We start from the raw sequence: 57671 nt of genomic DNA, 5'->3' as shown, positions 1-57671 counted from the left end.
TCTAGAAAAGTAATATCGGTATCCTTAATTTTAGGGATGGTAAGCCGTTCTTTTCCGTTTTTAAGAATCGCTTTTTCAGGGTCAGTTGCTAAAATAGCGCCAACGGTAAATAATTTGTCTTGTAAAAGAGTTAGCGTTTTTTTGGACAGTGTATCTATTTCTTGATCTCGGATAAGACCTATCCACGAGTTTAATTCATCTATGGTGCCGTAGGCATCTAGTCTAATATGATGTTTAGGAACTCTAGTGCCACCGAAAAGAGCAGATGTTCCTTTGTCACCAGTCTTAGTATATATTTTCATATTTGTTTATTTAATATGGGTAAATCAACAATGTACTAATCTAACTTTTTATTCTTTCTATTATAATCGCTCATAAATTTTTTTGACTTTCTATCTTTTGATTTTTGGCGATTTCTCATAGTAACAAATAGATATATAGCAACTACGCCTCCTAAAACATAAAACATGGTATTATTTTCCATACTATTTCAATTTATTCCCTTCGACGGGTTTTTTATTCCATGATGCATGTGTCCAAATGCTTCAAGGTGTTTTTAACGGCTTGCAAGAAAATTGCAAGGTAATTTACATTAAAATTAAGCTTTTAGTATCTAATTTTAAAATGTTCCTTTTCTTGTTCTCGACGAAAAAAAAGTACTCCACAATAAAACAAATCAATACTAACGGTTACTTCATCTAGTGCTATAATGTTGTTCCATTGAGAAGAGGATTCTTTACTATGATGAATACTCTTAATAAAGACCCAACTAGTATTTTTTATTTCTTTTTTTTCTATTTCTTTATCCCAAGTAAGACAATCATTCATATAAATAGCATCGTAGGTAGAGGTATTAGTATTTAAACCTGGAAATCTTTTTTTAATTTGATGTTTATATAATTCACTTTCCGAATTAATTTTTAAACTTTTAATTTTAAAATAATCAATACTTTTTAGTAATACATCAGCACTTTTGGTCGAAGCATATTTCTTTTTGGAATATAGGCATTTGGTAACATAAGAATATACAAAAGGAGAATGTACACCATGTTGATTCGTAGCTCTTAAAAGAAATTTAATGTGATGAATAAAAGAATACAATGGATAAGGTTAGTTTTCTATGATTGCAGAAAGCTCAAACCAGCGTTCAGTTTTAGTTTCTATAGCAATGTTTATTTCTTGTAATTTTTTAGATAGTTCGGCAATGTCGTCTCCAGAAAGTTCCGGATTGGTAAATTCATTTTGAGTTTTTGTCTTTCTATTTTCTAGCTTTTGAATTTCTCTTTCTATTTGGTTATATTCTTTTTGTTCCGCATAAGATAGTTTATTTGCCGTACTTTCTTTTTTCCATGAATTTTTAGATTTGGAGTTAGAGCTTTCTTTTTGTTCTCTTTTTTCAATTACTTGGCTGTCTTCATATGCTCTGTAATCTGAATAATTGCCTGGAAAATTTTCTATGACAGCATTGCCTCTAAATACAAATAAATGGTCTACAATTTTGTCCATAAAATATCTATCATGAGAAACTACCATTAGGCAACCAGGGAAGTCTAATAAGAAGCTTTCTAGTACATTTAGAGTAACAATATCTAAATCATTAGTAGGCTCATCTAGTATTAAAAAATTGGGGTTTTGTATTAAAACGGTACATAGGTATAACCTCTTTCTTTCACCACCACTTAGTTTTTCAACAAAATCATATTGTTTTTTTCTGTCAAAAAGAAAACGTTCTAATAGTTGTTGCGCTGAAATTTGTCGTCCTTTGGTAAGAGGAATATAATCGCCAAAATCGCGAATGACATCAATTACTTTTTGTCCTTCTTTAATAGCAATCCCTTTTTGGGTGTAATATCCAAATTTTATGGTATCTCCTATAATTACTTTTCCGCTATCCGGCTCTCCTTTTCCAGCAATGATATTTAAAAAGGTAGATTTTCCGGTGCCATTTTTTCCAATTATACCAACACGCTCTCCTTTGGTAAAACTATAGTCGAACTGGTCCAAGATGGGTTTATCCGGAAAAGCTTTGGAAATTTTATGAAGCTCAATAATCTTACTACCCATTCGGGTCATATTAATTTCTAACTGAACTTCATGTTCTTTTCTTCTATTGTTAGCTTTTTCTTTAATGGCGTGGAAATCGTCTATTCTAGATTTAGATTTTGTAGTTCTGGCCTTAGGTTGTCTTCGCATCCAATCTAATTCTTTTTTAAACAAAAGTTTAGATTTATGATGTTCTACTGCTTCTTGCTCTTTTCTGGCTTCTTTTTTCTCTAAATAATAAGAGTAGTTCCCTTTGTAGGGGTAAAGGTTACCTCCATCTAGTTCTATAATTTCATTACATACACGTTCTAAAAAGTAACGATCGTGCGTTACCATAAACAGAGTCATATTTTCTTTTGCAAAATATTGCTCTAACCACTCTATCATCTCCAAATCTAGATGATTGGTAGGTTCATCTAAGATTAATAAATCGGGTTTATTAATTAAGGCATCTGCTAGAGCTAGTCTTTTCTTTTGTCCACCGGAGAGTAAACCTACTTTTAAGTTTAAATCATCTAGTTTTAACTTAGATAAAATTTGTTTGTATTGCGTTTCAAAATCCCAAGCATTAAAACGATCCATAGCTTCAAAAGCCTTTTGGTATGCTTCAGTGTCTTCTGGATTGTTTAAAGCTTTTTCATAAGCACGAATTATCTTTAGAACTTCATTGTCTGACGCAAAAATGGTTTCTTCAATACTTAGTTTTGGGTCCATTTTTGGTTCCTGTTCTAAAAAGGAAACCCGCGTGCCTTTACGATAGTTTACTTGTCCTTTATCTGGAGCTTCTGCCCCTGAAAGGATATTTAATATTGAGGTTTTTCCACTTCCATTTTTGGCAATTAAAGCTATTTTTTGGTCTTTATTAATGCCGAAAGATAGGTCTTTAAAAAGGACAAGTTCGCCAAAGGATTTGGCAATATTTTCTACCGTTAGTAAGTTCATTTTTGTTAACTAAATTTTAGTCGTTTCTACGTCTTAAATGAAATAATAAATACAGATATCTTATTACTAATGAAAGTAAAATAAAAATAAGAATGATTGAGAATACCTGAATTTTTGCGGCCCAAATAAAAAGCGAAATTAATATTAGTGAGAGTAAAGTAATTAAGTATATTTTAATCCAATCTGGAAGGCTTTTCTTTCTTAAAACAAAAGCAACATAAAGGTTTAAAGGAAAGGCCCATAAAATATTAAAATTCCTTGCCGTTGCGTTGTGGTCTGTTCCAAACCAAAGAAAAAGAATTAATAAACCTGCAATTCCTGTAGAAAAGAATAAAAGAGTATCTAACCATTTGGTTCTTTTTTTTGTGCTATAATCTTTTATGGTGAGTAGAGTTACAAGAATAAAAAGGAGACCAAACCAAAAAAATGGACTTAGTAGAAAAATATTGTTTTTTTCTTGGGCTTTAGTTTTTAAAATCATTTCTGTTTTAGATACTAAAGGTGTATTGTCTTTTTTAGAAGTATTTTCTAATTGATGGTATACATAAATAGGTAAGAATAGATGTTCTTTTGATGTTGCTTTTATATCTATAACGGAACCAAGAGCTAAATCTATGCCAAAGGTAGACCATTCATTAGTATCTAAAGATTCATGTATTAGTTGTCTAAAGGTCGATTCTTTTTTTAAATGACTGTGGGAAGGTTTAAGGTCCTCGTTTGTAATTTTTTTTAATACCTCCGGGATTTTAGTCGCACAATTATCAAACAAAAAATCATATTTATAATATTTATTCTCGGGCAATAAATTGTTTTCTAAAAACTGAAGAAGTGTATTTTTTTCTTTTAGGTTAAGATTAAGTGTTTGTTCTTTTACCCATCTATTCTCTATTTTGTAACTATACATAAAGTTCTCAAAAGAATGTCTTGCTAATCTATAAGGTAGTTTCCCGGTAGTGAACTTTAAGTAAAAATTAGGGGCGTTAAAATCGAACATTCCATAATTATAGGTAACGTCAATACCTAAAGTAGGGTCTTGTATACGAAAAGCACTATGACCAAATTTAGAGCTTAGTTCTTCTTCTGTTCCTATAGTTAAGACGCTAACTTTGGATAAAGGGGTTAATTCTATTTTCTTTTGAGCATTGTTAATGATGCTGAAAAAAAGAACGAATAAAAAAAATAATTTCTTTATAAACATGTTTGGGCAAAAAGTTAGTGTTTTGCAAATATCTGAATAATTTAGCAACAAATCTTATTCCTGAAAAAATGTCTTATTTTTACATAAATACGTAGAATAAAATGAAAAGACATATTCCCAATTTAATAACCTTGCTAAATTTGTTTTGTGGCTGTGTAGCTGTTGTTTTTGCAGTACTTAATCAATTAGAGATAGCGGCTTTATTTGTTTTTTTAGGGATTGTTTTTGATTTTTTTGATGGTTTTGCTGCAAGAATTTTAAATGCGCAAAGTCCAATGGGGTTGCAATTAGATTCTTTAGCAGATATGATTACCAGTGGTTTAGTTCCTGGTATTGTTATGTTTCAACTTTTAGGAATGTCTATGACAGGAGGATGGAATGTAGATTTATCTTCCCAAGCTACTAATGATACATTTTGGGTGGGCTTAAAAGTAGCTCCACTTCCTTTTTTTGGTTTTTTAATTACACTAGCATCTGGTTATAGATTGGCTAAATTTAATATTGATGAAAATCAGCAATCATCCTTTGTTGGCTTGCCAACACCAGCTAATACTTTGTTAATACTTTCTTTACCACTTATTTTATTATACCATAATAACGATACGCTTAATGGTATAATTCTTAATTCGTGGTTTTTAGTGGGGATGACTGTTCTTAGTGCTTTCCTTTTAAATGCGAATATTGGACTTTTTGCTCTAAAATTTAAAAATTGGGGATTTAAAGACAATGCATTACGATATATATTTATTATAGTTAGTTTAGTGCTCATAGTAACGATGAAATTTATGGCAATACCTGCCATTATAGGTTTTTATATTATAAGCTCTCTCGTTACAAATTGGAGTTCTGATAAATAACCTTAATCGATATCAATATTTAAGTATACAGTGGTTTGCTTTGTAATAAAGTGTAGTTTATTTAATATGTAATTATGCAGAATTTAGTTTTTGGTTTAATGCGTAAGCCGTCTATAGTTGTAATACTATTTTGTTTATTAAGCTCTTTTGCTTTTTCTCAGAAAGAGTCTACTATTACGAGTACCAATGTAGATATTGTAAAGAATATTGTTTTTGCAACCTACGAAAAAGATACATTGCTGTTAGATTTGTATAGACCCGCTATCTTCAAAGGAAACCTACAAACTATCGTAGTGATAAGAGGAGGTGGTTTTAAAGTGGGAGATAAAAATGGTTTTGCTCCAATTTCTGAAAAATTAGCAAAAAGAGGTTTTGCAGCTGTTTGCATAGAATATAGAACAGCAAAAGAGGCTCTATTTCCAGGTGCTGTAATAGATGCTAAAGCTGCAGTACAATGGGTAAATGAGAATGCTAAAGAATACAGGTTAGATGCTAATGCAATTGGTGTTTTAGGGGGGTCAGCCGGCGCTCATTTAGCTATGATGTTAGCGACAACCAATGAAATTTCTGCATTGAATCCTGTCGGCAATTATAGCGATTTTAAAGTAAACGCAGTGGTTATATTGGCAGCGGACGCAGATTTTTCATTAGTTAAGGAAAGTAAGCCTTTGGCAGATTGGTTAGGAGCATCTTATTCTGAAAATAAGGATTTATGGAAGTTAGCTTCTCCATATTTTCATATTAATAAGAAATCTGCCCCCATGTTATTTATACATAGTAGTGCAGATAACATAGTGCCTTTTAAACAATCGGTAAATAGTGTAGCAAAACTTTCAGAATTTGGAGTGTATTGCGAATTAGTTTCTTTGCCTAGAGCACCACATGGTTTTTGGCATAATAAAGAATTGGGATTACTAAGTATAGATAAGGCGGCTTTGTTTTTTAAGGAACAAATGAAACAGAAGTAATAATCAATAGTTTTCTAAGCAATTACACTCTGTCTTTAATTTTAATGTCGCAGATTAAATATGGTAATACATGAAAATTATACAATTACACGATATTCTTAAAGCCAAAAATAGAATTACTCCTTTTATAAATACAACTCCGATTGTTACTTCTTCCTTATTAAATGATTGGTTAGGGCACGATATTTATTTTAAAGTAGAAGGATTACAAAAAGTAGGAGCATTTAAGGTTCGTGGTGCATTGAATACTATTGCATGGTTGATTGAGAAAGGGAAAAAGCCAAAGCATATTGTAGCAAACAGTTCAGGGAATCATTCTCAAGCTGTTGCCTGGGCTGCTAAAATATTTAAAATTCCTGCAACTATTTATATGCCGGAGTATTCCTCTAAAGTGAAAATACAAGCTACTAAATCCTACGGAGCTAAAGTTGTTTTGTGTGAAACAAGGGATATAGCAGATTCTATGGTTGCCGAAGCGTCTGTTAAAGATGGATTTTATTGGATACCACCTTATAATCATGAACAAGTTATTTCCGGGCAAGGGTCCGCGGTTTATGAAGCTATTAAGGAAGTAGGAAAAGTTGAGGCTGTTATTGCACCTTGCGGAGGAGGAGGTTTACTAGCAGGTTCTGTTATAGCAGCAAAAGGATTACTGCCGAACGTTAAGGTAATAGGGGCTGAACCAAGAAATGCAAATGATGCTTCTTTATCCCTACAAAAAAACGTAATACAGCGCTTAAAATCAAAACCAGATACACTAGCAGACGGGGCCATGACTATGTCTGTTGGGGTGTTGACTTTTGAATATTTAAAAAGGCTAGATGCTTTCTTCGAAATAAAAGAAGAGCAAATTATATATTGGACTCAATGGCTAACCCATTTGTTAAAACTTAGGATAGAACCAACAAGTGCTATGGGCATGGAGGCTGCTAAACAATGGTTGCAAAAACAAAAAACAAGGAAAAAAGTCCTAATTGTGCTTTCGGGAGGTAATATGGATAGGGAAACCTCTTTGAAAATAAGGAAGAAAGATTACTTGTTGAAAACCCCTAGTCTGTAATTCTTTTTTCAAAATTTCGGAGTCTAGTTATAATATTAGTAATTAACTTGCCCTTTTTAATAAGAAACCCATGTCTGGAAAGAAAAGAGAGCATCCTAAAGAAAAATCGAAATTACATCCAAGAAGTAAGCATAGAGGGCGTTATGATTTTAAAGCTTTAATTACTGCTTGCCCGGAATTAGAACCTTTCGTAGCATTAAATGTTTATAATGATTTATCTATTGATTTTTTTAATCCTGAAGCCGTAAAAATGCTAAATACAGCTTTATTGAAATTTCATTATAATCTTGATTTTTGGGACATGCCTTCTAATTATCTATGTCCGCCAATTCCTGGAAGGGCGGATTATATACATAATGTGGCGGATATTTTATATAGGAGTAATCCAGAAATACTTGACGGAAGAATCAAGAAAAATGGACATATAAAGTGTTTGGATATTGGTGTTGGTGCTAATTGTATTTATCCAATTATAGGCGCAACGGAATATGGTTGGAATTTTGTTGGTTCAGAAATAGATATAAAAGCAATAGTGGCGGCAAATAAGATTGTATATAAAAATGAATATTTAACAGAAAAGGTAGAGATTCGTCTGCAAGAAAGTTCTAGGGACTTTTTTAGAGGAGTAGTTAAAGAAGGGGAGTTGTTCGATTTGACTATTTGTAATCCGCCATTTCATGCTTCCATAGAAGATGCGCAGCGAGGAACCAAGCGTAAGATTAAAAATTTAAAAGGTGAAAAAGCAAAGACTATTTTAAATTTTGGAGGGCAGTCTAATGAATTGTGGTGCGAGGGAGGAGAAATAAAGTTTATTAAAGATATGATATACCAAAGCAGACAATACAAGGACTCTTGTTTATGGTTTTCTACTTTAGTGTCTAAAGAGTCTAATGTACCAGGAATACATAAGTTATTAGAACGCATAGAAGCAAGTGAGGTAGGAACCTTACCAATGGGACAGGGGAATAAAATAAGTAGGGTCGTAATTTGGACTTTTAAGTCCAAAGCAGAACAACAAGATTGGCAAAGAAAAAGGTGGAGATTAGTCTAAAAGTCTAACTTCTTTTTACGTAATTCAAAGTTTTGACCTAAGTAGACTTTTCGAACCATTTCATCTGCAGCTAAATCCTCAGGAGCTCCGGATTTTAAGATGCCACCTTCGAACATAAGATACGAACGTTCTGTAATGGCTAGTGTTTCTTGTACGTTGTGGTCCGTAATTAATATGCCAATATTTTTATCTTTTAAATGAGCTACAATACGCTGTATATCTTCTACGGCTACAGGGTCAACACCAGCAAAAGGTTCATCTAATAGTATAAATTTAGGGTCAGTAGCTAATGCTCTCGCTATTTCCGTACGGCGACGCTCTCCACCAGAAAGCAAATCTCCCCTGTTTTTTCTAATATGTCCTAAGCTAAACTCTTCTATTAACGACTCCATTTTCATGAGTTGTTCCTTTTTACTCAGTTTAGTTAGTTGTAGTACACTTAATATATTCTTTTCTATAGTCAATTTTCTAAAGACAGAAGCCTCTTGAGCTAAATAACCAATCCCATTTTGAGCTCTCTTGTACATGGGAAAATTGGTAATTTCCATATCGTCTAGATAAATTTTCCCACTGTTGGGCTTTACTAAACCAACAATCATATAAAAAGAAGTAGTTTTTCCTGCTCCGTTGGGCCCTAGAAGTCCAACAATTTCTCCTTGATTTACTTCTAAAGAAATACCTTTTACTACTTGTCTGCCACGATAGGCTTTCATTATATTTTCTGCTCTAAGCTTCATACTTTCAAATCTAATTCTATTTGGTTAGCAACAAAAGAAATTATGTAATTTTTAACCAAAAGAATATTATACTAGTTAATTGGCTTTTAAATTCTTTTTGGCCTTTTTAGCTTCCTTCTTCATAACATAAGAAGATATATGTATACTCACTTGGTACAGTATTAATACAGGTACAGCCACTATAACTTGGCTAGCAACATCTGGAGGTGTAATTATTGCAGATAAAATAAGAACAACAACAAGTGCTATTTTTCTATACTTGCGCATTATTTCTGGGGTTACTAGGCCAATTTTGGTTAAAAAGTATATAATTATGGGTAATTCAAAAAGAATCCCGCAGGCAATAACAGAGGATCTTACGGTAGCAATAAAAGAGCTTAAATCGAATTCGTTTAATACTTCTTTACTTACTTGGTATGTTCCTAAAAAGTTAATAGATAATGGGGCTACAATATAATATCCAAATAGAACACCTAGAAAGAATAAAAAGGAGGCTATAAAGATAAAACCTTTTGAGTTTCTTCGTTCTTTTTCATACAGACCTGGACTAATAAACTTCCACATTTCATATAAAATATATGGAAAACCAATAATAAATCCGGCCCATATGGATGTCCAGATATGTGCAGAAAACTGTCCAGACATTAATCTACTTTGTATAGTGAACGGTAATTTATCCGCGCAAAAATCAGAATCGAACCCTAAATATGTTGCTATGTCGCAAAATAGGCGATAGGTAGGAAAATCCATTTTTTTGGGACCAAAAATGACGGTGTCAAAAATAAATCCTCGCATTAAAAAGGCTATACTACCTATGATAACAACTGCTAAGGTGCTTCTAATGAGGTGCCAACGTAATTCTTCTAAATGGTCAAGAAAAGACATTTCTTGTGTGGCGCTTGGGTCTTTTTTACTCATTATAAAATGCCTTCATTTATTAAATTATGTAAATGTACAATTCCTTGGTACGTATTGTCTTTTATGGCTAATAATTGCGAAATTCCGCTATTTTGCATTTCTTCTAAAGCTTTAACTGCTAAAACGTCCGTTTCAATTGTTTTTGGGTTGGTAGACATAATGTCCTTGGCGGTTAATCCTTTTATGTTATCATGCTTGTTAAGCATTCTTCGAATATCTCCATCGGTAACTATACCAACTATTTTAGAATTTTCTATTACCGCTGTTACACCCAGCATTTTTTCAGAAATTTCTACAATAACCTTTTTAACATCGGAATCTGCGGTTACTTCTGGTTTTTGATTTTTGTCTACAATATCTGCAACCCTAAGGTATAGTCTTTTTCCTAGCGCTCCTCCGGGATGATATTTCGCAAAATCAGAGCTACTGAATCCTTTTAACTCTAATAAACAAGTTGCTAAAGCATCTCCCATTACTAGTTGGGCAGTAGTACTTGTTGTTGGGGCTAAATTATTAGGGCAAGCCTCTTTCTCCACGTAGGTGTTTAAAACAAAATCTGCTTGTTTGGCTAAAAAAGAATCTATGTTTCCAGTAATTCCAATTAGTTTATTATTACCTCTCTTAATTAATGGGACAAGAACTTTTATTTCTGGGGTATTCCCACTTTTAGAAATGCAAATTACCACATCATTGTCTTGTATAGTCCCTAAATCTCCATGAATGGCATCGGCGGCATGCATAAAAATTGCAGGTGTTCCTGTAGAGTTAAATGTAGCAACAATTTTATTTGCAATGATGGCACTTTTACCAATACCAGTAAGAATAACTCTTCCTTTAGATTCGATAATTGTATTAATACTATTCGCAAAATCTGAATTTAACAATGAGGTTAAATTCCCTATTGCTTTGCTTTCAAGGTCAATTGTTTTTTTTGCTAGGGCAAGTAAAGCTTCTGTATTACTCAATGTATTGCTTGATTATGGGTTGAATTCCTAAAAGAATGTCTTATCTTTAAGATTACAAAATTAAGCAAACTTAATTTTATACAATATTTTTACAAAATAGAATTTAACTTTGCTTTTAAATGTAACTTGTAATTAGTTATATATTTTATTAAATTGATATTCTAATATATTGGAAGAATTTGTTGAAAGATGGCAATAAGTGATATGAGTTTGAGTAGTGATGATTTACACATAGCATTAAAAAAATATTTTGGCTTTTCTCAATTTAAAGGATTGCAAGAAGAGGTAATAAAGAAAATTTTAGAAGGTAAAAACGCTTTTGTTATTATGCCTACAGGCGGTGGTAAATCTATGTGTTATCAATTGCCGGCATTAATGCAAGAGGGTACAGCAATTGTTGTATCTCCTTTAATAGCTTTGATGAAAAATCAAGTTGATGCCATTCGTGGAGTCTCTTCTGATTATGGAGTTGCGCATGTTTTAAATTCTTCGTTAAATAAAACAGAAATAAAACAAGTAAAAGAGGATATTGTTAATGGGGTTACAAAGTTATTGTATGTAGCGCCAGAATCTTTAACAAAAGATGAGTATGTAGAATTCCTTAATTCTGTAAAAATTTCTTTTGTAGCTGTAGATGAAGCTCATTGTATTTCGGAGTGGGGTCACGATTTTAGACCAGAATATAGAAATTTAAGAAATATTGTAGGTAGGTTAGGAGATAATATTCCAATTGTAGGGCTTACTGCTACTGCAACTCCCAAAGTGCAAGAAGATATTATTAAAAATTTAGGAATTAATGGAGCGCAGTTATTCAAAGCTTCGTTTAATAGACCTAATTTGTTTTATGAAGTACGAACAAAAACAGCAAATATAGATGCAGATATTATTCGTTTTGTAAAACAAAATACGGGGAAATCTGGAGTTATTTATTGTTTAAGTAGAAAAAGAGTAGAGGCTCTGGCGCAAGTTTTGCAGGTTAATGGAATTAGTGCCGTTCCTTATCATGCTGGTTTTGATGCTAAAACAAGATCTAAGTACCAGGATATGTTTTTAATGGAAGATGTAGATGTTGTTGTTGCAACTATAGCCTTTGGAATGGGTATAGATAAGCCAGACGTTCGTTATGTTATTCATAATGACATCCCTAAAAGCATAGAAAGTTATTATCAGGAAACAGGGCGTGCAGGAAGAGATGGAGGGGAAGGACATTGTTTAGCGTTTTATTCGTATAAAGATGTAGAGAAGCTAGAAAAATTTATGTCCGGTAAGCCCGTTGCGGAGCAAGAAATAGGAAATGCACTTTTGCAGGAAGTAGTTGCTTATGCGGAGACATCTATGTCTAGGCGTAAATTTATGCTACATTACTTTGGAGAATCTTATGATGAGGTTAATGGAGAAGGGGCAGATATGGATGATAATGCTAGGAATCCAAAAGATAAAAAAGAAGCCAAAGAAAATGTTACAAAACTAATAAGTGTTGTGCATGGTACGGCAGAGAAGTTTAAGGCAAAGGAGATAGTTAAAACCATCATTGGAGAGGTAAATGCTTTAATTTCATCTCATAAAACCAACGAAAAGCCATTTTTTGGAATAGGTAAAGATAAAGATACGGGATACTGGATGGCTTTAATTAGACAAATTCTTGTTGCCGGTTATCTAAAAAAAGAAATTGAGCAATACGGAGTTTTAAAGGTTACACCAAAAGGTAAGGCATATTTAGATAAACCAGAGTCATTTATGATGACAATGGATCACGTGTATAATCAAGAAAGTGATGATGCTATTGTAAGTGCTTCTAAGGTTGCAGGGGTATCCGATGAAAAACTATTAAAACAACTTAAAGATTTAAGAAAGGCGCAAGCAGATAAGCTTGGTGTACCTCCTTTTGTGGTTTTTCAGGATCCGTCTTTGGCAGATATGGCGTTAAAGTATCCTATTAGTATGGAAGAGATGCTTAATATTCATGGTGTAGGAGAGGGGAAAGCTAAAAAATACGGAAAGCCATTTGTACAATTAATAGCAGGTTACGTGGAAGAGAATGATATTATTCGCCCAGATGACTTGGTGGTAAAAAGTACCGGTGCTAACTCTGCTTTAAAACTTTATATAATACAAAATGTCGATAGAAAATTATCTTTAAATGATATTGCTTCAGCAAAAGGAATAGAGCTTCCAGATTTAATAAAAGAAATGGAACAAATTGTTTTTAGTGGTACTAAACTTAATTTGGGATATTGGATTGATGAGATTCTAGATGAAGACCAACAAGAAGAAATTCACGATTATTTCTTAGAAGCAGAAACGGATAACTTAGAGGAGGCAAGTAAAGAGTTCGATGGGGATTATGAAGATGAAGAACTTCGATTGTATAGATTGAAATTTATAAGCGAAGTAGCTAATTAATATACGTAAATAAAAAAGAGTCAAAGTTGCATTGCTTTGACTCTTTTTTATTTAAGCGGTTAATTCTATTTCATGATATTTTTGCGGAATATTTTTAAGGTGTAGAAGTTCCACTTTTGTTTTTAGAACGCTTTAGTTGTCGTTGTATTTTTTTTATCGCAGATTCAATAGACTTTTCTGGTTCTATAATATTGTATTCACCCCAAAAATCTGGGTCAGAAAAACCTATTGCTTCATCACTTAAAATAATAGAAGTTTTTATTCTTTCCTTTGCTTTAGGCATGGATTGAATATGGTTTTTCTCCCAATCGGTTACCGCCATTTCGCAGGTCATGCTATAAACAGAATTAAATAATTTTTTATCCCAATTAATTTTAAATTCTAATAAAACATTACTGTATCCGTAATACCATTTGTTATTCTTTTCTCTGTAATCTACTCTATAGGCAATTTCGGTAGGCCAAACCTTAGCATTTCTCGGTTTTCTGCGAACAAACATTCTAGCTGCATCATCTTTGTTAGTAATATTTAAAGAGTAAATAGCACTGGTTAGAATTTTATTTTCTTGATCTATATACAACTTACCCTTATACATTGGTCTTTGGACACTAGATTTTTGTTCAAAGTTTATTACGTAGATTAATTTGTTGTTTATTCTAGTAGAGCTGTCAAAACTAAAAGTATAATCATCTAGAGACTCATTGCTAAAAATAAACTCAGGATACTTCATTATATCTATATAAAGAGCATTAAAAGGTCCGCCTTGTAACTTTAAGGCAACCGTATCCATTTTAGTGTAATCTGTGCTTTTTCGAGCTTTGTATAGCTGTACGGCGTCATTCCGGTGAGACGTATATGGCGTTTTGTAAATGTTTACAACAGCTTCAGAAAGAGAAACATTTTTTCTTCTTTTCTTTATGGTTTCTCTATAAAATGCAGTCATTAAGGTTGGGTCATCAAAATAATTTTTCCCTTTTTTAGTTAGAGTTTCTCTTACTAAGCTTTCTGCATTTTTTGGAGCACTTATGTTTATTTCGGCAAGTTCAGTTACGGAAATTGTTAAAAATATTTTATTCTTTTTTTTGTTTAGTTGAGAAATGGAAACAAGTCTCGTTTTGTATCCAAGAAAAGAAATTAAAACAGTAGAGCTCATTTTTTCTTCAGGAATTTTTAAAGAGAATTGTCCTTCTGTATTCGTAACCGTTGTAATGTTAGATTCCTGTACGGCTAATGTGGCAAATATTAGGGGTTTTTTAGATGCTTCATCTAAAACCTCTCCTTTGTATTCCGTAAAATTAATTTCTTGTTCTTGAAACCCAAAAGCGTTAAAGTTGTTAAGAGCACTTATTAGTATAAGGGACAAGAGAATTCTTAAGTTACTTCTTTTTATATAGCTTATTTTTATAGATATCATGATGATTATATTAAGAAGCGTAAATTAAATAAAATAATTATTGCTTGTGGTTTACTCACTAAGTTAGTGATTTTTAGATGGGTAACTGTTAAATTTTGAAATAAAATGTGGTTTTAATAGTCCTTTTTTAGGTTTAAAAAGTATTATCATGAGTTTTTGCAGAAGTAGAAACCAAACGATTTATTTCTTGCAGTTCAGCAGCAGTAATGTCTCTCCATTGTCCAATAGGAATGTCCAAGGAAATATTCATAATTCGTGTTCTTTTTAGCTTTTTTACATCGTATCCAAGGTACTCGCACATACGTCTAATTTGCCGATTTAAACCTTGAGTTAGAATAATTTTAAACTGATATTTACTTATTTCCTCCACTTCACATTTGCGTGTTACCGTATCGAGTATGGGCACGCCGTTTCGCATTTGTTTTAAAAAGTTTGGGGTTATAACTCTGTCTACAGTAACCATATACTCTTTCTCATGATGGTTTCTGGCTCTAAGAATTTTGTTCACAATATCGCCATCATTAGTCAAGAAAATTAATCCTTCACTAGGTTTATCTAACCTTCCAATAGGAAAAATTCTCTTGGGGTAATTTATGTAATCAATTATATTGTTTTTTTCTACTTTGGTGTCTGTAGTGCAAACAATCCCAATGGGTTTATTAAAAGCAATGTAAACGGGTTTTTCTTTAGGTTCGGAAATAAGTTTTCCATCTACTTTTACTTCATCACCTTCTATAATTTTGGTTCCCATTTCAGGAACTTTTCCATTTATAGTAACTCTTCCTTGGTCAATTAGTTTGTCTGCGGCTCTTCTAGAACAAAAACCAACTTCACTTAAGTATTTATTAATACGTGTCTTTTTGGGTTCAGTCATGAGGGGTTACTATTAAACATGTAAATATAATTTGAATGCAAATATCGGAATCTTATACAAATTTGTTTTATAATATGTGTTTTCTTTAATCCGAATAAACTTCTCCTCTATGAGGTTTTAAAGCATCTCTTACCGCTATCATATTAGCCTCTTCGGTGACCATGAATGCAATACTATGCATTTCGTTTATTTGTGTAAAACCAGTAATTTTTTGTGTTAGCTTTTCTATTTGAATATATTCTTTTAAGTGTATTTCATGGTGCTCTGCAGTTTTTTGCGCTGCGGGTCCTCTAAAATCCCAAATCAATTTTATTTTTCTATCGCTCATTTTATAGTACTAATTACGTATAGTCTTCTTTTTTTTAGATAAATGAATCTTATAATATGGTCTAATGTAATAATTCTTAAGAGATGCCCAAAATTCTGTTAAGGAAAGCTGTTAATTCTTGCATGACATTATCTTATTGCTATTTTTGCGGCATGTTTGTATTAAAGAAAAAATCGAGATTAATAAGTAGTTTATGCTTATTAGTCATATTTCTGTTGGTCTTTATTTCTTGTGGGTCCTATCTCAAAAAAGAAGTAGATGAGAAACCTTTGGCTAGAGTAGGGCAATCCTATTTGTACATGGAAGCTGTTGCTCCTTTTCTAACAAAGGGAATATCATCTTCGGACAGCGCAGCAATAATTACTAATTATATAAATAACTGGGCATCTAAACAATTGCTGCTGTCTAAAGCAAAAATTAATTTGTCTGAAGAAAAACTTGCTCAGTTTGATACTCTTGTGGCTAATTATAGAACAGATTTGTATACTAGGGCATATAAAGAGGCATTAGTGCAACAAGGGAGCGATTCTATTGTAACAGATGCGCAATTACGGTCTTTTTATGAACGAGAGAAGGATAATTTTAAATTAAAAGAAAGGATTTTAAGGCTGCGTTTTGTAGAAATTCCAAATCAGTTTTTAAATAAAAATGAAGTTGTTAAAAGGTTAAAGAATTTTAAAAATGACGACATTAAATTTTTAGATTCTATTTCGGTACAATTTCGAAAGTTAAATTTTAATGATTCTATTTGGGTTTCTGCTTCTAGAGTTATTGAAGAGATTCCTCCATTAACAATTGAAAATCAGGATAGATACTTAAAAAAATCACAATTTTTTGAATTGAAGGATTCATTAGGGGTATATTTGGGGAAAATTGTGGAGGTAAAAGAAGAAAATACAATTGCACCTCTTTCATTTATTAAGCCTAGTATAAGACAAGTATTGCTTAGTCGAAGAAAACTTGATTACGTTAGAAAGTTAGAAGCAGAGATAATAGATGAAGCTATTAAAGAAAAAGAATTTGAAGTTTATGTTCCAGAAGAATAAATTAGTATTGTTATTAGTTTTATGTGTGTTTTCTTATACGATTAATGCACAAGAAACGCCTCAAGAAATTCCAGATACACAGGTAGAACCACAAGAACTAATAGTAGAAGAGACTAAGATAGTCGAGGAAAAAGATTCTGTCTCTAATTTTAAAAAAGTAAAATTAGATGGTATTTCTGCTGTTGTAGGGGATTATGTAATCCTAGAGTCGGATATTGAAAAAACTTTGATAGATTTAAAGAGTCAAGGGGCTTCCACGGAGGATATTACAAGATGTAGTCTTCTTGGAAAATTAATGGAAGATCGTTTGTATGCACACCAAGCCGTCCAGGATAGTATCTTGGTTTCTGATGATGAGGTTAATGCCACAGGAGATAGGCAATTACAATCCTTAGTGCAACAGATTGGATCTATGGAAAAGGTTTTAAAATATTATAAAAAAGAAAGTGAAGTAGCTTTTAGGGAAGAGTTATATAAGATTAATAAGCTGCGTATGCTTTCTGAGAAAATGCAAAACAGTATTGTTTCTGAAATAGAAATAACTCCAGAAGAAGTCCGTCAGTTTTATAATAAGATACCCAAAGACGAAAGACCGGTGTTTGGAGCAGAAATGGAAATTGCGCAAATAGTAAAATCACCAAAACCATCGCAGAAAGAAATACAAAAGGTTATAGATAAATTAAATGGTATAAAAGCAGATGTAGATGATAATGATGCTAGTTTTAGTGTAAAAGCGATTTTGTACTCTCAGGACCCTGGATCTAAATCTAAAGGAGGCTTTTACAGTATTACAAAAGAAACAGGTTTTGATAAAACTTTTAAAGATGTAGCTTTTAGTTTGCAAGAGGGAGAGATTTCAGAGCCTTTTGAAACGCAGTTTGGGTATCATATCATATTTATCGAAAAAATTCGAGGGCAAGAATTAGATTTAAGACATATTCTAATTCAACCAGAAATATCGGATGACGCAATAGCAGAGGCGAAGAAAGAATTAGATAGTATTAGGGCTAAAATAAATAAAGGAGATTTTACTTTTGCACAGGCAGCACTTAATTTCTCAGATGAAAAAGAAACAAAATTTGATGGTGGTTTGCTAAGGAATCCAACAAATTTTGATTCCCGTTTTGAGTTAACTAAAATGGATCCATCATTATATAATCAGGTACGTAATTTAAAAGATAATGAGATTTCTCATCCAGTTATAGAAGAAGACCCGAGGGGTGGTCCTCCAAAATACAAACTATTAAAAGTGACGAATAGGTATGATGAGCATGTAGCTGATTTTGCTAAGGATTATATTAAAATTCAAAAACTTGCTCTTACGGAGAAACAATTTGGCGAAATAAAAGAATGGATGGCAGAGCACATAAAAGATACTTATATTAGTGTTAATGACTCTAAGAAAGATTGTGATTTTTCTAATAAATGGGTAAAAGAATAATTACATGTCAGATGTTACTGCGGTTCAAAACCTTGTAAATAAGCATAAATCCTTAAAGAAAGAGATTGGTAAAATTATAATTGGGCAAGAAGAAGTCATTGACCAAATACTACTTTCTATATACACAGGCGGGCATTCTTTATTAATAGGTGTTCCTGGTTTAGCAAAAACCTTAATGGTTAATACGATAGCGCAAACATTAGGTTTAAACTTTAAGAGAATTCAGTTTACACCAGATTTAATGCCAAGCGATATATTAGGGAGTGAGGTTTTAGATCAGAACAGGAATTTTAAATTTATTAAAGGCCCCATTTTTTCTAATATTATTTTGGCAGATGAAATAAATAGGACGCCTCCAAAAACACAAGCAGCCTTGTTAGAGGCTATGCAAGAAAGGGCAGTTACTATTGCTGGTGTGCAGCATAAGTTAGATTTACCTTATTTTGTGCTAGCAACGCAAAACCCAATAGAACAAGAAGGTACGTATCCATTACCAGAAGCACAGTTAGATCGTTTTATGTTCGCTATAGAATTAAAATATCCATCTATAGCAGAGGAAATTGAGGTGGTGAAAAATACAACTTCGGATAATATTGTAAAGGTTAATGCATTATTTAATGCGGAAGAAATTGTTGCTGTACAGCATTTAATTAGAAGGATTCCTGTTCCAGATAATGTGGTGGAATATGCAGTGAAATTGGCTAGTAGTACAAGACCTAATATAGAAGGAGCATCCGATTATGTTCGTCAGTATTTAGATTGGGGAGCAGGCCCTAGGGCATCTCAAAACCTTGTTTTGGCTGCAAAAGCGCATGCAGCAATTAGTGGTAAATTTTCTCCAGATATTGAAGATGTAAAAGCGGTTTCTCTTGGAATATTAAGGCATAGAATTATTAAGAATTACAAGGCTGAGGCCGAAAGTATCTCTGAAGAAGACATTATTAAGCAATTATGGTAGTTTCATTGCTTTGGGTCAAACGTTTTCGCTTGCATTATTGTTAAAATTTGACCTAAAAATTTTGGGAATCTCTTTTTCTTGCGAGTTATTTAGCTATTTCCTTAAAATATAGGTTAAGACAATGAATTTCTTTCATAAAGCTTGTAGATTTTAGTAATTTTGTGAGATTGCAATAACTTAAAAAACTAGATATTCTATTATATGAGCATTTATAAAGATTACCTTAAACAGATAGAAGAGCGAAAAGGTCAGGGACTTCATCCACAACCAATTGATGGAGCAGAATTACTTAGTGAAATTATTGAGCAAATTAAAGATGTAAATAATGAATATAGGGAAGATTCTCTTAATTTTTTCATCTATAATGTTCTGCCTGGAACTACTAGTGCTGCTAGTGTAAAAGCTAAATTTTTAAAGGAAATCATTTTAGGGGAGTCAGAAGTTAAAGAAATTACACCTTCTTTTGCTTTAGAACAATTGTCTCATATGAAGGGAGGACCCTCCGTTGAAGTGTTGCTAGATTTGGCTTTAGGTGAAGATGCATCTATAGCAAAACAAGCAGCTGAGGTTTTAAAAACTCAGGTTTTCTTATATGAAGCAGATACGGACCGTTTAGAGGACGCTATGAAAGCAGGAAGTGCTATTGCAAAAGAAATTATAGAAAGTTATGCGGAAGCAGAATTCTTTACAAAACTTCCAGAAGTAGAAGAAGAGATAGAAATCGTAACGTATATTGCTGGTGTTGGAGATATTTCAACAGATTTATTATCGCCTGGAGCAGATGCGCACTCAAGATCAGATAGAGAATTGCATGGTCAGTGTATGTTTGAGCATAATAAAGAAATGCAACAAGAAGTGTTGGCTTTAAAAGAACAGCACCCGGATAAGCGCGTAATGTTAATCGCGGAAAAAGGAACCATGGGAGTGGGGTCTTCAAGAATGTCAGGAGTTAATAATGTTGCTTTATGGACAGGGGTACCTTTTAGCAAATACGTGCCATTTATTAATTTTGCACCTGTAATTGCAGGAACAAATGGCATTGCTCCAATTTTCTTAACCACAGTTGGGGTAACTGGTGGTATTGGTATTGATCTTAAAAACTGGGTTACTAAAAAAGATGAAAATGGTAAAACCGTTTATGATGCAGACGGAGAACCAGTTTTAGAACAAGTATATACAGTAGATACAGGTACGGTACTTACGATAAATACAAAAGAGAAAAAACTATATAAAGACGGTAAAGCCGTTAAGGATATTTCTGCAGCATTAACACCTCCAAAAATGGAGTTTATTAAAGCTGGAGGGTCTTATGCTGTTGTTTTTGGTAAAAAATTACAAACTTTTGCGTGTAAAGCTTTAGGAATAGATGTTCCTCAAGTATACGCTGCGGCAAAAGAAGTTTCTATAGAAGGGCAAGGGTTAACTGCCGTTGAAAAAATATTCAACAAAAATGCAGTAGGAACCACACCAGGAAAAACATTGCATGCTGGATCTAATGTTAGAGTAGAAGTTAATATTGTAGGTTCTCAGGATACTACAGGATTAATGACCTCTCAAGAGTTAGAGATGATGGCAGCAACTATTATTTCTCCAATTGTAGATGCAGGATACCAATCGGGTTGTCATACTGCTTCAGTTTGGGATGATAAGTCTAAAGCTAATATTCCAAGATTAATGTCATTTATGAATGATTTTGGATTAATTACAGGACGTGATCCTAAGGGGAAATACTTTCCAATGACCGATGTTATCCATAAAGTATTAAATGATATCGCTGTAGATGATTGGGATGTTATTATTGGTGGAGATTCGCATACACGTATGGCAAAGGGTGTTGCTTTTGGGGCAGATTCTGGAACCGTTGCTTTAGCTTTAGCAACAGGAGAGGCTACTATGCCAATTCCGCAGTCTGTAAAAGTAACCTTTAAAGGAAATATGAAACCGTACATGGATTTCCGTGATGTGGTACATGCTACGCAAGAGCAGATGTTAAATCAGTTTGGCGGAGAGAATGTATTCCAAGGAAGAATCATTGAGGTGCATATTGGTACCTTAACTTCGGATGAGGCCTTTACATTTACAGATTGGACGGCAGAGATGAAAGCTAAAGCATCTATCTGTATTTCTGAAGATGCTACATTAGCAGAGTCCTTAGCAATTTCTAGAGATCGTATCCAAATTATGCTAGATAAGGGTATGGATAACGATAAGAAGGTATTACAAGGCTTAGTAGATAAAGCAAACAAGCGTATTGCAGAATTAAAGTCAGGAGAAAGACCAGCTTTAAAGCCAGATGCAGATGCGCAGTACCATGCAGAAGTGGTGATTGACTTAGATAAGATTGTGGAGCCAATGATTGCGGATCCAGATGTAAATAACGAAGATGTATCTAAGCGTTATACACACGATAACATTCAACCATTATCTTTCTACGGAGGTACTAAGAAAGTAGATTTAGGATTTGTTGGGTCTTGTATGATACATAAAGGGGATATGAAGATTTTAGCGCAAATGCTAAAGAATGTAGAGGCACAACAAGGAAAAGTGGAGTTTAATGCGCCTTTAGTAGTTGCACCACCAACCTATAACATTGTAGATGAGTTAAAAGAAGAAGGCGATTGGGAAATATTAGAGAAATACTCAGGTTTTGTATTCGATGATGATGCACCAAAAGGTTTAGCACGTACTAAATATGAAAATATGTTGTATTTAGAGCGTCCAGGTTGTAACCTTTGCATGGGTAACCAAGAAAAGGCTGAGCCAGGAGACACAGTAATGGCAACCTCTACACGTTTATTCCAAGGAAGAGTGGTTAGAGATACAGATGGTAAAAAAGGAGAATCTTTATTATCCTCCACGCCAGTAGTGGTTTTATCTACTATTTTAGGAAGAACACCTACTATGGAAGAGTATGAAGCTGCCGTAGAAGGTATTGAGCTTACTAAGTTTAAACCTTCTCAAAAGCAATTAGTAAGCTAGTTTTAGGTTACGATTATAATATTTTAAAAAGTCCGAGTTTTTAAGCTCGGACTTTTTTGTTCCATGAATTTTGTACTTGCCATCCTGCCTTTTATTTAGGATATTTCTCTTTTTTCTTCCCTAAAGACACTTTGTAGTCGTCTATAGTTCCTTTAATTTTTAAATTAAGGTATTTTGTTTTTTGGTTAGCATCTACTTTTACAATTTCATCTTCTTGTTGGGCATTGCTAATACTATCTTTCTTTCCTCCAAACAGTTTTTGCCAAGCCGCTTTTTTTACGGTTTTCCAAGGAATACGTATGGCGTAGTCTATGTTTTGATTATTATCATGCGTACCAGAAAGTTGCATATGCCCTAGAGTAGAAGCAATGGTCATAGCGGGAATGGTAATTTTTCCTTGTTGTATATTTAGGCTATTTTGCAAGGTATCAAACCTAATATTTTGCAAGTTTTTATCCTCCATATAATCGGAAAGTGCTAGCATTGGGTTGTAATTTTTTAATCTTCCGTCTAATACTTGTACATCCATATCTAAAGTAGATTGGTCTAAGTCGGGTATCAAATCTGGATACACTCTAATTTTACCTTTAATTCTAGAAGTAAGCTTTCCTTGTAAATTATCGGAAATGAGATGGTCTTGTCCAAAATTTTCAAACTTAAACAGCAATTTATCCAAATCCACATTATTTAAAACCAAATTGGGTTGCATATAAATATGTTTTGGGTCACTACCATTAAAATACCCGTTTAATTGAATATTTCCTCCTGCGGCATTCATATCTAATGTATCTACATAAAGGTAATGGTTAGGAGTAGTTCTTAAATTGGCTTTAATATTTTGTAAGTCTATTCTATGGTATATAAAATGAGCAATATCTGCCTTGAATTGCATATCTGTAAATGGCAACTCATATACGTTAAATGCATCAGCATGCTCTTTTACATCTTCAGTTTTTGAAGTAACAACTCCTGTTTGTTTTGGCGAACTTGCATCAAAATTAAAAAGGGCATCAAAATCTATATAATTTGCTTTTAGTGCTAAATAATTATCTCTTTTCTTTATTTGTGTATCCTTCCCTAAATAATAGTTAAAATCAAAATTAAAATTGGTAGTCCCTATTTCTCCATGAAAATCTTTTATAACTATATGTTCCTCTCCGTAATGTATATTTCCTTTAAAATCATGAAAACGAAGTGGGTGTAACTTCATTTTGGTGTCTAGCTTATCCAAAGCCAAATCTATAGAATGTAACGAAGAATCTTTATAATGCATGCTAGACGCAAAATGCAATGCCAAATTGTTAAAGGTTTCATGTTGGTACTCTTTGGGAACGTAATTTTCTCCTTTATAAGAAAATAGGTCTTCGAGTTTTAGTTTTTTAGCAGTAAGATTAATATCTAAATCTACCTCTCCGTTAAGCTCTGGTTGCATCCAAAAGCCATAATCATGTATGAGGCCGTTTAAATGAAAATCGCTATCATCTATATAACCTGTAAAATCTACCAATTGCAAGTCTTTATCATCTATTAATACATCGGCATGAAAATCATGTAGTTTATGCGGATAATGCTTTAAGTCTGCATATAAACTATCTATAAAAAACTCTCCTTTTGGTAAATAGGTAGTTTCTGTAAAATCTTTGGCAGAAGTTTTAAAAGAAAGCCCTAAGCTCAAGTCTTTTATTTGTTCGTCGATACCAGTTTGTATAGAATCCTGTTTTGAAAAACCAGTTAGTTGCGAAACATCTATGGTGTTAGAGTTTATATCTAAATGTGCTTTTACAGGAATGTTGGTATGGTGTACTATAGCTGGTAAATTAGAAAGAAAACCACGTATAGATACATCGGTATTACCCATTACTAGTTGAAACTTATGTAATGTTGCTTCCTTGCCATTCATTACTAAATGTACATTTAAATCCTGTAAGGGAGCGGGAAGCTCTTTAGAAGATAGACTCAAATCTTTTACCAATAATTCTGCAAAGTAAGCTTGGTTGAGTTTTTCTAATGCTTTTTCGGGATTATCTATATCTATAATATCATGAAAATTCATTTCTAGAGATACTTTCCCAGAGGCATCTTGTACTTGTTGTAGGTCAAAAAAGTCTGTAACAAAATCAAGATTAAAATTCGAGTTTAGTTGCATGTCGATTTCAGGCGATTCAAAATTCTTTACAAAAAGAGATCCTTTAAATTCTCCCTTTTCTAAAGAGGCGGTCATATTGGTTAAAGAAAATTCCATAGTACTGGTATTTCTATTAGCACCATTTGTAAAATGGCCGTTGAAGCCCATGTTATCTATTTTTTTTCTTTTTTCGGTATTCTCCAAAAAGGCTTTTCCTGCTCCAAAGTTGGCGTTTATAAAAGGTCGGTTTCCTTTGTTAGATGGGCCTTGAATAGTAGCATTAAAATAAATTTCACCTGCATTTTTGTACTTATCTAATATGGGTATTACATCTGTAGGAGCAAAAGCAATAAGCATATCAAAATTGGGTTTTGTTCCTTTTATAGAAAGGTCAAGGTCTACATCATTCTTAGTGTTTATAGAGCCTTCTAGTTCAAAATCCCCATTTTCCATGACAATACCCGATGGTTGTATGTCTAGAATACCAGTGTGTTCATTAAATGCCACATCGGTATGAATTTCAAAATGCTTTTTATGAATAAAAGTGGTATCTCCATCTTTTATTACATTTAATTCAAAATCGGTATCTATATGCCCTGCGATGATACTGTCTGTTTGACTAAAGCCTCCTACGCCCGTATAAATGAATTTTTCAACATCGGTATTGGTAGCTTCATCTAATGTGTGAATATCCAGATTTTTAAATTTAATTTTTTTTAAATGAATACTAGTTGAAGGTGTTTCCGTTTCTTCTGTGCTGGCTAAGGAATTTTGAATATTGGTGGTGTTATTTTCATGAATTACGATATTAAAAACGCCTTCTTCTAGAACTAAAGACTGAATATCATAATTGCCCTTTACAATATCCCATAGATTAAAACCTACAAATATGTCTTTTACGTTTATGATAATAGGTGCATTGTCTTCTTTTGTTTCCAAAACCTGCACATCATATATTTTTATAGAGACATACGGAAAATTGCTAAAAAGAGATAATTCACTTTTGCCAACACGAATAAGACCTTTGTGTTCTTTATTTAGTTTGGTAATTTCTCCTTTAATAATTTCAGATTGGTTACTCTGAATATATAGCATTAACCCCCCTATTAATAGCATTGGAACTAAGATTAATGCTAGTAAAATTCGTTTCCAGAATTTTTTAATCTTCACAGTAGATATTTTTAGGGATTAGGAAAGGTCTGTATTACTAAGAGTAACGAATTCTTGTGAAAAAAATTTTATTTCGAAGAGGATTTAGTTATTAGAGATAACCATGCGAATAGATTACATATTTGCTTTATAAGCATGTGCTAATTTTTGTATATTAGGGTAGTTTAAAAATGGAAAAAAATATAATCTTATGGCATTTGATATTGATATGATAAAAGCTGTGTATTCTGGCATAGCAAAAAGAGTAGATGCGGCGAGGGATGTTGTGGGAAAGCCTTTAACTTTAGCAGAAAAGATTTTATATGCTCATCTATGGGATGGTAAAGCTGAGAAAGCATTTGAAAGGGGTAAAGACTATGTAGATTTTGCTCCGGACCGTATAGCGTGCCAAGATGCAACAGCGCAAATGGCACTATTGCAATTTATGCAGGCTGGTAAAGCAAAAGTCGCTGTACCTACAACAGTACATTGTGATCACTTAATACAAGCGAAAAGTGGCGCAGTAGCAGATTTAAAATCAGCCAATACCACTAGTGCAGAAGTCTTTAATTTTTTAGAATCAGTTTCTAATAAATACGGAATTGGTTTTTGGAAACCTGGAGCGGGTATTATTCATCAAGTAGTTTTAGAAAATTATGCCTTTCCAGGAGGAATGATGATTGGTACGGATTCTCATACTGTAAATGCTGGTGGTTTAGGAATGGTAGCTATTGGTGTTGGTGGCGCAGATGCAGTAGATGTAATGGCAGGAATGGCTTGGGAACTTAAATTCCCTAAATTAATAGGAGTTAAGTTAACAGGAACAATTTCTGGTTGGACAGCTCCTAAAGATGTTATTCTAAGAGTGGCAGAAATTTTAACTGCGAAAGGAGGTACAGGAGCTATTGTAGAATATTTTGGCCCCGGTGCCATATCCTTATCCTGCACTGGAAAAGGAACTATTTGTAATATGGGTGCAGAAATTGGAGCTACTACGTCTACTTTTGGTTATGATGATGCTATGGAACGTTATTTACGAGCTACAGATAGAGCAGATATTGCAGATGCAGCAAATGAGGTTAAGGAATACTTAACTGGTGATGCAGAAGTTTATACAAATCCGGAGGACTATTTTGATGAGGTTATAGAGATTAACTTATCGGAATTAACCCCTTTATTAAATGGCCCTTTTACACCAGATTTATCTACCAAAGTTGGTGCAGATATGAATGTAAAAGCTACAGAGAATGATTGGCCTTTAGCTGTCGAATGGGGACTAATAGGTTCTTGTACCAATTCTTCCTATGAAGATTTGTCTAGAGCGGCTTCCATTGCACAACAGGCTATTGATAAAGGAATAAAAATGAAATCGGAATTAGGAATTAACCCTGGCTCTGAACAAGTACGTTATACAGCAGAACGAGATGGTATACTTAAAGTTTTTGAGAACTTAGATGCTAAAATATTTACGAACGCTTGCGGACCATGTATTGGTCAATGGGCAAGATATAGCGATCCTAAAAATGCACCTAAAAATAGTATTGTGCACTCTTTTAATAGGAATTTTGCTAAACGAGCAGATGGTAACCCAAATACGCACGCTTTTGTTGCTTCGCCAGAAATTACGGCAGCAATAGCTATTTCTGGCAGATTAGATTTTAATCCGATAAAAGATAAGTTAATCAACGAAAAAGGAGAAGAAGTAATGTTTGATGAACCTACCGGATGGGAATTACCTCCAAAAGGATTTGAGGTAAAAGATGCAGGCTTTTTAGCTCCAGATGAAGATGGTTCTGGTGTTGTGGTTAAAGTGTCTCCAGATTCTGAAAGGTTGCAATTGCTAGAGCCTTTTACTCCTATAAAAGATGAGAGCTTACTTGGTGCTAAATTATTAATAAAAGCTTTTGGTAAATGTACAACAGATCATATTTCTATGGCTGGGCCTTGGTTGCGCTTCCGTGGACATTTAGATAATATTTCTAATAACTGTTTAATAGGAGCTGTAAATGCTTTTGGTAAGAAAACAAATTTTGTTAAAAATCAATTAACAAGAGAATATGGTGGTGTTCCAGATACAGCACGAGCATATAAAGCGGCTGGTGTTAGAAGTGTTGTGGTGGGAGATCATAATTACGGAGAAGGTTCTTCGAGAGAGCATGCCGCAATGGAGCCTAGACATTTAGGAGTTGCAGCAGTTATAGTAAAGTCATTCGCTCGTATACATGAGACAAATCTTAAAAAACAGGGTATGTTAGGTTTAACATTTGCCAATGAAAGTGATTACGACTTAATAAAAGAAGACGATACTTTTAATTTTATCGACATTGCAGAATTTGCTCCAAATAAGCAATTAACAATTGAAATTGAACATGCGGATGGGAGTAAGGATGTGGTAATGTTAAATCATACGTATAATGATGCACAAATAGAGTGGTACAGAGAAGGTTCTGCCTTAAATGTTATAAAAATGGAAAATGCTAACTAATTGCTAGTTGTAAATATTTAATAAAAACTCCTGATATTGGTCAGGAGTTTTTTAGTTTTGAAAGATTGATTGAGTAAATCATCTCAAGGTACTCTTGGGAGGTATAAAAGAAATTAATTTTAAACATTTCGATGTAAACATCGGAGTATTAAACCCTCTTGAGGGAATAGACTTATGACAAAGAAAACAATAATTAATGTTTTGCTAATTGCTGCTGTAATTTCTTTTTTTGTTACTCCAGTGGGTTATTATGGAAAAGTATATCTAAATAGACTATTTGCGAAAACTCCGTCAATTATTTTATCCGAAGAAAGAGAACAAATTGCAAATTATGATTGGAAGTTAAAAAATGCGGAATGGCAGTTTTTTAATTTTAATAAGTCAAAAGGAAAAGTTGTTTTTATAAATTTTTGGGCTTCATGGCGATTGCCTTGTGCGGCAGAATTACAAGAGATTCAGGAAGTTTATAATACGTATGGTAATGCGGTAGATTTTTATATAATAACAGATGAAGAGAGAGAGCCGGTAGAGCTTTTTATGAAAAAAAACAAGTTTACATTTCCTGTAACTTATTTAATTATTGGAGGGGATTCCCCTCTTGATGTTTTGGAACCGCCTGCGTCTTATGTTTTAAATAAAAAAGGAGAAATTGTAATTAAAGAAACAGATATAGCAGATTGGGATAATGCAACGATATCTGCTTTGTTAGAGGAGCTAATTAAGGAATAGTATGAAGTTGGATAAAAAACAAATTGGCAATACCCTTTTTGTTCTTTTAGCTGTTGTTTTATTATTTACTCCTTTGGGTTTTCCAGTTAAAGTTTTTGTAAATAGACTACTATCCTTTAGTCCAAATGTTATAGAAGAATCTGAACAACAAAATATAGAGGATTATAACTGGTTGCTGTATGATTCCGATTTAAAAAATTTTAATTTGGAAAATGCAAAAGGTAAAGTAGTGTTTATAAATATATGGGCAACATGGTGTCCTCCTTGCGTTGCCGAAATGCCTAGTATTCAGGAGTTGTATTCCAAATATAATAAGGAAGTTGTTTTTTTAATTATAGCTCAAGATGAAGCTAAAAGGGTTGATTCTTACGTAAAGAAATACAATTATAATTTCCCAATATTTTATCAAAAATCTAACAGCCCAGAGGTATTATCTTTTGATAGAATCCCAACAACCTTTATACTAAATAAAGATGGATATGTCGTGGTTAAGTCCACCGGTTCAGCTAATTGGAATAGTGATTCTGTAAGGGAGTTACTGGACACCTTGTTGTTGCAATAAAAAAAACACTTTAATTATTGTGTAACTAAAGTGCTTTTTGTGCCCACGACTGGAGTCGAACCAGCACGTCCATAAGAACACTACCCCCTCAAGGTAGCACGTCTACCAATTCCGCCACGTGGGCATTAGAATAATGCTTGGCAAAGATAAAAAGCTAGTTGGTATCTCAAAATTTATTCATCTTTAAATGTTAAGAATAAAAAATCTATTTGGGTAATGAGTTAAAAAGTGTTTAAGTTTTTCTTTACAGTTATTTCTATTCGAATATTGTAATTTATTTTAGTACAATTTTCTTTTGTAATAGGATTGAATGAGTATTTATTGGTAAAACAACCTTGTAATTCTTGTATGTCTATCTCCACGTTTTCTGCCCCTGAATTCCCTACAGTATAATTGGTTGAGATGTTCCTCTTGTATGTATAGAAATAGGTTATCTAAAGAAATATGTAGTAGACGTTATATTTGCTATTTTCTTTGGATAACACTATTAATTATTTTTCTTTTGTTTAAAAGTAATTTTGCATGCTAAAATACAGCCTTATAAGTATGAAAAAAGGACCATTTTTTGCAGTGATTTTATTTATAACTCTTTGTGTTATTCAATGCAAAGAAGTAGAAAAAAAGAAGTTAGGCAAAAAAAGTAAAGTTTTTAAATCTATGATTAAAGAAGGAGATTTCAGTGCGATTGTTGATGGAGAAAAGGTTAGTTTGTATAGATTAAAAAACAAAAATGGGGTTGAGGCGGTATTTACTAATTATGGACAATGTTTAGTTTCGCTGCATATTCCCGATAAAAACGGGAACTTCTCTGATGTTGTCTTAGGGTTGTCTAATATAAAGGAATATGTAGGCCCAAAAGGTGGTTTTTTTGGCGCAACTATTGGTAGGTATGGTAATCGTATAGCAAATGGCTCCTTTACATTGAATGGAGAAAAATATAGTTTGGTTAAGAATAACGGAGAAAATCATCTTCATGGCGGCGAAAAAGGTTTTAATGCAGTAGTATGGACAGCAAATGTAATTGGTGAGGATGAAGTGGAATTTACTCGTGTTTCTCCAGATATGGAGGAGGGGTATCCTGGAAATTTATCCGTTTTCGTGAACTATAGATTAACTAGTGACAACGAATTGGTAATAAAATATTCAGCTACTACGGACAAGACAACGCATGTGAATCTTACGCATCATTCCTTTTTTAATTTAAAAGGAGAAGGAGAGGGAGATGTTATGGACCATGTTTTAACATTAAATTCGGAAGAGTTTACGGCCTTAAATAAAAACCAAATACCAACTGGAGAAATAATCAAAGTAAAAGATACTCCATTTGATTTTACTAGTCCTAAGGTAATAGGAGAGGATATAAATAAAAACCATGAACAGTTGGTTATTGGGAATGGTTACGATCATAATTTTATTGTAAAGGAGTTTCCGACTAATAAAAATGGTATTCCTTTTGCAGCAAAAGTAGAAGAGCCGGAATCAGGGAGAATTATGGAGGTTTACACAAATGAACCAGGAATGCAATTATATACTTCTAATTTTTTGGATGGTTCAGTAATAGGTAAGAGTGGTAAACCGTATTTGAAAAGAGGAGCCGTTTGTTTAGAAACGCAGCATTATCCAGACTCCCCAAATCATCCAGAATTTCCATCTACTATTTTAAACCCTGGCGAAACGTATTCTTCTATTTGTATTTATAAGTTTTTGGTTAAAGAATAAATGTAATTTTTAACCTTGCAGTAATTCTGTTCAGTTAATGTAGAGGGGTAACTGCTTTTGGTCAAAGTAAACTAAGTGTAATAAATACCAGAGAAATTAATTCTTTGTGGATGATTACGGGGATTCGGTGTAGGCATAGAAATCCAATATTTAGTGCCTCCAAATAGTAATAAATTGAAAAACCGTAATTTACTAGTATTACTTAATAATAGGTACTTTTAACTTATTACTAGCACAAAAATACATAATTCAGAAAAAAATAATTATCAAGGAAAGGCTAAAGTAATATTAGAAAAATAAAATTCTTTAAAGAGCTTAAAATTTAAATAAATGAGACTAAGAAATTTATGGTTTGTTTTTGCACTAACTGTTTTTTTTATTTCCTGTAAGGAAGCAGTAAAGGAAAAGGTTTTGGAGGAAAATGTAAAACAAAAAAATAAGCCGAATATAATTTATATACTAGCAGACGATTTGGGTTATGGAGATTTAAGCAGCTACGGTCAAAAGAAATTTATGACGCCTAATATTGATAAAATGGCTGCTAATGGAATAAAATTTACAAATCACTATAGTGGAGCAGCGGTATGTGCACCTGCCCGTTCTTCTTTAATGACAGGTCAGCATACAGGACATACACCCATAAGAGGAAATAGAGAAGTACAAGGCGGAGGGCAAACTCCCTTACCAGAAAATGCCATAACTATAGCAGAAATTCTTAAATCTGCAGGTTATGTTACCGGCGCTTTCGGAAAATGGGGTTTAGGTTATACCGGTAGGGAAGGAGATCCAAATGCCCAAGGTTTTGATGAATTTTATGGGTATAATGATCAAAAAATGGCACATAGGTATTACCCTCCTTATCTGTGGCGTAATCAGGAAAAAGATTCTTTAAAAGGAAACGATTGGACGAATAAAGTTACTTATGCCCCTGATGTAATACAAGAAGAAACTATGTATTTTTTAGAAGAGAATAAGGATAAACCTTTTTTTGCATATATACCATTAGTATTGCCTCATGCAGAACTAATATCTCCTAAAGATTCTATTTTTAAAAAGTATGAAGGGAAATTTGCAGAAAAATCGCATTTAATAACATCAGATAACTATACTTCAGACTATGGTCCGGATATGGAATATTATAAGTATTGTTCCCAAAAAGTTCCCAACGCTGTTTATGCTTCTATGGTAGATAGAATGGATGTTTATGTAGGACAGATTATTGATAAAGTGAACGATTTGGGAATAGCTGATAATACTATTATAATGTTTGCTAGTGATAATGGAGCACATGGAGAAGGAGGAGCTGATATAGATTTCTTTAATAGTAGTGGAGGTTTGCGAGGAAAAAAAAGAGATTTGTACGATGGGGGTATTCGTTCACCCTTCATAGTACTATGGCCAGGAAAAATTAAAAAAGGAACATCAACAGAACACCTATCTGCTTTTTGGGATGTAGTGCCAACAGTAGCAGAAATTGCAGGAATTGTTTCTCTTAAAAATACAGACGGAATTTCTTTTTTACCTTCTTTATTGGGAATGAAAGGGCAACAAAAACATAAATATTTATACTGGGAATTTGCCATAAAAGGAGGGAGGCAAGCTATACGTATAGACGACTGGAAAGGAGTTGTTTATAATGCTTTTGAAGGAGAGAAAAGCAATTTAGAGCTATATAATTTATATGTAGATGTTAAAGAAGAACATAATGTAGCAAAGGAACATCCAGAGATAGTTGCAGAAATGAAAGAGCTTTTGGCGTCATCCAGGACACCATCTGGTATTTTTCCTTTACACAGAAAGGAGAGGTAAAAATGACCATATCTGTTTAGAGTCAGAGTTAATGGTTTTTTTAACTTAGTTAATAAATCGGCCTTTTTAAAGACCGATTTATTTGTTTTAAGATTTTTTTTATCCTAAAAAAGTTATTCTAGTAGTAGATTATTAGGCTTAAAAGCCGTTTCTGGATTGGCGAGTTTCTGTTTGTTAACCTTTAGGTTTCCTTTTATAAATTTAGTGCCAATAACATAGGCCTTAGCATTATTTACAGCGTCAACTGCCAAAAGGGTTTCATCCTTAAAATACCAAACAGAAAAACTATCTCCGTAAGTACCCTCTCCGGATTCTTTTCTTAGTATTATCTGGTTGTATCCTTGAGAAAGACCTACCATTTGTAGTTTCACATTGTATTGGTCCGACCAAAACCAAGGAATAGTATCGTATATAATCTCTTTACAGCAAAGAGTAGCAGCGGTGACTTTTGCTTGGTCTATTGCATTTTGTACTGATTCTAATCGTAGATATTTATCATAATGTGGGTTATAATGGTAAGAACAATCTCCAATAGCAAAAATATCAGGGTCATTTGTTCTGGTGTTTTCGTCTACACAAATACCATTTTTGCATAAAATTCCTGCTTGCTCGGCAAGCTCTTTGTTTACAAAAATACCTACACCAACAATAACAATATCTGCAATATAGCTTGTGTTATCAGCGCAAAGAATTGTGTTTTTATCGTTTTTGTACTCTATTTTATTAACATTTTTAGAGGTAATAATATCCACACCATTTTCGTTATGGATTAGTTGAAAGAAAGAGGACATTTCAGGGGCTGTTACTCTTGCTAATATCCTTTTTTCTCTTTCTAATACAGTAACTGTTGCACCAAGTTTTTTTAATGAAGCAGCTGTTTCTAATCCAATATACCCACCACCAATAATAACTACTCTTTTAGTGATGCTTTTTGATAATGCTTCGCGAATGTTGTTTATATCTGCGGCAGTTCGTATTGGGAATATATTTTTAGCGGTTTCTATTCCAGGGATGGGTGGAATAATTGGTCTTGCTCCAGAGGCTATTACTAATTTATCATAAGATTGTAAAGAACCATTTCCGAGTACTATTTTTTTGTTTTCTCGATTAATTTCTTTTACAGTACTTCCTAAATGCAGAGCAATGTTTTCCGATTTATAGCTTTCAGAAGATCTAAGTTGGTTTTTTTCTATAGTATCTCCACTAGTTAAATACGCTTTGGAAAGAGGTGGGCGATGATATGGTAATTCTGGATCGGTATCATACAGATGAATATCTCCTGACCAACCTTCTCTTCGTAATCCAAAAGCTAAATTAACACCAGCATGGCTTGCTCCAATAATAACGCAAGTTTCATTTTCTTTTTTGGGGGTATTATTCATTATTTTGCAACTTTCAATACAACGCCATCAATAGCATCACTTATCTCTAACTGGCAGCATAGACGGCTGTATTCATCCGTATTGTCGTCTAATTCTAACATGTCCATTTCTATTTCACTTGCCTCTCCTGTTTTTGCCATATTTTCAGGGGTTACATGTACATGACAAGTGGCGCAGGAGCAAACACCACCACAATCTCCGTCAATACCTTTAATATTATTTTCAACAGCTAAAGCCATTACAGAACCAGTAGTTCCTTCTAGGGTTATTTTTTCGTTGTCGCTTGTTATAAATGTAATTTTTGCCATAATAGAGTAGTTGTTTTAAATAGTTTTAGGATTAAATTTTACGTGGATACTGTCATAACCAACTTTGCGCTTAAATTGGTCTAAATCTTCTATGTTTTCTTTGTAATCTAAAATGTCTATAGATTGTATTTTGTTAGATAATGTTTTTAATAATATGCGCATTATTTGGCGAGCATGAGTAGCACCTAAACAGTTATGGTGACTAAAGCCAAAACCTACATGCGGATTAATTTTTCTGTCTAGAATAATCTCATTTGGATTTTCAAAAACTTTTTCATCTCTGTTTGCTGATGCCCAGCATAAAGAAACGCGACTATTAGCCTTAGCTGCATGTTCGCATACATATGTATCTTCGGTAACTACGCGTCCCATTTGCGTTAAAGGCGAAAAATAGCGAATTAACTCTTCCACAGCATTACCTATTATTTCTGGTTCTTTTTGAATGCGTTGTAAAGATTCTGGGTGCTCTGAAAAATAAGCTATTGAATTGGTTACAGCATTAATAACCGTGTCTCTACCGCCAGCGAAAGTTAAGACCATAATGCCTTTAATTTCTTCCTTTGTAAGCTTTCTTCCCTGAAACTCAGAATTTACAAGTTTTGTAAATAAATTTTCAGAAGGGCTATTAATTGCTTCTTCAATTTGATTTTCTATATAATCGTACAAAACCGTTGCTTTATCACCATCTAAAGCTTCTCCTTCACTTCTAAATACATGTGTTCCCCAAGAAATCCATGTTTCGGCCTCAGAAGCATCACTATTAATTAGTAATGTTAATGCATTAGATTGTAATGGTAAAGAAAATTCAGTAACCACTTCTATACTTTCTTTGGTAAGAGCATGCTCTACTATAGACGTTATAATTGCAGTTAATTTCTTTTCATATTCCGCTTGTAATGGTCTTCTAAACCATGGTTCTATAATAGCTCTATAATCTTTATGTTCAGGTGGGTCAACTTCAAATGGAATTTGGCGCGTATCTCTAATATCTACTTCAGAAGGAATAACAATACGGCCTGGTGTTGCACCAGATTGAAACGTTTTATAATTATGCGCACTTTTACGCACATCTTTATGTCGTAAAAGCATCGTTACTGGATCATTTTGATCGTTCATTTCTCCAAGACCAGTTTCTAATCTAGCTTTCTCAAATGGATCAGTTAGTTTGCTTTTTTCCATATTTTTTACGGTTAAATCTTTATCTATTGTTTGTACGACTCTCTCTGTACAGCAAAAATTGAAAATATTAAATCACATAAAGTTATCTATATTGACCAATTTATAAACGATATTGTATAACCGTGTTTTTTAATTAGTCTTGGATAAAAATTATAGTATTAATTGGTTGTATTACAATTAATAATTTTAAAATCTTAGTTTTGGTTTTTTAAGTTCTTGATATGAAAAAAATACTAGTAACAGGGGGTGATGGACAATTAGCAAGATGCATTAAAGATGTTTCTTCTAAATATGCCGAAGACTTTACTTTTGTATATAGGAATTCTTTGGAGTTAAATATTGCGGATGAAGAAGCTGTTTCTAAAGAATTGGAGTGTGGAACTTACGATTATTGCATTAATTGTGCCGCGTATACTCATGTAGATAATGCAGAGAAGGAAAAAGAAAAAGCTATTTCAGTAAATCATATTGGTTCAAAAAATTTGGCCATTGCCTGTAAAAAGCATGGTACTATGCTCTTACATATATCGACCGATTTTGTTTTTAACGGAATTAAAAGAGTTCCTTACACAGAGGAGGATATAGAAGAACCCTTGAGTGTTTATGGGAGTACAAAACTATTTGGAGAGAAAGAAATTAAGAATAATACGTTTAAATATTTTATAATTAGAACATCATGGCTCTATTCAGAATATGGACATAATTTTATGAAATCCATGTTGAAACTAGGCAAAGAAAAAGAAGAACTTTCTGTAGTTAATGACCAAATAGGAACACCGACTTACGCTAAAGATTTGGCAGAAGTGTTATTGCTTTTTATTGTAAAAGAAAATACAGATTATGGTATTTATAATTATAGTAATGAGGGCACAGCTAGCTGGTATGATTTTGCTACAGCAATTTTTGAAATTAGTAATATTTCAGTAAAAGTTCATCCAATCCCTAGTAAAGAATACCCGTTACCTGCGCAAAGACCAAACTTTAGTGTTTTAGATAAAGCTAAAATAAAAGAAGCTTTAAAAATTGAAATTCCTAATTGGAAGGATAGTTTACTTAAAGCATGTAAAACTTTAAGCTAGACATTAAGCCGTACTACTTTATTAAATATAGCAATATCGTATTTCGGAATAAAAGAAGTTGCAAAATAAAAAAACCTCTAAGAGTTACTAACTCATAAAGGTTTTTTGGTTTTGTAGTGACCTGGCTGGGGCTCGAACCCAGGACCCTCTCCTTAAAAGGGAGATGCTCTACCAACTGAGCTACCAGGTCATAATTTTAAAAGAACTTAGCATGTTTGTGTTTATAAAAACAGCTCACATATTTATATAAAAAAACCTCTTTTTTAAAGAGGCTTTTAATAATCTGTGACCTGGCTGGGGCTCGAACCCAGGACCCTCTCCTTAAAAGGGAGATGCTCTACCAACTGAGCTACCAGGTCATAATTTTAAAGAACTAAAATCCTTAATGCGGGTGCAAATATAATACGTTTAATTAATTTTACAAGTGTATTTTAAAGAAATTTTAAAATTCTTTGAAATGGTTATTAATTAGCTGAATTTTGCATAAAAATAAGCTAAATGAAAATTGTTTTAGTGGGGTATATGGGTAGTGGTAAAACTACTGTAGGTAAGTTACTTGCAAAAAATAAGAATCTTAACTTTATAGATTTAGACGAATATATAGAAGAATCAGAAGGAAAAACTATTCCAGAAATTTTTGAGCAAAAAGGGGAAATTTATTTTAGAAAAAAAGAGTTCCACTATTTGCAAGAAGTACTTTTGTATAAAGATAATGTAGTTCTTTCTACAGGAGGAGGTACTCCTTGTTATACTGGGAATATGGAAGTAATGCTTTCTGCTACAGAAAATGTGTTTTATATTAAAGTGGGAATATCGGAACTTGTTAGTCGCCTTTCTTTAGAAAAGGAACATAGACCTCTAATAAAGAATATTAGTGATAAAGAAATGCCAGAATTTATTGGCAAGCATATGTTCGAGAGGAGTTACTTCTATACTAAAGCGCATCATACAATCAATGTACACAATAATACGGTTAGTGAGGTGGTAGAAAGTATTTCAGATGTTTTAGTCTAAAAACACACGATCGTTACTGCCTTCTAAAACAACATGAACATGTTCTTGTAAAGAAGTAGATAAAGAGATTCCTTTATAATCTGCTTTTACAGGATATTTTTTATGATTTCTGTTAACTAATACTGCTGTTTTTAATTGTTTTAAAGGAGTTTTTAAGAAATGATGAACGCCATAAATTAAAGTGGTACCAGAATTTAAAACATCGTCGACCAAAACAATAGACTTATTTTCGTAGTTAGAAACGCTAATAGATGTTTTAACCTCACTATTTAACGGATTTTTCTTGTTCATATTTACTTTGCATAAAACAATTTCTGCATCTGTAATTTTACGAAGTACACTTTGTATTTTTTTAGCAAGTTTTAATCCAACACCGTCTATACCAGCAATTATTATCTCTTTTTCTTCTACGTTAGCTTCGTATATTTGATAAGAAATACGCTTTATTTTATGTTGAATTTGTTTATGACTTAAAATTGTATTCTCCATGTTCTAACTTAAAATTACTTTTCAAAGATAAAAAACAGTTCCTTACCTGCTCGTGGTAAAATAGAATTTGATGCTTTTTCTAAAATTTTTATAGTAAACAATGGTAAAAATATAGATTTATATTCTTCTAAATTCCCTCCAAATGGAGGGCCTTTTTTTACAAAGTCAAAATTAAATAAGAGGCCTACTAATTTTCCTTTCTTCTTTAATAATCTATACATGGTTGTTACATACTTATTTCGTGAGCTCGGATGAAGAGCGCAAAAGAAAGTTTGTTCTAGGATTAAATCAAAATCGGCTATTTGTAGGTTAAAAAAATCATCCTGAATCAAATGTTCTTTGGGGAAATTAGAAGTGTGGTTTAGAATATATTCTAAAGGTTGCTCAGCAATATCAATAACATACACATTAGTAAAACCGTGCTCATGAAGATAAATAGCTTCGTGCCCTCTACCTGCTCCAGGAATTAAAATTTTAAGATTTTTGTTTGTTAACTGAGTAATATATTCTCTTAAAGGAGTAGAAATGTTTCCAATATCCCATCCAGTATCCTCATTTTTATATCTATTTTCCCAAAATTCTTTATTCAGATTCATCTAAATAGTCTTCAATTTCTCTTCGGTCTTTTTTGGTTGGCCTACCAGTTCCTTTCTTTCTATAATGATCTTTAGCATGTTGTAGCAATTCATCATGTATAAAAGCTTCTTTTGGTGTAGTATCTTTTCTGTATATGTCTACCAGCTTAGCACCAACGCGACTTTTCGGAATATCTAGAACGGTAAGCTCATAATTAATTTGATTCTTGCGAACAATTAATTTATCCATAGGAAATACTTCTCTAGAAGGTTTTACTACTTGTTCGTTTACTTTTATGTGACCTTTTTTACATGCAGTAGTAGCAATATTTCTAGTTTTAAAGTACCGGGTACTCCATAAGTATTTGTCTATGCGCATTTTTGAATTAAAATTCTTTGTTAACGTACTCTACAAAAATAAGGGAAAATTGTATCTTCGGCCTTTAAAATATTTTTTTGATGAAATGGAATAAAATTTTAGTGCTAGTAGCAATTTCTATATTTGCTTGTTCTTGTAATAATGATGATGATGATGGCGGAGTTAACGAGGTTGAACAAAGATTATTGAGTGAAGTAGCATTAGAGAATGATGCGGAAATAGTAGAGTACTTAAAAACACACTTTTATAATTATGAGGAGTTTGCAAATCCACCTGTTGATTTTGATTATAAAATACAAATTGGGGAAATAACAGGAGATAATGCGAATAAAACTCCATTATTTGATCAAGTAGATTTTAAAACAGTTAAAGTTTCTTCCAGTAGGTTTAGAGTATTAGAAGACGAAGGAGATGTTGATCATAAAATATATTTTTTAACAGTTAGAGAAGGTGGAGATAATAGTAAAGAAACAGCAACGGCAGGTGATTCGGCTTATGTTCGGTATCAGGGATTTAAGTTAAGTGGTGAGGTTTTTGATGAATCAAATTATAACATACCGTTTTGGTTCGATTTATCTAATATACAGGCTACAGGAGCCAGAGGATTTACAGAAGGATTGACCTTTTTAAAACCTAGCACTAATGTAATTTCTAATGAAGATGGAACTTTTACAGCGGAAGGGTTTGGAATAGGTATGGTAATAATGCCATCTGGATTGGGGTATTTTGATACTCCACCATCGGGTTCTTCTATTGGTGCATATAGTCCTTTAATATTTAAATTTGATTTGATTACTACAGAAGAACAGGATCATGATAATGATGGTGTGGCATCTATTGACGAAGACTCCAATGGGGATGGATATTTGCTTAATGATGATGCAGATGAAGATGGTACTCCCGATTATTTAGATGCAGATACCAATTAAGAACATAAACTTGAATAAATTTTAAAAACCAGAAAATATTAGTTTTCTGGTTTTTTGCTTGATGAGTGTTTTTAAGTAGGGGAAACAATTTAACTATTATTTACTCTCAAAGGAAAAGAGCAAATAAATGGGAATTATTATTAGGAGAAATTAGAAAGGTAAAATTACTTTCTGGTATGCAAAAAATCTATGGTTACACTATAAGATTTTTTTTATTAGTTTTCAGTCTTGAGAAGAGTTCGTAAACATAACTAAAAGGGTACTACCATTAAAGTTTCTAATTTTAAGTTTGTTCTATTTTTTCCATAAGCATAAAAAATACTGGTAAAGTATTGTTTTCCTTTTAAATATTTTTTATCAAAAGCTTTTACGGAATCTTTATTGGTAAAATAATTTATGGTTGCTTTTACTCCCATGTCATGGTTAGAAAAAAATATGAAACTCTCGTTATTTTGTCCACTAGGAATTCTAGATACAACGGCTATATCCCTGTCGTTCTTAAAATCGGAATAGCTAATGGTTTTGTTCGGAATATTTTTATGATTAGAAAATACAATGTCTTTTCCATTTAATTTAAAATAAGGATTTTCCTCATTAAATATAGATATGAATTTATTTTCATTCTTAAATGGACCAACGTAAATTAAATTACCTTTTTTAATATCCATAAAGGAAGAACTTGAAGAGTATCTAATGGTAAAATCACTGTTAAACTCAGCGAATAAACGCATGAGGTCATGAGATGATTCCGCGCCCATTCCTGTAATGTAATTGTAATCAGAAGGCTTTGTAATATCTTTTAATTCAGGTTTTTTTTCAAGTAACTTATAATAGTCATCAATATTCTTAATGGAATAATCTCTTGTCCATCCTTCTTTTCCAGTAATTGTTTTTCCTTTAATTCCATAAGCATCTCCAATAAATAATGTGTTTTGCTTTTCTTCTAAAAAAAAACCTTCCCAAATTCTAGGAGGTTTATTTGGCAAATTTTTTAGAATAAAAAAAGAGCAGATTAACGCAGTAAATAAATATGGGATACTATTTTTTATTGTAATAAACGATGTTAAGCGTTCTTTCGCTTTTCTTTTTTCAAACCGAACATTATATTGCCCTTTATCTATTTTTATTAACCAATGTAGTAGTTGCCCTTCTGTTTTGTAATAATCATTTAGTTTTTTTCTAAGATTATAAACATTTACCCTAACACGCGTGCTGTTTTTGTCTGTAGTAGGGCGGTCTCCGAAAAACTCAAGATCAATAATATCTTCTTTTACTATATCGCCATTAATACTTGTTTTTACCAAATATCTTAATAAAGCACTGCTTTTAGGTGATTTTTGAAAAGTTTTACTTTTCAATATAGCTTCACACAATTCTATTTTTTTTTCATCAGATAGCATTTGTGTATATTTTTTATGGATCAACTTGTTATATTTAACCGTTACAAATACCGTTAAATCATCGTTAAATATACTGTTTTTGTACATAATTTATAATTTGTAGCTATGTTAATTCATTTTAAATAAATATTGATGAATATTAAATTTTGCAAAGTTGTTTATGTATTAATATTATTTTTTCTAGTGGGGTGTAATTCAAAACCAAAATTACCATCAACTATGGAAGTGGAGAAGATAGCTAATAGAGTAGCCGATTGGCAAATTTCTACTTTTGATGATATGGGAAAATATAGGGCTTTACCTCCTAAAGAAGAGCAGAAGAAATGGCATAATAGAGATAAGCACCATGAATTAGAATGGACTAATGCCGCACTTTATGCAGGAATGTACGAATGGGCAGAAATTAACCCGGATGTTACATATGAAAAGTGGTTATATGATATAGGAGAAAATAACAAATGGGAACTGTATAATCGTTTATATCATGCAGATGACCATGCAGTTGGCCAAATGTATTTAAAGATGCACAAACTATACGGGCATCCTAGGTTATTAAAACCTATGAGAAAACAGTTTGATTCAATTTTGGGTAGTAAAAAAGTGGATAGTTTACATTGGGATTGGTGCGATGCCCTTTTTATGGCCCCACCCGTTTGGGCAGGATTAGCCAAATCTACAGGGGATACAAAGTATTTAAATTTTATGGATAAGCAATATCATAAAACATATGATTTACTTTGGGATAATAAAGAACATTTATTTTCTAGAGATGCCTCCTATTTGGATAAAAAAGAGCAAAATGGGAAAAAGATATTTTGGTCAAGAGGAAACGGATGGGTTTTTGGCGGTTTGGCACTGATGATCCCTGATTTTCCTGAGGATTGGCAAGGGAAATCATTTTATGTTGACCTTTTTGCGAAAATGGCAGCAACTTTAAAAAATACCCAACGAAAAGATGGTACTTGGTCCTCCGGATTATTAGGAGGAGAAGAGGCATACCCAGTAAAGGAAATAAGTGGTTCAGCTTTTTTTGTTTATGGTCTGGCTTGGGGAATTAATCAAGGGATTTTAAGCAAGGAAGTTTATGAGCCCGTAATGTTAAAGGGGTGGCACGCATTAACAAAATGCGTTACTCCAGAAGGTTTAGTAGGCTATATACAACCTGTAGGAGCAGCACCCGGAAATAGTTATAAAGAGTACACAGAAGTATATGGTGTTGGCGCTTTTTTAGCGGCCTCTGCAGAGGTTTATAAATTTACTGAAATTAAGGAGTCTAAAAAAATAGCAAAAGAGAATACATCCTTATTTACAACATTTATGGAAGATGGAGGTTGGTGCTGGTATCAAGATCCGCGAGCCGTAATAAAGAATGGTAAATTAGTTTTTGGAGGGTTAAGTGGGCGATCAGGAGATGTTAAAATTGGGGTTTATAATTTAAAAGATAATATAAAGGAAGGAACTATAGTTTTAGATAAAAATTTCCAAGCAGATGATCATGACGTTCCAGCTCTTTATGTTAGACCAAATGGGAGTATTTTAGCAATGTGGGCTAAACACGCCAATGAAAAAAAGCATTATTATAGTGTTTCTTCGGTAGGTAATTATCTGGAATGGGGAGATATAAAAGAGTATATCCATACTTATAAAGAGGATAAAGGAGTTACGTATATGAATTTGTATTATTTAGAAAACGAAAAGTTATTGTATAATTTTTTTAGAGATGGACCAACGTTTAACCCTGCGTTTATTACCTCGTCCGATCATGGAGATACTTGGAGTACTAATAGTTTGCATTTTATAGAAGATAATGTTGACGGGAGACAAAGGCCGTACACACGCTATTTTCAAAAGGATGAAAATACAATCGGAATTTCATTTACAGATGGTCATCCAAGAAGATATGGTAATAGCTTGTATTACGCTGAATTTTCTAATGGTGCATTTTATAATGTAGACGGAACAAAGATAAAAGATTTTGAAAAGCCTTTAAATACGACTGAAGCTGAGAAAATATATAAAGGAAGTGAAACTAAAAAGAAAGAGAAGGGTTTTGAAAGTGTTATAAACAGTGCTTGGTCCTGTGCTACAGGGAAAGATAAAAATAACAACCCGCATATGGGGTATTCTTTATATTTAAGTAATGATGATCATCGTTTTCGGATTGCTTCTTGGAATGGAGAAAAATGGATTGATAGAGAAATTGCATATGGGGGAAAGTGCTTGTATACAATGGAGAGCAGCTACACTGGTTTAATGGCTTTTGATCCCGAAGATGTTTCAAGAGTATATATATCTACAGATGTAAATCCTTCCACGGGAGAAGATTTAGGTGGGCTTCATGAAATTTACACGGCTAAAATTAACATGAACGATGATGTGTCAACTATTAATTGGGAGGCAGTTACATCTAAATCTAAATATAGAAATATAAGACCAATTGTTGTTGCTGGGGAAGGGCATAAAGTATTACTATGGTTAAATGGCCCTTGGAACTCTTTTGTTAATTATAAAGCAGACGTAAAAGGAATTGTTTTGTCTAAATAATAAAAGTTACTATGTTTTAGAAATAAGGAACTCTATGATTCTTAATCTTTTGTTCTTTCTATTTATTGTATCTATTTAATTAAAAACAAATTAAGATGTATAATCCAGGCATTAATAAGGGTTGTGTTGTAGTTTTAGTAGACAGGTATGCAATTATGGAATAGGTGGAAGAGGAAAAGATTGGAGTTGTCTCAATGTAATTGATTTGGCAACTGCTAAAAAAAATAATTAAACAACAAAAAACCAGAACAAAAAAATGCTCTGGCTTAATTTTTTATAAAATACTGCGCTCTTTTAATACGGCATATAAAAGAATACATTTATATTTTAAAAGAAAGGTTTAAAATTATTTGGTCAGGCCTCGTATCTAATCTGCTTTCTTCTATAGTGCTAATGTTGTTATTAATAAATTTAGCTTCGTTGCTGCTCATACCTCTTTCGTAACGAATATCAATTCCTAATTTACCTAGATTTACACCTGCACCAATATGAACCCCTATAGAAAAATCATTTTCTATGTTGTCTATGCTAATACCATCAAACTCTGAATCTAAAATATACTGGAAAGCTGGTCCGGCAAATACATGCAAAGGTCCAATTATTTTTGTCCCAACCAATATGGGAGCATCTAATTTACTCATATCAAAAGTATCTCCGTCGTAGTCAGATTTTGTTTTGGTATAAACCAATTCTGGTCGTACATAAAATCTATTTCCTAGTTTGCCAAAAATACCAATATGGTAGCCAATATTTCTATCTGGATTCTCGGCAGCCTCTGTAGCAGAAGCAATATAATCTCCATTTGCACTAAAATTGAGTCCGCCAAGTATTCCGAACCCAGAATCGGATTGGGAAAAAGCAGAAAAACTTAACAAAGTTAGTACTGCCAATACAATTGTTTTTTTCATAATGTTCTTGTTTTTAAATAGTTCAATAGCACAAAAATGATACCATTGTTTATTTCTTCTCAAATAGGTAAACGATGCCTATAGTTCATTATTGTTAATCTAATAAGAGCATAAGTACAATTAACATTTAGATTTATAAGCTAGAGAGCCTATATTTTACTTTGGTTTTCATCTTTATCTTTTTCTTAGGTTTTTTATGCGTCTTAGTTGATTATATTTGTGAACTTAAATAAAGATTTGAAATTTACATTACATCATACCGATCCTCTAAGCAAGGCTAGAGCAGGAACAATGGTTACCGATCACGGGCCTATAGAAACACCTATTTTTATGCCAGTGGGCACAGTAGCTTCTGTTAAAGGAGTTCATCAAAAGGAGTTAAAAGAAGAAATTAATCCAGACATAATTCTAGGAAATACCTATCATTTATTCCTTAGGCCCAAGACCCCAATTTTAAAAAAAGCAGGAGGCTTGCATAAATTTATGGGTTGGGACCGTAATATTTTAACCGATAGTGGAGGGTACCAGGTATATTCTCTTTCTGCGAACAGAAAAATAAAAGAGGAGGGTGTAAAGTTTAAATCGCATATTGATGGTTCGTATCATATGTTTACTCCAGAAAACGTAATGGAGATACAGAGAGTAATCGGAGCAGATATTATTATGGCTTTTGATGAATGTACCCCATACCCATGTGATTATAAGTATGCTAAACGTTCTATGCATATGACCCATAGATGGTTAGATAGGTGTATAAAGCATTTAGATAAAACTCCTTTTGAGTATGATTATACTCAAACATTTTTTCCGATAGTTCAAGGGTCTACTTATAAAGATTTACGAAGACAATCCGCAGAATATATAGCGAATGCAGGTGCAGAAGGAAACGCAATAGGGGGACTTTCTGTTGGCGAACCAGCAGAAGAAATGTATGGAATGACCGAAGTGGTTTGCGAAGTTCTTCCAGAAGATAAACCACGTTATTTAATGGGGGTAGGAACACCAATTAATATACTTGAAAACATTGCATTAGGAATAGATATGTTCGATTGTGTGATGCCTACTCGTAATGCAAGAAATGGAATGTTATTTACAGCCCACGGTACTATTAATATTAAAAATAAAAAGTGGGAAGATGATTTTTCTATGCTTGATCCAGACGGGACTACTTTTGTAGATAGAGAATATTCTAAAGCCTATTTAAGACATTTGTTTGCTGCAAATGAGTATTTGGGGAAGCAAATAGCTACAATACATAATTTAGGATTTTATATGTGGTTAGTGCGTGAGGCTAGAAAACATATTATTGCGGGAGATTTTAGAGCCTGGAAAGATACAATGGTAAAACAAATGGATAAAAGATTATAATGTTAACGATACTAGATAGATACATTTTAAAACGATATTTAGCCACATTTACGGTTATGTTATTGCTTTTTATTCCTATTGGTATCATGGCTAATTATGCAGAGCAGAATGGCAAAATGTCAGCAAATGATGCTCCAGTAAATGAAATACTTATATATTATATGCATTTTACAGTGTATATAGGTAGCTTGTTATTTCCAATATTTTTGTTTCTTTCGGTTATTTATTTTACATCCAAACTTGCAAACAATACAGAAATTGTAGCTATTCTTAGTTCCGGTGTTTCTTATAACAGATTTTTAAGACCTTATATGATAGGGGCTACTTTGGTGGCCATACTTATGTTTTTTACAACAATGTTTCTAGTGCCAAAAGCTAGTCTTGGTTTTAACGAATTTAAATATAAATACCTAAAAAAAGGGAAACAAGACCGTGTTACAAATAATATATTTAATCAATTAAACGAAACTGATTTTATTTACGTAAGTAGTTTTAATCCGGCAAGACAAATAGGTAATAATTTTACTTACGAGCGTTTTGATAAAGAAAATAATTTAGAATTTAAAATTGCTGCATCTAATATTCGATGGGTAGAAAAGGACAGTATTTATCGACTTACCTCCTATAAAAAAAGAACCATTGTTGGAGATACGGCTATTATTGAAAGTAAAAGAAGGTTAGATACATTGTTTGCCTTTAAGATAGATGATTTAACCCCTGTTTCCTATGTTGCAGAAACTAAAAATTTGTTTGAACTTAATACTTTTATTGAAGATCAGAAAAGAAAAGGAGCGTCCAATATAAACACGTATATTCTGGTTAAATATAAAAGGTGGGCTTTGCCATTAACTGCATTTATTTTGACGGTAATTGCAGTAGCAGTTTCTTCCGTTAAAAGAAGAGGTGGTATGGGTGTAAATTTAGCTTTTGGAATATTGGTAGCTTTTGTTTACGTCTTTTTTGATAAAGTTTTTGGTACTCTTGCAGAACAATCTGGTTTTTCGCCACTATTAGCTGTAGTAATTCCAAATGTTGTATTTGGATTATTAGCGTTTTATTTACTGCAAAATGCAAAACGATAGGCTTCGAAATTTAATTCACCTTCACTTTATAGTTTTTATTTGGGGGTTTACCGCGGTTATAGGAAAGCTTATTTCCGTAGATGCTCTAAGATTAGTGTGGTTTAGAATGTTAATTGCATTTTTATTAATAGGTGGGTATATTCTGTTTTCAAAATTGCGTTTTAAACTTTCTAAAAAATCTTTTTTATGGATGTTTTTTGGTGGGATAGTAGTAGCATTGCATTGGTTTACCTTTTTTATGGCAATTAAGGTTTCAAGCGTATCTATTGCATTAGCAACCATGTCTATAGGAGCGTTTTTTACATCTTTATTAGAGCCTATTTGGTACGGTAGAAAAATAATAAAATACGAAATCCTTTTAGGTTTAGTGGTTATATTAGGTCTTTACTTAATTTTTAGAGTCGATTTGGCAAACTGGTATGGTATGGTTATAGCAGCAATATCTGCATTTTTGGCAGCCACTTTTTCAATAATAAATGGTAAACTGGTAAAAACAGACACTCCCTCTATTATTTCATTTGTAGAGTTAGGAGCGGGAGTACTATTTTTGTCTATTTATTTTTTAATCGCAGGAGAATTTAATTTAAACTTTTTTAAAGTCTCTAGTAAAGACTGGTTGTATCTGTTTATTTTGGCATCGATTTGTACTGCATACGCTTTTATAGCTTCAGTAAAAGTAATGCGATTCCTAACTCCTTATACAGTAATGCTTACCACAAATTTGGAGCCAGTATATGGTATTTTCATGGCATTTATTATTCTAGGAGAAAATAAAGAGTTAAACTCTATGTTTTATGTTGGCGCTCTGATTATACTTGGAACTGTGGTTATAAATGCTATTCTGAAAAATAGAAAAAAATTAAAGAAAAACTAAGGGATACCATTTGTATTAAAGTTTTATATTTGTTGACTTAAACTAACGAAACCTATTTGACTTATGGAATATTTAGATTTTGAACTTCCTATTAAAGAGCTGGAAGAACAGTTGAATAAGTGTGTAATTATTGGCGAAGAGAGCGATGTAGATGTTACACAAACTTGCAAGAAAATTGAAAAAAAGCTAGCAGATACACGTAAGACTATATATAAGAACCTTACTGCTTGGCAGCGTGTGCAGTTATCCAGACATCCAAACAGGCCTTATACTTTGGATTATATTAACGCTATTTGTGGAGATTCTTTTTTAGAATTACATGGAGATAGGAATGTGAAAGACGATAAGGCAATGATTGGTGGTTTAGGAAAAATAAACAATCAAAGTTTTATGCTTATTGGTCAGCAAAAAGGATATAATACTAAAACAAGGCAATACCGTAATTTTGGTATGGCAAATCCAGAAGGGTACAGAAAGGCATTGAGATTAATGAAATCTGCTGAGAAGTTTAATGTGCCAGTAGTTTGTTTTGTAGATACGCCAGGTGCTTATGCAGGTATAGAAGCCGAAGAGCGCGGTCAAGGAGAAGCAATTGCTCGTAATATTTTAGAGATGACACGTCTTAAAGTTCCAATTATCGTAGTTATAATTGGTGAAGGTGCCTCCGGTGGAGCCTTAGGTATAGGAGTGGGAGACTCCGTTTTAATGTTAGAAAATACATGGTATTCGGTTATATCTCCAGAATCTTGTTCCTCTATTTTGTGGAGAAGCTGGGAGTTTAAAGAAAGAGCAGCAGAAGCTTTGAAATTGACAGCTCCAGACATGAAAAAAATGAATATAGTCGATGAAATAGTAAAAGAACCTATTGGAGGTGCTCACTCTAATAGAGAAGAAACTTTCGAAACAGTGAAAAACAAAATCTTTAACCAGTATGAGGAATTGAAAAAGTTATCACCAAAAGACTTAGTAAGTAAAAGAATGGATAAATATGCAAATATGGGAGTCTTTAATGGCTAATTGCATTTTTTGTCTAGTTTCGTATAATCCGGAAAGCTTAAATTCCGGATTTTTTTTGTTATCAACATAATTTTGTAACTTATTAACAGAGAATCTTAAGTAACTGTGGATATCGTAAGCATAAAAATCCATGTTAACTAAAGGTTAATTGTATATTTTCGTATTCATGGAAAAACCAAACCCAGTTATTGGTCGTAAAGTAGATAAATCTACCCTAATTAATTTAGAAAGGGGTAAGATACCACCTCAAGCAGTTGATTTAGAGGAGGTTGTTATTGGTGCTATGATGATTGATAAAAAGGGGGTAGATGATGTTATTGATATTCTTCATCCAGATGTGTTTTACAAAGAAGCCCATAAGAATATATTTGAAGCTATCTTTAAATTGTTTGAAACTTCGGAGCCTATAGATTTATTAACCGTTTCCACACAATTGAAGAAGGACGGTAAATTAGAGAGTTCAGGAGGTGATTTTTACCTAATAAAACTTACACAAAAGATCGCTTCTTCAGCGCATATAGAGTTTCATGCACGTATAATACTTCAGAAATTTATACAACGTAGTTTAATTAAAATATCTGGGGAGATTATAGAATCGGCTTATGATGAGTCTACAGATGTATTCGATTTATTAGATACGGCGGAATCTAAATTATACGATGTAACACAGGGAAACCTTAAACGTTCAGCCGAAACTGCTCAGAACTTAGTAATACAGGCAAAAAAACGTATTGAGGAAATCGCCGGAAAAGAAGGAATGAGTGGCGTTGCTTCTGGTTTCGATAAACTAGATAAACTTACTTCTGGTTGGCAACCGAGTGATTTGATTATTGTGGCAGCCCGTCCAGGTATGGGTAAAACGGCCTTAACATTATCTATGGCGAGGAATATTGCAGTAAATTCTAATACTGCAGTTGCATTCTTTTCTCTGGAAATGTCATCGGTACAGCTAATTACCAGATTAATATCATCAGAAACTGGATTGTCTTCTGAAAAATTAAGAACGGGAAAGTTAGAGAAACATGAGTGGGAACAATTAAACGTAAAAGTTAAATCTTTAGAAGCAGCTCCTTTGTTTATAGATGATACTCCTTCTCTTTCTATTTTCGATTTAAGAGCAAAGTGTAGAAGATTAGCTTCGCAACACGACATTAAAATGATTATGATTGATTATTTGCAGCTTATGACCGCTGGTGGTAGTCAAAAAGGAGGGAATAGAGAACAAGAAATATCTACAATTTCTAGGAACTTAAAAGCTCTAGCAAAAGAACTAAATGTGCCTGTAATTGCTCTTTCGCAATTATCACGTGCTGTGGAAACTCGTGGAGGAAGTAAAAGACCTGTATTATCCGATTTAAGGGAATCTGGAGCCATTGAACAAGATGCTGATATTGTCTCTTTTATTTATAGGCCAGAATACTACAAGATTGATGAGTGGGATGATGAAGAACAAAGTCCTACAGCAGGGCAGGCAGAGTTTATTGTTGCAAAACACAGGAATGGTGGTTTAGAGAATATTCGTCTTAAATTTATTGGTAACCAAGGTAAGTTTGATAATTTAGATGATTTTGATTCCCCTTTTGAGTTCCAATCGAAAATGAATGAAGATGAGGATAATCCTTTTGTAACTAAAAACCTCCCAAATCCTAACGAAGCTTTTGGAAGTTCTATGAATGACGGTTCTCCGGATGATAATGATGTACCTTTTTAAGCATTAATTAATTCCTGGAATAAGTTTTTTGTCTTTAAAAACCATTAGTTTTTAGGCTATCTTTGATTATAGATTATACTATTGGTATTTATGAAAAAGATAATATGTTTTTTATTTTTTGCTTGTTCATTATTTTCTTTATCTGCTTCTTCAATTCTTATCCCAATGGATGCAGAGTACCAGAAAAATCATTTAAAGGCGTATGGAATAACCTATTGGGTTCTTGCAAAACAGCAAAAAGTACAATGGTTACTTAATTATAGAGGTGGCTCTTTTTTGTTGCCCGATGGAGAGGTTATTCGTAAAGAATGTCAAATTCGTGGTGTGTCTTTTGAAATTTTATCGGATGACCAGGCGAATACAATATTGCAAGAAATAAGTAGTCCCTCGCAAAACCAAGAGGCAGTAATTTTAGAAAAAGCTCCTAAAATTGCTGTGTATTCTCCTAAAAGTAAACAACCTTGGGATGATGCGGTAACTATGGTGCTTACCTATGCAGAGATTCCTTATGTAACCGTTTATGATGAAGAAGTAATTCAAGATAAACTGGCTCTTTACGATTGGTTGCACTTACATCATGAAGATTTTACCGGACAATACGGAAAATTCTATGGTAGCTATAGAGCAACACCATGGTATATAGAAGGGAAACAAAATGCTGAGGAGTTAGCTATTAAACTTGGCTTTTCTAAAGTTTCCGAAGAAAAAGGAGCAGTTGCATTAAAAATTAGAAATTATGTAATTGGGGGTGGTTTTATGTTTGCTATGTGCTCCGCAACCGATAGTTTTGATATTGCTTTAGCTGCAGATGGAGTCGATATTTGTGAACCTATGTTCGATGGTGACCCATCTGAAGCTAACTACCAAAGTAAATTAGATTTTAATAAGTCGTTCGCTTTTAAAGATTTTATTTTAGAAAGAAACCCATTAAAATATGAATTTTCTTCTATAGATATGACAAGTAAAAGAAGGAGTATATCTAAAGAAACGGATTATTTTTCCTTAATGGATTTTTCTGCAAAATGGGATCCAGTGCCAACAATGTTATGTCAAAACCATACCTCTTTAGTAAAAGGTTTTATGGGGCAAACTACTTCTTTTTCAAGAGAGCAAATTAAACCTACAGTTTTAGTATTGGGGGAGAATAAAGTTAATAATGAAGCAAGATATATTCATGGTATAAAAGGCAAGGGTTTTTTTACTTTTTATGGTGGGCATGATCCAGAAGATTATCAGCATAGGGTAGGAGACCCAAAAACAGAATTAGAATTGCACCCTACATCCCCTGGATATCGCTTAATTCTTAATAATGTGTTGTTTCCAGCAGCGAGAAAAAAGAAGCAAAAAACGTAATTTAACTCCGAATAAGTTTTTCTAAGATGCGTTCTACCCCAAAGTTGTCATTACTTTCCGTTCTGTAATTAGCAGTTTCTTTTACATTTTTATGAGCATTAGCCATAGCAAAACTATATTTAGACATGGCTAGCATTTCCAAATCATTGTTATAGTCTCCAAATACCATAGTTTCTTCTGGTAAAATATGGTAAAGTTCTTGTACTTTTTTTAACGCGTGCCCTTTGTGGGCATTAAAATCTGATAAGTCTAGCCAATTTTGACCAGATACTTTTACTTTAATATTTTCTTCTAAATGCCTTACATGCGGATAAATATAATGCTCAGAACTTTCAAAATGATATATGGCAACTTTTAAAACTTCGCCTTTGTAATCTTTTAAGTCCTCTAGCATCTCATAGGCAGAATAAAACTCCTTTAATTTTTGAGCAAATTCTTTAGATGAATTAAGAAGATAAGCTTTGTTTTTTGTACAAAGAACAGGGTGAACATCTTTCATTGTATCTATTAGATTCAAAATGTTGTTTTTAATAGAGGAGGGAAGGGGGGTAGATAAAAGTTCCTTGTTTTGTTGCATAACAAAACCTCCATTTTCTGCAATGACAATAATATCATTCTTTATAGGGGAAAGCTTGTCGATTATGCTGTTGTATTGTCTACCACTTGCAGCTACAAATTGAATACCTTTATCTTTTAAGTTTTGGTGTAATTCAAAAAAGCGGTCACTTACTTCATGCTTAGAATTTAGCAAAGTGCCATCCATATCTGTGACCACCATTTTTATTTTAGATAAATCCATTCTTTTTCTTTTTTTGTAAAGGTATTTCATTGGTGTTAATTTTACGTCAGTAAATCTTATTTTTACTTTATAATCGAGATTTTAATTCCTAGAGTTAGTTTGCTTTTTTTAATAGAATTTTACAATGGTTTATATTCAGAAAGAAATACGTTTGCCGAAATATTGTAGGGGCTTTCATTTGGTAACAGATGTTATTTTAAATCAATTCTTAGAGATCAAGAGAATCAAAGTCGGTGTTTTACATGTTTTTATAAAGCATACCTCTGCCAGTTTAACAATAAATGAAAATGCGGACGAAACAGTTAGAGAAGATTTTGAAAGTCATATAAATAAAATGGTGCCAGAAAATATGCCTTATTATTTGCATAATTATGAAGGCCCTGATGATATGCCAGCACATATTAAAGCTTCTTTATTGGGGGCTTCGGTTCAAATTCCTATAACTAATGGAGTATTAAATATGGGTATTTGGCAAGGTGTTTATCTTTGTGAACATAGAAATAACGCTTCGGGAAGAAATTTGGTGCTAACAGTTTCTGGAATTTCTATCTAAATTTAGAATATAAAAAAATCCGATTCGTTAGAATCGGATTTTCTTATAGTGAGATAACGTTCTTAATTTATTTAACTTGCTCTACAATTGCTTTAAAAGCGTCTGGGTGGTTCATTGCTAAATCTGCAAGAACTTTTCTGTTAAGTTCAATGTTATTAGCTTTTACTTTTCCCATAAATTGTGAGTAAGACATTCCATGTAATCTAGCACCAGCGTTAATTCTGGTAATCCATAGTGCACGGAAAGTTCTTTTTTTGTTTCTACGATCTCTGTAAGCATATAACATTGCTTTTTCAACCGCATTTTTGGCTACTGTCCAAACGTTTTTACGTCTTCCAAAGTAACCTTTGGCTTGCTTCATTACCTTTTTTCTTCTGGCTCTTGAAGCTACTGCATTTACTGATCTTGGCATAATTTAAATTGTTTTTTGTAGTAGGCGGACGATTGCTCGACTCTTTTAATTGCCTAACTCCAGGGTTAATAACTGTTTACCGAAAAGAATAATTACTTTAAACGTAACTGTTCTTTTATGCTGTTAACATCAGCTTGGTGTACCAATGCTGAATGTGTTAACGCAAGCTTACGCTTTTTAGATTTTTTAGTCAAAATATGACTCTTAAAAGCGTGCTTTCTCTTGATCTTACCAGTACCTGTAAGCTTAAATCGCTTTTTAGCACTGGATTTTGTTTTCTGTTTAGGCATTTTCTCCTATGTATTAAATTATCTCACTGTTTTATGCTGAAACTGCCTACGATTAAATAGGCAGATATTCAGTATGCTATATATTCTAATTTTAAAATCTAAAAAGACAAAAATTAGTTCTTATTTTTTGGTTTTTGGAGCAATGAACATAGTCATTCGTTTACCTTCTAACTTAGGCATTTGCTCTACTTTTCCTAGTTCTTCTAATTCAGAAGCAAGTCTTAATAATAAAATTTCTCCTTGATCTTTATAAACTATAGATCGTCCTTTAAAAAACACATATGCTTTTAGTTTAGCTCCTTCAGCTAAAAACTTTTCGGCATGCTTCTTTTTAAATTCATAATCATGATCATCGGTGTTAGGTCCAAATCGTATTTCTTTAACTACAACCTTGGAAGCTTTCGCTTTCATAACCTTTTCTCGCTTTTTTTGCTCATAAAGGAATTTCTTGTAATCAATAATTTTACAAACTGGAGGATCAGCTTTTGGAGAAATTTCTACCAAATCTAAACCTAGTTCTTCCGATTTTGCCATTGCTTGTTGCAATGTGTATACACCAACCTCTACATTATCTCCGACCAATCTAACGTTAGGGGAAATAACGAGCTCGTTGATTTTGTGTGGGTTTTTGTTTTCCCTTCTAGGTTGTGGCCTAAATCTTTTTCTAATTGCTATGACTTCAATATTTTAATTAAACTTATTTTTTTTAAAACGACTTTAAGGTACTATTTATTTCATTATTTACCAAGTCTGTAAACTTCTCTATGCTGATGGCGCCTATATCTTCTCCTCCATGTCTTCGAACAGAGATGGTATTTTGTTCTTGGTCATTATCTCCTACAATTAGCATAAATGGTATTTTGCTCATTTCGGCTTCTCGTATTTTCTTGCCAATAGTTTCATTTCTACGGTCTACAAGGGCGCGAATTTCGTTATTTTCTAAGGAATTAAAAACTTTTTCGGCATATATTTCATGTTTCTCACTAACTGGCAAGATAATAGCTTGCTCTGGAATTAACCATAAAGGGAAATTTCCGCCTGTATGTTCGAGCATTAATGCTATAAAACGTTCTAAACTTCCGAAAGGAGCTCTGTGAATCATTATAGGCCTGTGAAGCTCATTATCACTACCTTTATAGTTAAGATCAAAACGTTCAGGTAAGTTGTAATCTACCTGTATAGTTCCTAATTGCCAGCTTCTTCCTAAAGCATCTTTCACCATAAAATCTAACTTAGGACCATAAAAAGCAGCTTCTCCGCTTTCTATAATAAAATCTAAGCCTTTTTCTTTTGCAGCGTTAATTATAGCATTTTCTGCTTTCTCCCAGTTTTCTACTTCTCCAATATATTTGTCCGGATTGTCTAAGTCTCTAACAGAAACTTGTGCGGTGAAATTATCAAACCCTAAAGAACCTAATACATATAAGGTTAAATCAATTACATTTTTAAATTCTTCAGCTAATTGGTCTGGTGTGCAAAAAATATGAGCGTCATCTTGCGTAAATCCACGAACTCTTGTTAAACCATGTAGTTCTCCGCTTTGTTCATAACGATATACAGTGCCAAATTCAGCAAAGCGTTTTGGTAAATCTTTATAAGAGTGAGGTTTAAAATTATAAACTTCACAATGGTGAGGGCAATTCATAGGTTTTAATAAAAACTCCTCATCCATTTTAGGGGTCTTTATAGGTTGAAAGCTATCTTCTCCGTATTTTGCATAATGACCAGAGGTTACATATAGTTCTTTTTGTCCAATATGCGGTGTAACAACCATTTCATATCCAGCTTTTTTTTGAGCTTTCTTTAAAAATTGTTCTAGTCTTTCTCTTAAAGCAGCACCTTTAGGAAGCCATAAAGGTAATCCTTGTCCTACTTTTTGAGAAAAAGTAAAAAGTTCTAATTCTTTGCCTAGTTTCCTATGGTCTCTTTTTTTGGCTTCTTCTAGTAAGTGAAGGTATTCTGTAAGTTCCTTTTGTTTAGGAAAAGAAATACCGTATATCCTAGTAAGTTGTGTGTTTTTTTCATCACCTCTCCAGTATGCTCCGGCAGCACTGAGTATTTTAATTGCTTTTACGATACCCGTATTTGGAACATGTCCTCCTCGACATAAATCCGTAAAAGTATCATGATCGCAGAAAGTTATTGTTCCGTCTTCAAGATTTTCAATAAGTTCTACCTTGTATGGGTTGTTTTGCGTTTTGTATAATTCAAGAGCTTCCGCTTTGGAAGCAGAACGCATTTTAAAATCGTGCTTTCCTCTAGCTATTTCAATAGCTCTTTTTTCGACAGCATTAAAATCTTTTTCGGAGATGTTATTGTCTCCAAAATCAACATCATAATAAAACCCGTTTTCAATTGCGGGTCCAATAGTTAATTTAGCGTTTGGATATAGTTCTTCAATTGCTTGAGCTACAATATGAGAACTAGAGTGCCAAAAAGCTTTCTTGCCTTCAGGATTGTTCCAGGTAAAAAGGGTTAAGGCTCCATCTTCATTTAGCGGGGATACTGTTTCTAATGTGGTGTCGTTGAATTTCGCCGAAATTACGTTTCTAGCTAATCCTTCGCTTATGCTTTTAGCTACTTCCATTGGGGTAGTGCCTTTTGCAAACTCCTTTATCGAGCCATCTGGTAGTGTAATCTTAATCATTCCTGCTTTTTAACTATAAGGATGCAAAGATAGTATGTTGCTTTGAAGCGGGCAATATACTTTATATGTTTTTAGCTGTATATAATAGGAATAATGCTTTTGTATAATGTTCTATATATGTTTTTCTGTTTTCTGTTGGGTTTATGGGGGGGGGGGGTTGTTTTAGTTGGTATTTGTTTCCATTTAGGTTTTATATGGGTGTGTTCTGGGGTTAGTATTGGTTTTGTTTAGGAGTTAAGTTGTGGTTTTGGTATTTTTTTTTGTTGTAAGTGGTTGTTGTTTAGTTGTTTTGTATGTGGGTTTAAAATATTTTACAATAAATATTAAAAATGGTTTGTGAGAAATAAAAAGAGGTGTACATTTGCAGCCCGCAAACAATAAGCTTGATTGAGTTGTTTGCTGGTAATTAAGAGTTGTAAGTTCATTGAAAAGCTGTTTTTAGATAAGGTTAAATAAAAAATAAATTTTTTTTAAATTTAATGTTGTCAGTTTAAAAAACAGTTATATATTTGCAGCCGCTTAGGGAAATAACTTAAGTAAAAAGACAATAAGCTAGCTTTGGTTAGTGTATTAGAGTTCATTGAAATATTGTAAAGACAAGCGTAAGAATGTTGTTAGG

At 33.0% G+C, this 57671-nt stretch carries 50 protein-coding genes and 3 tRNA genes (1 of these 53 running past the window's edge); 25 read left to right on the top strand and 28 right to left on the bottom strand.

All coding sequences use genetic code 11. The features are described from left to right. From Q0856_RS16335 to Q0856_RS16315, 5 genes are all read right to left on the bottom strand, one after another. On the bottom strand, positions 1-302 hold the 5' portion of the coding sequence (locus tag Q0856_RS16335) for a cob(I)yrinic acid a,c-diamide adenosyltransferase (protein WP_298472506.1). It extends 274 nt beyond the left edge of the window; the window shows 302 of its 576 coding nt (coding positions 1-302); it begins with the start codon at positions 300-302; its stop codon lies beyond the left edge, outside the window. 35 nt (positions 303-337) lie between these two features. Continuing rightward, on the bottom strand, positions 338-484 hold the full coding sequence (locus tag Q0856_RS16330; protein WP_298472504.1) for a hypothetical protein: 147 nt from the start codon (positions 482-484) through the stop codon (positions 338-340). A gap of 122 nt (positions 485-606) precedes the next feature. Beyond that, on the bottom strand, positions 607-1101 hold the full coding sequence (locus Q0856_RS16325) for a hypothetical protein (protein WP_298472502.1): 495 nt from the start codon (positions 1099-1101) through the stop codon (positions 607-609). Positions 1102-1110: 9 nt separating this feature from the next. Continuing rightward, positions 1111-2985, bottom strand: coding sequence for an ABC-F family ATP-binding cassette domain-containing protein (locus Q0856_RS16320; protein ID WP_298506776.1), 1875 nt, complete (start codon positions 2983-2985; stop codon positions 1111-1113). Between the two features lie 16 nt (positions 2986-3001). Further along, positions 3002-4183, bottom strand: a complete 1182-nt coding sequence (locus Q0856_RS16315) for a DUF4105 domain-containing protein (protein WP_298506774.1) — start codon at positions 4181-4183, stop codon at positions 3002-3004. A gap of 101 nt (positions 4184-4284) precedes the next feature. Between Q0856_RS16315 and Q0856_RS16310 the strand changes: the two genes are divergently transcribed. From Q0856_RS16310 to rlmF, 4 genes are all read left to right on the top strand, one after another. Then, the gene (locus Q0856_RS16310) at positions 4285-5040 is read left to right on the top strand and encodes a CDP-alcohol phosphatidyltransferase family protein (RefSeq protein WP_298506771.1); all 756 of its coding nucleotides are present in this window, start codon (positions 4285-4287) and stop codon (positions 5038-5040) included. A 74-nt stretch (positions 5041-5114) separates the two neighbouring features. After that, positions 5115-6008 (top strand): alpha/beta hydrolase, encoded by an 894-nt coding sequence (locus tag Q0856_RS16305; protein ID WP_298506769.1) that lies wholly within the window; start codon positions 5115-5117, stop codon positions 6006-6008. A 70-nt stretch (positions 6009-6078) separates the two neighbouring features. After that, a complete protein-coding gene (locus Q0856_RS16300) occupies positions 6079-7068 on the top strand; it encodes a serine/threonine dehydratase (RefSeq protein ID WP_298506766.1) in 990 nt (329 codons plus the stop codon). A gap of 70 nt (positions 7069-7138) precedes the next feature. After that, positions 7139-8119: a 23S rRNA (adenine(1618)-N(6))-methyltransferase RlmF gene (gene rlmF / locus Q0856_RS16295; RefSeq protein WP_298506763.1), complete on the top strand. Its 981-nt coding sequence runs from the start codon at positions 7139-7141 to the stop codon at positions 8117-8119. Here rlmF and lptB read toward each other — a convergent pair. The 3 genes from lptB to Q0856_RS16280 all read right to left on the bottom strand — a co-directional run bounded on the left by lptB (position 8116) and on the right by Q0856_RS16280 (position 10739). Beyond that, positions 8116-8856 (bottom strand): LPS export ABC transporter ATP-binding protein, encoded by a 741-nt coding sequence (gene lptB, locus Q0856_RS16290; RefSeq protein WP_298472486.1) that lies wholly within the window; start codon positions 8854-8856, stop codon positions 8116-8118. The genes rlmF and lptB overlap by 4 nt on opposite strands. A gap of 75 nt (positions 8857-8931) precedes the next feature. After that, complete coding sequence (gene tatC, locus Q0856_RS16285) at positions 8932-9774, bottom strand: twin-arginine translocase subunit TatC (RefSeq protein WP_298472484.1); 843 nt, start codon at positions 9772-9774, stop codon at positions 8932-8934. Then, the gene (locus Q0856_RS16280) at positions 9774-10739 is read right to left on the bottom strand and encodes a KpsF/GutQ family sugar-phosphate isomerase (RefSeq protein ID WP_298506760.1); all 966 of its coding nucleotides are present in this window, start codon (positions 10737-10739) and stop codon (positions 9774-9776) included. The genes tatC and Q0856_RS16280 overlap by 1 nt, the downstream gene beginning before the upstream one ends. A gap of 204 nt (positions 10740-10943) precedes the next feature. On the opposite strand from Q0856_RS16280, the gene recQ reads away from it, so the two are divergent. Further along, positions 10944-13142, top strand: coding sequence for a DNA helicase RecQ (gene recQ / locus Q0856_RS16275; protein ID WP_298475108.1), 2199 nt, complete (start codon positions 10944-10946; stop codon positions 13140-13142). Between the two features lie 94 nt (positions 13143-13236). Here the strand turns inward: recQ and Q0856_RS16270 are convergent, their stop codons facing one another. The 3 genes from Q0856_RS16270 to Q0856_RS16260 all read right to left on the bottom strand — a co-directional run bounded on the left by Q0856_RS16270 (position 13237) and on the right by Q0856_RS16260 (position 15758). Continuing rightward, the gene (locus tag Q0856_RS16270; RefSeq protein WP_298506757.1) at positions 13237-14556 is read right to left on the bottom strand and encodes a carboxypeptidase-like regulatory domain-containing protein; all 1320 of its coding nucleotides are present in this window, start codon (positions 14554-14556) and stop codon (positions 13237-13239) included. A gap of 133 nt (positions 14557-14689) precedes the next feature. Continuing rightward, positions 14690-15430, bottom strand: a complete 741-nt coding sequence (gene rluF, locus Q0856_RS16265) for a 23S rRNA pseudouridine(2604) synthase RluF (protein WP_298506755.1) — start codon at positions 15428-15430, stop codon at positions 14690-14692. A gap of 85 nt (positions 15431-15515) precedes the next feature. After that, positions 15516-15758 carry a hypothetical protein gene (locus tag Q0856_RS16260; RefSeq protein ID WP_298472475.1) on the bottom strand — a complete coding sequence of 81 codons (243 nt, stop codon included), beginning with the start codon at positions 15756-15758 and terminating at the stop codon, positions 15516-15518. A gap of 152 nt (positions 15759-15910) precedes the next feature. Between Q0856_RS16260 and Q0856_RS16255 the strand changes: the two genes are divergently transcribed. From Q0856_RS16255 to Q0856_RS16240, 4 genes are all read left to right on the top strand, one after another. Next, entirely contained in the window at positions 15911-16804 is an 894-nt protein-coding gene (locus Q0856_RS16255) for a peptidylprolyl isomerase (protein WP_298506752.1), read from the top strand. Continuing rightward, complete coding sequence (locus Q0856_RS16250; protein ID WP_298506750.1) at positions 16788-18245, top strand: peptidylprolyl isomerase; 1458 nt, start codon at positions 16788-16790, stop codon at positions 18243-18245. Before Q0856_RS16255 ends, Q0856_RS16250 begins: the two co-directional genes overlap by 17 nt. A 4-nt stretch (positions 18246-18249) precedes the next feature. Next, positions 18250-19203, top strand: coding sequence for a MoxR family ATPase (locus Q0856_RS16245; RefSeq protein ID WP_298506748.1), 954 nt, complete (start codon positions 18250-18252; stop codon positions 19201-19203). A 201-nt stretch (positions 19204-19404) separates the two neighbouring features. Then, on the top strand, positions 19405-22182 hold the full coding sequence (locus Q0856_RS16240; RefSeq protein ID WP_298506746.1) for a bifunctional aconitate hydratase 2/2-methylisocitrate dehydratase: 2778 nt from the start codon (positions 19405-19407) through the stop codon (positions 22180-22182). Between the two features lie 91 nt (positions 22183-22273). Here Q0856_RS16240 and Q0856_RS16235 read toward each other — a convergent pair whose 3' ends face one another. After that, positions 22274-25477: an AsmA-like C-terminal region-containing protein gene (locus Q0856_RS16235; protein ID WP_298506743.1), complete on the bottom strand. Its 3204-nt coding sequence runs from the start codon at positions 25475-25477 to the stop codon at positions 22274-22276. 190 nt (positions 25478-25667) lie between these two features. Here Q0856_RS16235 and Q0856_RS16230 point away from each other — a divergent pair, with 190 nt between their 5' ends. The 3 genes from Q0856_RS16230 to Q0856_RS16220 all read left to right on the top strand — a co-directional run bounded on the left by Q0856_RS16230 (position 25668) and on the right by Q0856_RS16220 (position 29232). Then, positions 25668-27941, top strand: coding sequence for an aconitate hydratase (locus tag Q0856_RS16230; RefSeq protein WP_298506741.1), 2274 nt, complete (start codon positions 25668-25670; stop codon positions 27939-27941). 174 nt (positions 27942-28115) lie between these two features. After that, complete coding sequence (locus Q0856_RS16225; RefSeq protein WP_298506738.1) at positions 28116-28670, top strand: TlpA disulfide reductase family protein; 555 nt, start codon at positions 28116-28118, stop codon at positions 28668-28670. Between the two features lies 1 nt (position 28671). Then, the gene (locus Q0856_RS16220) at positions 28672-29232 is read left to right on the top strand and encodes a TlpA disulfide reductase family protein (protein WP_298506736.1); all 561 of its coding nucleotides are present in this window, start codon (positions 28672-28674) and stop codon (positions 29230-29232) included. 40 nt (positions 29233-29272) lie between these two features. Here the strand turns inward: Q0856_RS16220 and Q0856_RS16215 are convergent. After that, positions 29273-29356 (bottom strand) — tRNA-Leu (locus tag Q0856_RS16215). A 422-nt stretch (positions 29357-29778) separates the two neighbouring features. Here Q0856_RS16215 and Q0856_RS16210 point away from each other — a divergent pair. Both Q0856_RS16210 and Q0856_RS16205 read left to right on the top strand, forming a co-directional pair. Beyond that, positions 29779-30951 (top strand): aldose epimerase family protein, encoded by a 1173-nt coding sequence (locus Q0856_RS16210; protein ID WP_298506734.1) that lies wholly within the window; start codon positions 29779-29781, stop codon positions 30949-30951. A 330-nt stretch (positions 30952-31281) separates the two neighbouring features. Next, complete coding sequence (locus tag Q0856_RS16205; RefSeq protein WP_298506732.1) at positions 31282-32760, top strand: arylsulfatase; 1479 nt, start codon at positions 31282-31284, stop codon at positions 32758-32760. 113 nt (positions 32761-32873) lie between these two features. On the opposite strand, the gene Q0856_RS16200 is transcribed toward Q0856_RS16205, so the two are convergent. From Q0856_RS16200 to Q0856_RS16190, 3 genes are read right to left on the bottom strand one after another with little or no spacing between them, the layout of a single operon-like run. Further along, positions 32874-34142 (bottom strand): FAD-dependent oxidoreductase, encoded by a 1269-nt coding sequence (locus Q0856_RS16200; RefSeq protein ID WP_298506729.1) that lies wholly within the window; start codon positions 34140-34142, stop codon positions 32874-32876. Next, positions 34142-34450 (bottom strand): 2Fe-2S iron-sulfur cluster-binding protein, encoded by a 309-nt coding sequence (locus Q0856_RS16195; protein ID WP_298506727.1) that lies wholly within the window; start codon positions 34448-34450, stop codon positions 34142-34144. The genes Q0856_RS16200 and Q0856_RS16195 overlap by 1 nt, the downstream gene beginning before the upstream one ends. 15 nt (positions 34451-34465) lie before the next feature. Beyond that, complete coding sequence (locus Q0856_RS16190) at positions 34466-35629, bottom strand: cytochrome P450 (RefSeq protein ID WP_298506724.1); 1164 nt, start codon at positions 35627-35629, stop codon at positions 34466-34468. A 221-nt stretch (positions 35630-35850) separates the two neighbouring features. Here Q0856_RS16190 and rfbD point away from each other — a divergent pair, with 221 nt between their 5' ends. Further along, entirely contained in the window at positions 35851-36708 is an 858-nt protein-coding gene (rfbD, locus tag Q0856_RS16185; RefSeq protein ID WP_298506722.1) for a dTDP-4-dehydrorhamnose reductase, read from the top strand. Positions 36709-36825: 117 nt separating this feature from the next. Here rfbD and Q0856_RS16180 read toward each other — a convergent pair. Continuing rightward, positions 36826-36898, bottom strand: a tRNA-Lys gene (locus Q0856_RS16180). Positions 36899-36994: 96 nt separating this feature from the next. After that, positions 36995-37067: transfer RNA gene (locus Q0856_RS16175), tRNA-Lys, on the bottom strand. Positions 37068-37206: 139 nt separating this feature from the next. Between Q0856_RS16175 and Q0856_RS16170 the strand changes: the two genes are divergently transcribed. After that, a complete protein-coding gene (locus Q0856_RS16170; protein WP_298506720.1) occupies positions 37207-37722 on the top strand; it encodes a shikimate kinase in 516 nt (171 codons plus the stop codon). On the opposite strand, the gene Q0856_RS16165 is transcribed toward Q0856_RS16170, so the two are convergent. Genes Q0856_RS16165 through Q0856_RS16155 form a run of 3 tightly spaced genes read right to left on the bottom strand, consistent with a single transcriptional unit; the run spans position 37714 to position 39165 of the window. Further along, positions 37714-38211, bottom strand: a complete 498-nt coding sequence (locus Q0856_RS16165; protein ID WP_298506719.1) for a phosphoribosyltransferase family protein — start codon at positions 38209-38211, stop codon at positions 37714-37716. The genes Q0856_RS16170 and Q0856_RS16165 overlap by 9 nt on opposite strands. Positions 38212-38225: 14 nt before the next feature. Next, entirely contained in the window at positions 38226-38807 is a 582-nt protein-coding gene (locus Q0856_RS16160; protein WP_298472429.1) for a methyltransferase domain-containing protein, read from the bottom strand. Further along, positions 38794-39165, bottom strand: a complete 372-nt coding sequence (locus Q0856_RS16155; protein WP_298472426.1) for a S4 domain-containing protein — start codon at positions 39163-39165, stop codon at positions 38794-38796. Before Q0856_RS16155 ends, Q0856_RS16160 begins: the two co-directional genes overlap by 14 nt. A gap of 80 nt (positions 39166-39245) precedes the next feature. Between Q0856_RS16155 and Q0856_RS16150 the strand changes: the two genes are divergently transcribed. Then, the gene (locus Q0856_RS16150; RefSeq protein ID WP_298506717.1) at positions 39246-40094 is read left to right on the top strand and encodes a peptidylprolyl isomerase; all 849 of its coding nucleotides are present in this window, start codon (positions 39246-39248) and stop codon (positions 40092-40094) included. A gap of 251 nt (positions 40095-40345) precedes the next feature. On the opposite strand, the gene Q0856_RS16145 is transcribed toward Q0856_RS16150, so the two are convergent. Then, a complete protein-coding gene (locus tag Q0856_RS16145; protein WP_298506714.1) occupies positions 40346-41581 on the bottom strand; it encodes a helix-turn-helix domain-containing protein in 1236 nt (411 codons plus the stop codon). A 132-nt stretch (positions 41582-41713) separates the two neighbouring features. On the opposite strand from Q0856_RS16145, the gene Q0856_RS16140 reads away from it, so the two are divergent. Next, complete coding sequence (locus Q0856_RS16140) at positions 41714-44038, top strand: glycoside hydrolase family 88 protein (RefSeq protein WP_298506712.1); 2325 nt, start codon at positions 41714-41716, stop codon at positions 44036-44038. Positions 44039-44358: 320 nt separating this feature from the next. On the opposite strand, the gene Q0856_RS16135 is transcribed toward Q0856_RS16140, so the two are convergent. After that, positions 44359-44946: an outer membrane beta-barrel protein gene (locus Q0856_RS16135; protein ID WP_298472415.1), complete on the bottom strand. Its 588-nt coding sequence runs from the start codon at positions 44944-44946 to the stop codon at positions 44359-44361. A gap of 237 nt (positions 44947-45183) precedes the next feature. Here Q0856_RS16135 and tgt point away from each other — a divergent pair, with 237 nt between their 5' ends. The 6 genes from tgt to Q0856_RS16105 all read left to right on the top strand — a co-directional run bounded on the left by tgt (position 45184) and on the right by Q0856_RS16105 (position 52351). Further along, positions 45184-46314: a tRNA guanosine(34) transglycosylase Tgt gene (tgt, locus tag Q0856_RS16130; protein ID WP_298472412.1), complete on the top strand. Its 1131-nt coding sequence runs from the start codon at positions 45184-45186 to the stop codon at positions 46312-46314. Further along, positions 46314-47396 (top strand): LptF/LptG family permease, encoded by a 1083-nt coding sequence (locus Q0856_RS16125; RefSeq protein ID WP_298472409.1) that lies wholly within the window; start codon positions 46314-46316, stop codon positions 47394-47396. The genes tgt and Q0856_RS16125 overlap by 1 nt, the downstream gene beginning before the upstream one ends. Next, positions 47383-48270 (top strand): DMT family transporter, encoded by an 888-nt coding sequence (locus Q0856_RS16120; protein WP_298506708.1) that lies wholly within the window; start codon positions 47383-47385, stop codon positions 48268-48270. Before Q0856_RS16125 ends, Q0856_RS16120 begins: the two co-directional genes overlap by 14 nt. A gap of 63 nt (positions 48271-48333) precedes the next feature. After that, positions 48334-49287 carry an acetyl-CoA carboxylase carboxyltransferase subunit alpha gene (locus tag Q0856_RS16115; RefSeq protein WP_298506705.1) on the top strand — a complete coding sequence of 318 codons (954 nt, stop codon included), beginning with the start codon at positions 48334-48336 and terminating at the stop codon, positions 49285-49287. 166 nt (positions 49288-49453) lie between these two features. Next, on the top strand, positions 49454-50998 hold the full coding sequence (gene dnaB / locus Q0856_RS16110; protein ID WP_298506702.1) for a replicative DNA helicase: 1545 nt from the start codon (positions 49454-49456) through the stop codon (positions 50996-50998). 90 nt (positions 50999-51088) lie between these two features. Beyond that, on the top strand, positions 51089-52351 hold the full coding sequence (locus Q0856_RS16105) for an asparagine synthetase B (RefSeq protein ID WP_298506700.1): 1263 nt from the start codon (positions 51089-51091) through the stop codon (positions 52349-52351). 1 nt (position 52352) lies between these two features. On the opposite strand, the gene Q0856_RS16100 is transcribed toward Q0856_RS16105, so the two are convergent. Then, a complete protein-coding gene (locus Q0856_RS16100; RefSeq protein ID WP_366139614.1) occupies positions 52353-53180 on the bottom strand; it encodes an HAD family hydrolase in 828 nt (275 codons plus the stop codon). A gap of 94 nt (positions 53181-53274) precedes the next feature. Between Q0856_RS16100 and Q0856_RS16095 the strand changes: the two genes are divergently transcribed. Then, positions 53275-53703, top strand: a complete 429-nt coding sequence (locus Q0856_RS16095) for a secondary thiamine-phosphate synthase enzyme YjbQ (protein WP_298472391.1) — start codon at positions 53275-53277, stop codon at positions 53701-53703. A gap of 67 nt (positions 53704-53770) precedes the next feature. On the opposite strand, the gene rplT is transcribed toward Q0856_RS16095, so the two are convergent. From rplT to thrS, 4 genes are all read right to left on the bottom strand, one after another. Next, positions 53771-54115 carry a 50S ribosomal protein L20 gene (gene rplT, locus Q0856_RS16090; RefSeq protein ID WP_298472389.1) on the bottom strand — a complete coding sequence of 115 codons (345 nt, stop codon included), beginning with the start codon at positions 54113-54115 and terminating at the stop codon, positions 53771-53773. 92 nt (positions 54116-54207) lie between these two features. After that, positions 54208-54405: a 50S ribosomal protein L35 gene (rpmI, locus tag Q0856_RS16085; protein WP_298472386.1), complete on the bottom strand. Its 198-nt coding sequence runs from the start codon at positions 54403-54405 to the stop codon at positions 54208-54210. Positions 54406-54525: 120 nt separating this feature from the next. Next, entirely contained in the window at positions 54526-55074 is a 549-nt protein-coding gene (infC, locus tag Q0856_RS16080) for a translation initiation factor IF-3 (RefSeq protein ID WP_298475106.1), read from the bottom strand. Positions 55075-55111: 37 nt separating this feature from the next. Beyond that, positions 55112-57052 (bottom strand): threonine--tRNA ligase, encoded by a 1941-nt coding sequence (gene thrS / locus Q0856_RS16075; RefSeq protein WP_298506697.1) that lies wholly within the window; start codon positions 57050-57052, stop codon positions 55112-55114. Between the last annotated feature and the right edge of the window lie 619 nt (positions 57053-57671).

The organism is uncultured Maribacter sp. (assembly GCF_947496775.1).
In the GTDB taxonomy this organism is placed as follows: domain Bacteria; phylum Bacteroidota; class Bacteroidia; order Flavobacteriales; family Flavobacteriaceae; genus Maribacter_B.
This window is presented reverse-complemented; position numbering and strand designations above follow the sequence as displayed.

What these genes read in the sequence shown, in the direction of transcription:
- Q0856_RS16330 (WP_298472504.1), bottom strand. Translation starts at nt 484, where the DNA reads ATGGAAAATAATACCATGTTTTATGTTTTAGGAGGCGTAGTTGCTATA.
- Q0856_RS16320 (WP_298506776.1), bottom strand. Translation starts at nt 2,985, where the DNA reads ATGAACTTACTAACGGTAGAAAATATTGCCAAATCCTTTGGCGAACTT.
- Q0856_RS16315 (WP_298506774.1), bottom strand. Translation starts at nt 4,183, where the DNA reads ATGTTTATAAAGAAATTATTTTTTTTATTCGTTCTTTTTTTCAGCATC.
- Q0856_RS16310 (WP_298506771.1), top strand. Translation starts at nt 4,285, where the DNA reads ATGAAAAGACATATTCCCAATTTAATAACCTTGCTAAATTTGTTTTGT.
- Q0856_RS16305 (WP_298506769.1), top strand. Translation starts at nt 5,115, where the DNA reads ATGCAGAATTTAGTTTTTGGTTTAATGCGTAAGCCGTCTATAGTTGTA.
- Q0856_RS16300 (WP_298506766.1), top strand. Translation starts at nt 6,079, where the DNA reads ATGAAAATTATACAATTACACGATATTCTTAAAGCCAAAAATAGAATT.
- rlmF (WP_298506763.1), top strand. Translation starts at nt 7,139, where the DNA reads ATGTCTGGAAAGAAAAGAGAGCATCCTAAAGAAAAATCGAAATTACAT.
- lptB (WP_298472486.1), bottom strand. Translation starts at nt 8,856, where the DNA reads ATGAAGCTTAGAGCAGAAAATATAATGAAAGCCTATCGTGGCAGACAA.
- tatC (WP_298472484.1), bottom strand. Translation starts at nt 9,774, where the DNA reads ATGAGTAAAAAAGACCCAAGCGCCACACAAGAAATGTCTTTTCTTGAC.
- recQ (WP_298475108.1), top strand. Translation starts at nt 10,944, where the DNA reads ATGAGTTTGAGTAGTGATGATTTACACATAGCATTAAAAAAATATTTT.
- Q0856_RS16270 (WP_298506757.1), bottom strand. Translation starts at nt 14,556, where the DNA reads ATGATATCTATAAAAATAAGCTATATAAAAAGAAGTAACTTAAGAATT.
- rluF (WP_298506755.1), bottom strand. Translation starts at nt 15,430, where the DNA reads ATGACTGAACCCAAAAAGACACGTATTAATAAATACTTAAGTGAAGTT.
- Q0856_RS16260 (WP_298472475.1), bottom strand. Translation starts at nt 15,758, where the DNA reads ATGAGCGATAGAAAAATAAAATTGATTTGGGATTTTAGAGGACCCGCA.
- Q0856_RS16255 (WP_298506752.1), top strand. Translation starts at nt 15,911, where the DNA reads ATGTTTGTATTAAAGAAAAAATCGAGATTAATAAGTAGTTTATGCTTA.
- Q0856_RS16250 (WP_298506750.1), top strand. Translation starts at nt 16,788, where the DNA reads ATGTTCCAGAAGAATAAATTAGTATTGTTATTAGTTTTATGTGTGTTT.
- Q0856_RS16245 (WP_298506748.1), top strand. Translation starts at nt 18,250, where the DNA reads ATGTCAGATGTTACTGCGGTTCAAAACCTTGTAAATAAGCATAAATCC.
- Q0856_RS16240 (WP_298506746.1), top strand. Translation starts at nt 19,405, where the DNA reads ATGAGCATTTATAAAGATTACCTTAAACAGATAGAAGAGCGAAAAGGT.
- Q0856_RS16230 (WP_298506741.1), top strand. Translation starts at nt 25,668, where the DNA reads ATGGCATTTGATATTGATATGATAAAAGCTGTGTATTCTGGCATAGCA.
- Q0856_RS16225 (WP_298506738.1), top strand. Translation starts at nt 28,116, where the DNA reads ATGACAAAGAAAACAATAATTAATGTTTTGCTAATTGCTGCTGTAATT.
- Q0856_RS16220 (WP_298506736.1), top strand. Translation starts at nt 28,672, where the DNA reads ATGAAGTTGGATAAAAAACAAATTGGCAATACCCTTTTTGTTCTTTTA.
- Q0856_RS16210 (WP_298506734.1), top strand. Translation starts at nt 29,779, where the DNA reads ATGAAAAAAGGACCATTTTTTGCAGTGATTTTATTTATAACTCTTTGT.
- Q0856_RS16205 (WP_298506732.1), top strand. Translation starts at nt 31,282, where the DNA reads ATGAGACTAAGAAATTTATGGTTTGTTTTTGCACTAACTGTTTTTTTT.
- Q0856_RS16200 (WP_298506729.1), bottom strand. Translation starts at nt 34,142, where the DNA reads ATGAATAATACCCCCAAAAAAGAAAATGAAACTTGCGTTATTATTGGA.
- Q0856_RS16195 (WP_298506727.1), bottom strand. Translation starts at nt 34,450, where the DNA reads ATGGCAAAAATTACATTTATAACAAGCGACAACGAAAAAATAACCCTA.
- Q0856_RS16190 (WP_298506724.1), bottom strand. Translation starts at nt 35,629, where the DNA reads ATGGAAAAAAGCAAACTAACTGATCCATTTGAGAAAGCTAGATTAGAA.
- rfbD (WP_298506722.1), top strand. Translation starts at nt 35,851, where the DNA reads ATGAAAAAAATACTAGTAACAGGGGGTGATGGACAATTAGCAAGATGC.
- Q0856_RS16170 (WP_298506720.1), top strand. Translation starts at nt 37,207, where the DNA reads ATGAAAATTGTTTTAGTGGGGTATATGGGTAGTGGTAAAACTACTGTA.
- Q0856_RS16165 (WP_298506719.1), bottom strand. Translation starts at nt 38,211, where the DNA reads ATGGAGAATACAATTTTAAGTCATAAACAAATTCAACATAAAATAAAG.
- Q0856_RS16160 (WP_298472429.1), bottom strand. Translation starts at nt 38,807, where the DNA reads ATGAATCTGAATAAAGAATTTTGGGAAAATAGATATAAAAATGAGGAT.
- Q0856_RS16155 (WP_298472426.1), bottom strand. Translation starts at nt 39,165, where the DNA reads ATGCGCATAGACAAATACTTATGGAGTACCCGGTACTTTAAAACTAGA.
- Q0856_RS16150 (WP_298506717.1), top strand. Translation starts at nt 39,246, where the DNA reads ATGAAATGGAATAAAATTTTAGTGCTAGTAGCAATTTCTATATTTGCT.
- Q0856_RS16145 (WP_298506714.1), bottom strand. Translation starts at nt 41,581, where the DNA reads ATGTACAAAAACAGTATATTTAACGATGATTTAACGGTATTTGTAACG.
- Q0856_RS16140 (WP_298506712.1), top strand. Translation starts at nt 41,714, where the DNA reads ATGGAAGTGGAGAAGATAGCTAATAGAGTAGCCGATTGGCAAATTTCT.
- Q0856_RS16135 (WP_298472415.1), bottom strand. Translation starts at nt 44,946, where the DNA reads ATGAAAAAAACAATTGTATTGGCAGTACTAACTTTGTTAAGTTTTTCT.
- Q0856_RS16125 (WP_298472409.1), top strand. Translation starts at nt 46,314, where the DNA reads ATGTTAACGATACTAGATAGATACATTTTAAAACGATATTTAGCCACA.
- Q0856_RS16120 (WP_298506708.1), top strand. Translation starts at nt 47,383, where the DNA reads ATGCAAAACGATAGGCTTCGAAATTTAATTCACCTTCACTTTATAGTT.
- Q0856_RS16115 (WP_298506705.1), top strand. Translation starts at nt 48,334, where the DNA reads ATGGAATATTTAGATTTTGAACTTCCTATTAAAGAGCTGGAAGAACAG.
- dnaB (WP_298506702.1), top strand. Translation starts at nt 49,454, where the DNA reads ATGGAAAAACCAAACCCAGTTATTGGTCGTAAAGTAGATAAATCTACC.
- Q0856_RS16105 (WP_298506700.1), top strand. Translation starts at nt 51,089, where the DNA reads ATGAAAAAGATAATATGTTTTTTATTTTTTGCTTGTTCATTATTTTCT.
- Q0856_RS16100 (WP_366139614.1), bottom strand. Translation starts at nt 53,180, where the DNA reads ATGAAATACCTTTACAAAAAAAGAAAAAGAATGGATTTATCTAAAATA.
- Q0856_RS16095 (WP_298472391.1), top strand. Translation starts at nt 53,275, where the DNA reads ATGGTTTATATTCAGAAAGAAATACGTTTGCCGAAATATTGTAGGGGC.
- rplT (WP_298472389.1), bottom strand. Translation starts at nt 54,115, where the DNA reads ATGCCAAGATCAGTAAATGCAGTAGCTTCAAGAGCCAGAAGAAAAAAG.
- rpmI (WP_298472386.1), bottom strand. Translation starts at nt 54,405, where the DNA reads ATGCCTAAACAGAAAACAAAATCCAGTGCTAAAAAGCGATTTAAGCTT.
- thrS (WP_298506697.1), bottom strand. Translation starts at nt 57,052, where the DNA reads ATGATTAAGATTACACTACCAGATGGCTCGATAAAGGAGTTTGCAAAA.